Source organism: Ruegeria sp. YTSA144 (assembly GCF_059610125.1).
In genome coordinates, this window is record NZ_JBXWNA010000010.1 from 1 (window position 1) to 53,861 (window position 53,861).

Here is a 53,861-nt window from a genome sequence, read left to right on the forward strand (position 1 = left end):
GTCTTGCCGTGGTCAACGTGGCCAATCGTGCCGATGTTGACGTGCGGTTTTGTACGCTCAAACTTTTCCTTTGCCATTCCTCAGGCGCCCTTTTGCGATTTGGGGGACCCTTGGTCCCGTGGTTACATCTGCGCGCGCGAGATATTTGGTTCAAAGGGGAAAATCAAGCACATCCTGAGGGAAATGCGCCGATCACGTTGGATTTTGCGTAACCTCGACAGATTCCAACGGCTGGATCAGGTCCGGCCTTTTGTCAAACCAGCCATTTTCTTCATGTTCTTCAGCCAGCCATTCCTCGACACGGTCGGCTATTTTGAGGGCCAGGCCGCTCATCTGTTCTTCTTTAGTGCGCTCGTGCCCTGACCCTTTTAATGCACTTCCGCCGGTGGTGTCTTCCAGCACCTGGAATTGCTTCCCCTTGGCCAGAAACTCTTTCTTCTTCACGTCATAGACGTTGACCAGCACAATCGCAGTGCTTCTGGGATTGTAAATCACAGGGATCCCCGGCGGAGCCAGCATGTAGCCCTCCAGACTAATGCCGACGTCATATTCCTGCGAGCCGTCGTAACGCCCCAAGCGAATATCAACCGCGTTCTGGATCGCTTTTGTCCATTCTTCAGGTGTGGCGTCCCGCGATACAGGTCCCTGAACGGCCTTGTCCGCAAAGGCATAATTCACACGAAGCTTGAATTCTCCGAGGGATTCAGGCGGCTCATACACCTGTGTCTGTGTGCAAGCGGCCATCAGGGCCAGTCCGGTGATCAGCGTCAGAATGCGCAACATGTCTCGTCTCGATAGGCCTGTTTTTTATTGATCTAGCGCACCGATACGGGTTGTGCCAAGCCGTATCGGCGGAAATTCACCCGCGCTGCTGCGCGATCACGAAAACTTATAGTCACGCGGGAAGCCATAGGGCGGTTTTTTCCCGACGCTGGCCCGTTTTGCCAGCCATTGCGTCATATCCGCCTCATGTCGGGTCTTGTCGCCGCCCATGGACCATTTCAGGCCCTCTTCCCAGTTGAAGGTCGTTACATCCGACAAACCGCCATCCAGCTCGAGCGTTCCCTGCCGGCCACGCGCCATATTGTACTTTTGCAAACGCACGCCTTTTCCGCGCGTCATCTCGGGCAGTTCCTGGGTTGGGAAAACCAGGAACTTTCCGTTTTGCGACACCACGGCGACGTGGTCTCCGTCAACCGGCTTGCAGATCATCGCGGTTTCGTCACCCTTGACGTTCAGCACCTGTTTGCCGTTGCGCGTCTGCGCCAGCACGTCATCTTCGGGCACAACAAAGCCGTTGCCCGCGTCCGAAGCCACCAAAAGCTTGCGCCCCGGCTTGTGGATCAGAATGTCGATGATCTGCGCCTCGTTGGGCAGATCCACCATCAGGCGCAAAGGCTCGCCCATGCCGCGCCCACCCGGCAGGTTGGCTGCGCTGACAGTATAGAATCGGCCATTCGAGGCAAAGACCAGCAACCGGTCGGTCGTTTCCGCGTGGAAGATGAAACGCGGGCCGTCGCCGTCCTTGAACTTCAACTCGCGCTTCAGGTCGATATGGCCTGTCATGGCGCGAATCCAGCCCATCTGAGAGCAGACGACCGTGATCGGTTCCTTGTCGATCATCGCCTCAAGCGGAACTTCCTCGATCTGTCCGGCCTCGGCGAACTGCGTCCGACGCGCACCGCCTTCGTAGTCTTTGCCAAAGGTCTTCTTCGTCTCTCTCAACTGCTCGGCAATCCTGGCCCATTGCAGGGCGGGATCGGCCAGCAGATCTTCGAGTTCGGCGCGTTCTTCCATCAGCGCGTCGCGTTCGCGAACCAGTTCCATCTCTTCCAGACGGCGCAAGCTGCGCAGGCGCATGTTGAGGATGGCGTCGACCTGAACTTCCGACAGTTCGCCCTCGCCCGGCTTGGGCGAGACATAGTCGGCCTCGCTGGTGGCGCGGACATGGGTAATGCCCCAATCCTCGCGCATCAGCGCGGCTTTGGGGTCGTCGTCGTAACGAATGATATCGATCACGCGGTCCAGATTCAGGAAGGCAACGATAAAGCCCTCCAATACTTCCAGCCGGTGGTCGATCTTGGCCATGCGATGACGCGAGCGGCGCAGCAGCACCTCTTGCCGGTGATCGAGGAAGGCGCGCAGCACCTCTTTCATCGAGCAGACCTTGGGCGTCACCCCGTCGATCAGCACGTTCATGTTCAGGCTGAACCGCACCTCGAGGTCCGAGTTGCGATAGAGCATGCCCATCAGCACCTCGGGGTCCACATTCTTGGAGCGTGGTTCGAGGATCAGACGGATGTCATCGGCGGATTCGTCGCGCACATCCGCGAGGATCGGGATTTTCTTGCTCTGGATCAGTTCCGCGATCTTTTCGATCAGCTTGGACTTCTGAACCTGATAGGGAATCTCGGTAACGACGATCTGCCACTGACCGCGGCCCAGATCCTCGACCTCGAACTTGCAGCGCAGCCGGAACGAGCCGCGCCCGGTACGATAGGCCTGGGCGATGTTCTCGGGCGGTTCGACGATCACGCCACCGGTCGGAAAATCCGGTCCGGGGACGTAGTTCAGCAGCGTGTCGTCGCGCGCGTCCGGCGTCTTGATCAGGTGCAGGCAGGCGTCGCAAAGTTCCGAGATGTTGTGCGGCGGGATGTTGGTCGCCATGCCGACGGCGATACCGCTGGCGCCGTTGGCCAGCAGGTTCGGAAACTGCGCAGGCAACACCACCGGTTCGGTCAGCGTGCCATCATAGTTGTCGCGGAAATCCACGGCGTCTTCGTTCAGACCCTCAAGCAGCGCCTCGGCCACGATGGTCATCCGCGCCTCGGTATAGCGCGAGGCCGCCGGGTTGTCGCCGTCGATATTGCCGAAATTCCCCTGCCCGTCGACCAGCGGGTAACGCACGTTGAAGTCCTGCGCCAGGCGCGCCATTGCATCGTAAATCGCGGCGTCGCCATGCGGATGGTAATTGCCCATCACGTCGCCGGAAATCTTGGCGGACTTGCGAAAACCTCCGGTTGCACTGAGTCGCAGCTCTCTCATCGCATAGAGGATTCGCCGGTGCACCGGCTTCAATCCGTCCCGCGCATCCGGCAGGGCACGATGCATGATGGTGGACAGCGCATAGGTCAGATAACGCTCGCCTATCGCGCGGCGCAGCGGTTCTGCCACCTCACCCCCGTGGTCGGGGGCCTCCATGTTGGGGTCGTCGATCGTATCGTTCATATATGATGTGATACGACGCAAGGACGCCTTGGTAAAGCAAGCAACGCGTATTTTACTGGGGACAAGTCGGGCTTTTTGCAACAGGGGGAGGCAAGTCGGTGTTTTCCCCGAATTTTCGACTCTGCCCTTCTATTATGCTACCATTCCAACAATTGAATGATTGCTGCCTATTTTGTTGTTACGATTGAATTGGGGGATGCGCCATGACGCGCCTTGTACTTGTTACCTTCGCCGCACTCGGCTGGACTTTTTACGTGTTGAGCGGAGGCCCCGACTTTGAGCCGCGCGGGGTCCGCAGCGCAGAGCCCGAGCGTGTTGCCAATGCCCCGAGACCTTCAAAGCCAGCTATCGAACCCGCGCCCGCGGAAACGTTGGTCGCGCGTGCTGCGGTGAAGCCCTCGGTGCCGGTCGCACCGGTCACTGAACCCGTCGCCGAGCTGGATGAAGCAGAAACCAAAGCGCTGTTGTCGCAAGTTGCGGCTGGCCTGAAGGCAAACCCTTCGTTGTTCGCTGACGAAAACGTCACTCTGACCCTTGCGTCGCTGGAACAGGGTCTGGCCTCTCTCGAGCAGGTCACCACCGACGCCGAGCTGCCAACGGTTGAACTGCCCGCGCCTGTCGAGGCCGCCAAGGATATCCGCGAAATATCGGGAACCCGCGTGAACCTGCGCGATGGGCCGGGGACGATCTATCCGATCATCGGCAAGGCCAGGATCGGTCAGCAGGTTGAAGTCTTTGGGGATTCAGGTACCGGCTGGTTGCGCCTGCGCGTGTTGCCGGGGCAACAGGTTGGGTGGATTTCGGCATCACTCGTCCGGAAAACAACGAACTGACATCGAAGTGTCATTGCCCTGCCGCAAACCCCGCCATAGCTATGGGCGGGGATCAGGCTCGGAAGGCATATGCAGAAATCGATTCTTATCACGGGATGCTCGTCAGGCATCGGTCTGGACGCGGCACACGGCATGCGTGCACGAGGCTGGCGTGTTTTTGCATCCTGCCGCCAGCAACGCGACTGTGATCGTCTACGCGCACAAGGCTTTGAAAGCCCCAGAATCGATTACACCGACACAGACAGCATCACGTCGGGTTTGTGTTATGTTCTTGAGGCTACAGGCGGCTCGCTGGATGCCCTGTTCAACAATGGCGCACATGGCCTGCCCGGCGCGGTAGAGGATGTTCCGACGGATGGCCTGCGCCATATATTTGAGACCAATGTCTTTGGCTGGCACGAGCTGACCCGACAGGTCATTCCCGTCATGCGGGAACAGGGTCATGGCCGGATCGTGCAGTGTTCCTCGGTTCTGGGTCTTGTCGCCTTCCCGTGGCGCGGCGCATATGTCGCCACGAAATACGCGATCGAAGGGCTGACCGACACGCTGCGGCTGGAGCTTCGGGATACCGACATCCACGTCTCCCTGATCGAGCCCGGCCCCATCACCTCGAAACTCCGGGAAAAGGCGATCCCCATGTTCGAGAAATACATCGACTGGGAAAACTCGGCCATTCGGGAAAAGTATGAAGGATCACTGCTGAAGCGCCTCTACGAAAGCAGTGGGCCAGACCGGTTTGAACTGCCCGCCTCTGCCGTCACGGACAAGCTGGCCCATGCGGTCGAGGCCCGACGCCCCAAACCACGTTACTATGTGACCACTCCGACATACATCGCCGGAATCCTGCGCCGGATTCTGCCTACAAACGCCACTGATCGAATCCTTTCGGATATCTGAGACGATATTTCCCGTTCGCTTTTCGACCTCCGGACGCTAGATGGGTGGTAATCGAAAAAACCGGACGGTGACTTCAAATGGACCTTGTAATGGTCGTTCTTCTTCTGGCCATGGCGGCAGTTGTCGTCGTGCTGGCCTTGGGCATCGCGAATTTCGGCAAAGGCGGCATGGAGGCGGCGAAGAGAAGCAACAAGATGATGCGCCTGCGCATTCTCTTTCAGTTCATCGCCGTGTTGCTGATCGTGCTTTTCGTGTATCTGCGCGGACAGGGAGTTCAATAGATGGTCGTACTCAACAAAATCTACACGCGCACCGGCGATGACGGGAAAACCGCCCTGGGCAACGGAGAGCGCGTGGCAAAATATTCGGGCCGCGTCGCAGCCTATGGCACAGTGGACGAGCTGAACGCTTTTGTCGGCGTGGCACGAACCGAGGCCGAAGGCGATGTCGAAATCGCGCTGTCGCGCATTCAGAATGACCTGTTCGATCTGGGGGCCGACCTCTGCCGACCCGACATGGAAAAAGATGCCGAGGCCGACTATCCCCCCCTGCGCATCGTGTCCGCCCAGATCGACCGGCTGGAAGCCGAGATCGACGCAATGAACGAGGCGCTGGAACCTCTGCGCAGCTTCATCCTGCCTGGTGGCTCGCGTCTGGCTGCACATCTGCATGTGTGCCGCACCGTTTCGCGCCGGGCCGAACGGCTTGCGGTCGAACTGACGAATATGGAACCTGTCAACGACGTGGCGGTCAAATACCTCAACCGCCTCAGCGACTGGTTCTTTGTTGCTGCGCGCTGCGCAAACGCAAACGGCAAAGACGACGTGTTGTGGGTTCCCGGCGCGAACCGCTGATCGCGAAATACAGAGTCGCGGGTAATATTCTTTCGTCTATCTGCAAAAAAATTGCAAAACGCGACGTCCCGACGCCATGACGTGACGATTTTGCTCTGTTGTGCCACTGCGGCAGGCGCTATCTAGTCGGTCGAGAGCATTGGTGGAGTCGCCTTCGCGGCTTACCGTTTATTTGAGGAGAAAGCGCTACAATGAAGGTACTGGTGCCTGTCAAACGCGTGATTGACTACAATGTGAAGGTCCGCGTGAAAGCGGACGGTAGCGGTGTTGATCTCGCCAATGTCAAAATGTCGATGAACCCGTTCGACGAGATTGCGGTAGAAGAGGCGATCCGCCTGAAAGAAGCCGGCAAGGCCGACGAGGTCGTTGCGGTTTCGATCGGCGTGAAGCAGGCGCAGGAAACCCTGCGCACCGCGCTGGCCATGGGTGCGGACCGCGCCATTCTTGTGGTCGCGGCGGATGACGTCCACCAGGACATCGAGCCTCTGGCCGTTGCCAAGATCCTGGCCAAGGTGGTCGAGGAAGAGCAGCCGGGCATCGTGCTGTGCGGCAAGCAGGCGATCGACAACGACATGAACGCCACCGGCCAGATGCTGTCGGCGCTGCTGGGCTGGTCCCAGGGCACCTTCGCATCCGATCTGGACATCGAAGGCGACACCGCCAAGGTCACCCGCGAGGTCGATGGCGGATTGCAGACCATCAGCGTCAAGATGCCCGCCATCATCACCGTTGACCTGCGCCTGAACGAGCCGCGCTATGCCTCGCTGCCCAACATCATGAAGGCGAAGAAAAAGCCGCTGGACGAAAAAACTGCCGCCGATTATGGCGTCGACGTCACCCCGCGTCTGGAAATCGTCAAGACCGAAGAGCCGCCGGCGCGCGCGGCTGGCATCATCGTGGGCTCGGTGGACGAGCTGGTCGAGAAACTCAAAGAAGCGGGGGCTGTGTAATGGCTGTACTTCTGCTTGCCGAAGTGAACAACGGCGAACTGGCGATGGATGCGACCGCAAAGGCCGTGACCGCCGCGAAAGTGCTGGGCGACGTGACCGTTCTGGCCGCGGGTGGCTCGGCCGCTGCTGCCGGTGAGGCTGCGGCCAAGATAGACGGCGTGTCGAAGGTTCTGGTCGCCGAAGACCCGTCGCTGGGCCACCGCCTGGCGGAATCGACCGCGGCCCTGATCGTTGGCCTGGCCGATGGCTACGAGCATATCGTGGCGCCGGCCACCACCGACGCTAAGAACGTGATGCCTCGCGTTGCAGCCCTGCTGGACGTGATGGTGATCTCGGATGCCTCCGGCGTTGTTGACGGCTCGACCTTCGAGCGCCCGATCTACGCGGGCAACGCGATCCAGACCGTCAAGTCGAACGACGCCAAAAAGGTCGTCACCATCCGGACCGCCAGCTTTGACGCGGCCGGCGAAGGCGGTTCGGCCACGGTCGAGACCGTGTCAGTCGGCGAAAACCCCGGCCTGTCGGAATGGGTCGAAGACAAGGTGGCCGAAAGCGACCGTCCCGAGTTGACCTCGGCCGGCGTCGTTGTTTCGGGCGGCCGTGGTGTCGGCTCGGAAGAAGACTTCAAACTGATCGAAACCCTGGCCGACAAGCTGGGCGCCGCGGTTGGTGCGTCGCGCGCGGCCGTTGACTCGGGCTATGCGCCGAACGACTGGCAGGTGGGTCAGACCGGCAAGGTTGTTGCCCCGGATCTGTATGTTGCCGTCGGCATCTCGGGCGCGATTCAGCACCTGGCCGGCATGAAGGACTCGAAGGTCATCGTGGCGATCAACAAGGACGAAGAGGCGCCGATCTTCCAGGTCGCCGATTTCGGCCTGGTCGCAGACCTGTTCCAGGCGGTGCCGGAACTGACCGAAAAGCTCGGCTGAACCGGATATTCCGATTGATCTGCAAAGGCCCGCCAACAGGCGGGCCTTTTTCAGTTCAGGTTCCGCAAAGCGATCAGCAGATGCTCGGCAATTTCTCGATGCGCGGACGGGCCGATCATATGTTCCGCAATCGGCTGCTGAAGCGTTCCGAACATGACATCTTCGAGAGCATCCGATCGAGCGGATACAGCTACCGAAACCTCTACGACATCGGCGCAGAGCGGGCGCAGTTGTTCGATCATGGCGGCGTCGGGCACGATATGGTCGACATGCGATCCGGTTTGCCGCTGCACATGCAACCAAAGCAGCACAACGCCGGGTTCGATCCGTTCTATCAATTCCCCGGTGGCGCGTATCCAGACCTCTCGCAGTTCCTGCGCTACGACTTCGAAACGTGCGTCTTCTGTTGCGCTCAGCTGCTCCAACAGATGGCGCACAAAATGGATTTCCGTGAAGTCAACATCCGGGTACAGCACCAGCAAGTCCGCGGTGGGTTCAAGGAACCGATCGTTGCGACGCGGGTGCACGCGGTAAAACCGGTTCGATTGGCGCAGAAGATCGGGCACCTGCAACACGCATAGGTCTGACTGATTGACCAGATTCAGCACTCCCGGATCAGTGGACAACGCTTCGACTCCGCAAAACAGGCTGCCAAAGTTGACGCATGGCTTTCCCAATCGCTTCTCGAGCACGGCAGGAAACGGGCAATCGACGAATCTGCCGAAAGTTTCCTCTCCTCCCAGACAGGCCACATAGGGTTGGTCCAACGTGCCGGGTGGACCCCGGAACCAAAGTTTCGAATTGGTATACTGGCAGGCGGACTCCCTGCCGCTGTTTGTCTGATGAAAGCTCATATCAAGCCCCCCGTTTTCTCACCCGGTGCCATCTTGCGGCCATAGATATTGAGATTTTCCTAATGCGCGCATTTGAAGCAAAATTGATCGCCGCGATCCTCTTGCCGCCCGCCCCGGTCTGCCGATACTGTCGCGGTATCCTCCAGGGCAAAGGCAGCTGAACATGGAAGTCAAATCGGTCGGTGTGATTGGCGCGGGGCAAATGGGCAACGGCATTGCCCATGTTATGGCGTTGGCGGAATACGACGTCTTGCTGAACGATGTCAGCCAGGATGCTCTGGACAGCGCCATTGCCGCAATCGAAGGCAACATGGCGCGGCAGGCGTCACGTGGCAAAATCACCGACGAAGCGATGAAGGCCGCGCTGAAACGGATTACGACCACGCTTGAGCTGCCGAAACTGGGCCAAACCGATCTGGTTATCGAGGCGGCAACCGAGCGGGAAACGATCAAACAGGCGATTTTCGAGGACCTGCAACCGCACCTGCTGCCGCATACGATTCTGACGTCAAATACATCCTCGATTTCCATCACCCGGCTGGCAAGCCGCACGGATCGGCCCGAACGGTTCATGGGTTTTCATTTCATGAACCCTGTCCCTGTTATGCAGCTGGTGGAATTGATCCGCGGCATCGCCACGGATGAAGAAACCTTCAACGCCTGCAAAGCGGTGGTGGACCGGTTGGGCAAAACGGCCGCCAGCGCCGAGGACTTTCCCGCCTTTATCGTGAACCGGATCCTGATGCCCATGATCAACGAGGCGGTCTACACACTCTATGAAGGTGTGGGGAACGTACAATCCATCGACCAGTCAATGAAGCTTGGGGCGAATCATCCCATGGGCCCGCTTGAATTGGCGGACTTCATCGGGTTGGATACCTGTCTGGCGATCATGAACGTGCTGCATGACGGGTTGGCCGATACCAAATACCGTCCCTGCCCTCTGCTGACGAAATATGTCGAGGCCGGGTGGCTGGGGCGCAAGACCGAGCGTGGCTTTTATGACTACCGAGGCGAAGTTCCGGTACCGACACGCTGAAGGGGGCCAGCCCCCTCGCCCGGACTTTGTCCGGGCTCACCCCCGGGATATTTTGGGCCAGATGAAGACACGGATCAGGTCTGTTCCGACTTGCCCAGAGACATGGTGTGATTTCTGAGCCAGGCCATGAATCCGCGCGGGTCGCGCTCCAACAGCTCCATGTCGCGGTCCGAAATCGGTTCGCCGATCACCGGCGACTGGGGTTTGTTGCAGGATCGGACGATCTCGTGCAGCAACAATCCCTGCCGCAGAATTGCAGAGACGCGGTTGGCGATCTGATACCAGCGCGAATTGCTGCCCGGAAAGAAAATCGGCACCACGCGCGCGCCCGAACGGCGGATCATCTTGGCGGTGAACACGTTCCATTCCCGCTCGATCGCGGGCCCGAACCAATCATCCGAGGACATCACAACACCGGATGGAAACAGCGCCACAACGCCACCGTTCTTGAGATGCTCCATGGCTTTGCCGCGCATTTCCAGCATCTTGGCCTGCGCCTCGGGGTCATGTGGAAACGGAACCGGAATCATGAATGACGTGGCCGCTTCGTCCAGCCCTGTCAGGACCGAACGGGTCAGAATGCGGTAATCACTGCGCACCCGACCGATCAGTTCTGCCAAAATCATGCCATCGACCATACCGTGCGGGTGGTTGGCGACGACGACAACCGGGCCGGTCTTGGGGATGCGGTCAATCTGTTCCTGCGGTGTGGTCAGATCGATTCCCATAGTCTTGAGGGCACCCCCCCAGAACCGCTGGCCGCGATAGTATTCGTTCTTTTTTTCGAACTTGTTGACCATGCGCAAAATGGTCAGCTTGCCTGTGCACCACTCGATGGCCCGAATGGCAGTCGCAGTCCAGGCATCATCGAATGAATTCGCGTAGGTCAGCGTTCTACGGTCGTAGATCTCACCCTGATCTGCGGTTCCATCCACCACCGGGCTTGTCTTGGTCTCGTGCGTTGTTTCCGCCAATTCCTGGTCTTCCCGTTCTTCCTGTCCCGGCGGGGCGTCTTAGAACCCCTCTCCGAACTTGTCGTTCACAAGCGTTTCCAGAGCTTCTGCCAATGCCTCAGCATCCGGCCCGGACGTCTCGACGTCAATAGTTGTTCCGCGCGATGCTGCCAACATCAAAAGGCCCATGATACTGTCGCCTGATGCAGAAAGTCCGTCTTTTGACACCTCAGCATGCGCATCGAACCCCTCTACAACCTCAACCAGCTTTGCCGAGGCCCGTGCGTGCAGGCCCTTTTCATTGATGATTTTCAGGCTTCGGCTCGTCATATTCAATAATCCGCTTTCAATCCAATGTCACATTCTGCGCATTGATGTACTTCCGTCCAGCCTCCATTGCCTGACGGACCGCATCACCAATGGGCAAGTGGCGGCTTTTGGCCAATTTGATCAGCATCGGCAGGTTTGCCCCGTACAGAATACGCCGGTCCTGAGGCGCGCAGGCACGCAGGCTGAGATTCGAGGGGCTGCCGCCAAAGAGGTCGGTGACGACAACGACACCATCGCCGGTGTCCACTTCGTCCGCGGCACGGCAGATTTCGGCCTGTTTTTCGTCCCGGTCATGGTCAGCCTCTATCGCGACCGCCACGAGGCTGGCCTGTGGTCCGACCACGTGTTGCGTGGCGGCCAGGTATTCCTGAGCCAACCCCCCATGTGCAACGATCACAATTCCGATCAATCCGACCTCACATTCAACGACCGACGTTCCATCTCGCGATGCCTAATTGCCACCTGCTGCCCGTCTTCCGCAAGAGCCTTTGCAACGGCTTCTGCCAGGGCAACTGATCTGTGCTGCCCCCCCGTGCACCCAAACGCCACGGAAAGATGCGCTTTGCCCTCGGCCCGAAAGGCCGGCAACAGCAGGGTCAGCAAGCCCAGCACACGTTCAAAAAACGGTAAGTAGTTTGCGTCTGACTGCACATAGTGCGCAACGTCAGGGTGTCGACCATCCGCTGCGCGAAATTCCGGGCGCCAGTACGGATTCGCCAGAAACCTGCAATCGAACACCATGTCCAATCCGCGCGGCAGGCCGCGTTTGTAAGAAAAGGATTCGATGGAAACCGCCAGATGCCGCCCGCCTTGCGGGGCGAACCAGTTCTCGACCTCTTCCCGCAGCTGATGCACGTTCAGAAGGCTGGTGTCGATCAGCGTATCCGCAATCTCTCGTATCGGCGCCAGCAGCTCTTTTTCACGCTGAACGCCGGTTTCCGGGCTGGCATTCTTGGCGACGGGATGCCGCCTTCGGGTTTCTGAAAACCTGCGCACCAGAACATCATCCGTGCAATCCAGATACAGAACCGTCAGATCGACCTGCGCCAACCGGCCCAGCTTTTCAGCCAGTTCTATGAAACCGATCGTCGAGAAATCGCGATTGCGGGCATCTATACCCAAAGCCATCGGACGGTCGCTGTCCGCGCTGTCGAGCAAGCGCAGCAAAAGCCCCATCGGCAGGTTGTCGATGGCTTCAAAGCCCAGATCTTCCAGCACATGAATGGCCGTGGATCTTCCTGCCCCGGAGGGCCCGGTGACAAGTACGATCCGCCTTTGCGATGTCATGTGTTCGGCCATTCCGGGTTTACGCGCCCATTTCCTAGAAGCTGCATCATCGCTACAGCCAAGTTGGGCACGCCCGCACCCCGAAGCAAGGGAACAGTTTGCCTCAGCACGGAAACCGTCAAAGGGTCGGGCAGACGCTGAGTCTCAGGCTGATCCAGATCCACAACGTAATCCAGCGGAACCGGACCACTGGGTTCGGCTTTGATCAAGCCAATCTGGCGCGCCTCGATCAAACCGCGTATCTGCGAAACTGCCGAGGCGATCACCCGGTTCTGCTGCATCTCCAAATTGACGCGGTCATCAGCGACCAGTTCCGCACCGAACGCCATCATTTGCAACGCCAGTCCGGACTTCCCTGTGCCGGACGCACCGATGATCAAAAGCCCGCGTCCGGCAACCGATACGCAGGAGGCATGAACACAGGCGCTGTCCTGATCTTTCGCGAGTGACAACGAATCAATATGCATGGACTTAGACGGGCAACCCCACGACAAAGCGGGCACCCAGAGGATCCGACGTGATATCGGCCTCGGTCGGGCGGATGTTTTCAGCCCAGATCACTCCGCCATGGGCTTCGACAATCTGCTTCGAGATCGCCAGCCCCAGGCCCGAATTATTGCCGAAATGTTCCGCCGGACGCTGCGAGTAGAAACGCTTGAACACTTTGGTAAGCGCCTGTTCGGGAATTCCAGGGCCGGTGTCTTCAACAACGACCAACACACGGTTGTCCCGCTGTCTGACCCAGACGCGAATGGCGTCGTTTTCTTCGCAGAAGGAAATCGCGTTGGTGATCAGGTTGACGAAGACCTGCGCCAGACGCGCTTCCAACCCGTTGATCACAATCGGCTCAGAGGGCAGATCCGTAATGTAATCGATGCCCTTGGAGCGCGCATCCTCGCCCAGATACTGGCCGAGATTGCCCAGCAGCTTGAGCAGGTCAAAGGGCTGCTCTTCTTCCTTGACCAGTTCCGCATCCAGACGCGACGCATTTGATATGTCGCTGACCAGCCGATCCAGACGCCGTACGTCATGCTCGATCACGTCCAGCAGCTTGTCGCGCTGATCCTCGCGCTTGACCATCCGCAGGGTTCCCACGGCGGATTGCAGGCTGGCCAGCGGGTTTTTGATTTCATGGGCGACATCGGCGGCAAACTGTTCGTTTGCGTCGATCCGGTTGTACAGCGCTGTCACCATACCCCGCAAAGCGCGACTGAGACGTCCGATCTCATCAGGACGGGCGCTGAGGTCGGGAATGCGGATGCGCCCGGGATTGACACCCGTGCCCCGGTCTTTGCCCATCTCTGCCGCGGATGCCAGATCGGCCAGCGGGTTGGCAATGGTCGAGGCCAAAACAAGGCTGAGGCCCACGGAAACCAGCAGCGCCACCACGAACATCTGAAGAATGCGCTCCTGCTCGCGGCGGGCAAGCGCGTCGATTTCACCGGCCGGGCCGGTAATGGCCACCGCTCCGGCGGGAACATCCGCATAAAGGATCGGTGCGGCAGCCACGATGACCGTCTCACCCGCGCTGTCCTGTACCGCCTGTACCTGGCTGTTACCGGCAATCGCTTGCGGAATAATGGTCTGAACACGCTGCGCCAACGTCGGTGCCTCGGTTTCAGTTGACCAGTTGAGCAGGTTCGACAAACCTGTCCAGACGGCATTCAGTGTGTCGCTGATCACCGTGCTGCCGGTCTGCATCTCGGCCTCGGATTGCAGAAGAACCGGCATGTCGGAGGCTTGCGGGGCACCACGTGTCCAGCCGATCAACGTGCCGCTGGCGTCATATACAAAAACCTCGCCCCCTTCGGGCAGGGTGAGGCCAGACAAGGTATCCTTGACGTCCAGGTTCCCGGCATTCTGCCCGGATTGCTGTGCGCCCTGACGCAGCTGGGTTTCAAACACGTTGCTGACAAGCTGCGCATCGCCCAGCAGATTGCGGGCGGTCTGCTGAACCTTTTCTTTTCGCGAGTCGTCCAGATACAGCAACCCAGTGACCAGAATCACCAGAGCGATCAAGTTGAACGTGATGATTTTGCGCGCCAGAGGTGAACCACGCAGAGAAAACAGGTTCCTCCGGGATCGCTTTTCCCTCAGCTCCGCTGACTCGGGGTCCTGAGGAATGACCCAGTCATCCCCTAGAACGACGTCACCGTCGCGCATTTCGCTGGCTTGTTCGGTGTCGCGCACGAGACCCCATTACCTCTTGCAGGCGGCCGCGCCTATTCTTCGTTGTACCGGTAACCGATACCATACAAGGTCTCAATCGCCGAGAACTCGGGGTCAGCCGCGCGCATTTTTTTCCGCAGGCGCTTGATGTGGCTGTCGATCGTGCGGTCATCCACATAGACCTGATCATCATAGGCGACATCCATCAACTGGTCGCGGCTTTTGACGAATCCCGGACGTTGGGCCAGCGCCTGAAGCAACAGGAACTCGGTCACGGTCAGGGACACATCATTCCCTTTCCAGCTGACCGCATGGCGCAGCGGGTCCATTCTCAGGTCGCCGCGTTCCATGACTTTGGTGTCATTGCTGTTGGTTGCGACCGCGTCGCCGCTGGTCGCCTCTTGGCGGCGCAGCAAAGCCCGAATGCGTTCGACCAGCAAACGCTGCGAAAATGGCTTCTTTACATAGTCATCCGCGCCCATGCGCAGGCCCAGCACCTCGTCGATCTCATCGTCCTTCGAGGTCAGGAAGATCACCGGCATCTGCGTCTTCTGACGCAGCCGTTGCAGCAGATCCATGCCGTCCATTCGCGGCATCTTGATATCCAGAACAGCCATGTCCGGCAGTTTCTTGTTGAACGCATCCAACGCGGCCTGGCCATCATTATAAGTTTCAACCTCGAAACCTTCGGCTTCGAGGGTCATGGATACAGACGTCAGAATGTTTCTATCGTCATCCACAAGTGCAATCTTTGACATCGGGCTCACCCCTATTCCTGCTCACTCGCGCAATAATTCGCTTATTTGTAAGGCATTGTTGGCGGTTTTAAGACGCCGAATCAATCCGTAACTGCGAATCATGCCTTTGTTGCGGCAGGTCTGCGGCAAATTTGCCTTGATGCCCGCAAAAAACTGCCCGCTTTTCCGACATTGAATTTCTGATGGCGCTAAACCCGGACTTGGTTGCGCTAACTGCGTCAAACCCGCCTGTTCATGCCCTGAATGACCGTGATAAGACGCGCTCAGCCGCCGGTTTTCCCGGCTCACTGCCCCAAAGGCGCAACGACCAACGACCTTCGCGCCGCCACAGGAGAAGACACACATGACATCTGGACGGGTTAACCCGCAATTCCGCCTCGAAGATCAGGGCATCGAGGGTCTGGGCAATGTCTATTACAACTTCATGGAACCGGCGCTGATCGAAGAGGCGCTGAAGCGCGGCGAAGGCACTCTTGGCAATGGTGGCGCGTTCCTCGTTACCACTGGCAAGTTCACCGGCCGGTCCCCCAAGGACAAACACGTCGTCAAGACCGACAGCGTTGCCGACACCATCTGGTGGGAAAACAATGCCGAAATGAGCCCCGAAGGCTTTGACGCACTGTACAATGATATGCTGGCCCATATGAAAGGCCGTGACTATTTCGTGCAGGACCTCGTCGGTGGCGCGGACCCGGCTTACGCAATCAATGTACGAATGGTTACCGAACTGGCGTGGCACAACCTGTTCATCCGCCACCTGCTGCGTCGCCCGGACCGCGAAGATCTGGATGAGTTCACGGCCGATTTCACCGTCATCAACTGCCCCAGCTTTCAGGCCGACCCGGCAAAGCATGGCTGCCGCAGCGAGACGGTGATTGCAATGAACTTCGACCGCAAGCTGATCCTGATCGGCGGCACCGAATATGCCGGTGAAAACAAGAAGTCCGTTTTCACCCTGCTGAACTACATGCTGCCCGAAAAAGGCGTGATGCCGATGCACTGCTCGGCCAACCATGCCGTTGGCAACCCGGTCGACACCGCCGTGTTCTTTGGCCTGTCGGGCACCGGCAAGACCACTCTGTCGGCCGATCCGGCGCGCACTCTGATCGGTGACGACGAACACGGCTGGTCCGATCGCGGCACCTTCAACTTCGAAGGCGGTTGCTATGCCAAGACCATCAACCTGAATGCCGAGGCAGAGCCGGAAATCTACGCGACCACCTCGAAATTCGGTACCGTGATCGAAAACATGGTCTTCGACCCCGAAACCAAGGAACTGGATTTCGACGACGACTCGCTGACCGCCAACATGCGCTGCGCCTATCCGCTCGAGTATATCTCGAACGCATCCAAAAGCGCACTGGGTGGCCACCCGAAGAACATCATCATGCTGACCTGCGATGCCTTCGGCGTTCTGCCTCCGATCGCGCGGCTGACGCCGGCACAAGCCATGTATCACTTCCTGTCGGGTTTCACGTCAAAAGTGGCTGGTACCGAACGTGGCATCACCGAGCCGCAGCCGACTTTCTCGACCTGCTTTGGCGCGCCGTTCATGCCCCGTCGCCCAGAGGAATACGGCAACCTGTTGCGGGACAAGATCGCTCAGCATGGCGCGACCTGCTGGCTTGTGAACACCGGCTGGACCGGCGGCGCCTACGGCGTGGGCAGCCGGATGCCGATCCGCGCGACACGCGCCTTGCTGACCGCCGCTCTGGACGGCTCGCTGCGCGACGCCGAGTTCCGCAAGGATGCCAATTTCGGCTTTGACGTTCCGGTCTCGGTGCCGGGAGTTGCCGAAGTTCTGCTGGACCCGCGCCGTACCTGGGACGATCAGGCCGCATTCGACAAACAGGCCGAAAAACTGGTGCAGATGTTCGCCGAGAACTTCGAACAGTATCTGCCCTTCATCGACGACGACATCAAAGCCGTCGCAATTGGGTAAATTGGGGAAAGGGGCCACCGCGCCCCTTTTTCACTGCACCTGCCGCGTTTCTATCTATGGTTGTTTGCCGCGAAAAGCACATACAATTGCGTTGTTTCAAAATGCAATTTGCGCTAGCTCTGTTAACCGCTGAGACGAAAAAACCCGGCACTTTTGCGCCGGGCATTGGCTGAAATAAGATTGGGGGTCGCTCATGTGCGCACACTCACAACGCGGGATTGAGCAACCTAATCAGTCACCTAGTCTAAGTGAAAGGGGATGAGTGTCAATACGATACATGCTGAATAACGCATCATTCAGTATGGCTCAACTGGTCGCAATTGCGCGCCAAATGGCACAGTAAAAGATGGGTAAATCTATGACTGAGATCTCGAAACTCGCCGAACTGCGCAAATTGATGCAAAGCATGGAGCGTACTTTAGGCCTGGAAAAACTATCTCCGGTTGAACGCGACATCTACTATGCCGCCGAAGAGCTTTCAAAGTCCGATCAGGAAGTTCGCACATTCGGCTTGATCGAGCACACGTTGGTTCAAAGTGTTTCGCGCCCAACATTCTTTCGCGCGCTGAAATCGCTGGTCGAAAAAGGCTATCTTTCTCAAAGCGGCAGCGCCAACCGGGGACGGTACATCGTTCATGCACCCAAATGACGCGATCCACACGCGCAAGAGGCCGTGACTACGTTGCGCGGATGGGCTACTGAAACACTTCTGGCCTCTCTGGCCTATGTGCTGGCGTCGTTCCTTACATTCGCCGTCCTCATGCCATTGCAGAACGTGTTTTTCCCGGAATACCCAAGCAGGGCGAGCCTGTTGTTTCTGCCGCATGGCGTACGGGTTCTGTCGGCGTGGCTGTTGGGGTGGCGCGCCATTTTCGCATTGTTGCCTGGCGTGTTCATCGTTTTCGCCTATTTGGGTGGAACGGACGTGTTCCTGCCCAGCCGCCTGATGGCCATGGCGATTGCAGTTCTGACTGTCCCGGCCGTTTTCTATCTTCTCAAAGCAATCGGGTGGGATCTGTTTCCCCGTCCGGAACGCAAACCCTGTTGGATATGTGTGATGGGCGTCGGTTTCGTAACGTCCATCCTTGTCTCCGGGTTGACCAACCTGGCTTTTGGCAGTGCGACGGTCGAATACATCGCGTTCCTGATCGGCGATATCTCGGGTTTATTCTTCCTGATGCTGGGTCTGTACTTTGCTTTCCGGTTTGCCGACAAGCGCACGGGCTGACCTGTCACCCCACCAAACCACGTCGCAGCAGGTTCAGGCCGGCGATCAGCAATACCAACAAGGTCGCCTTGCGAAAACTTGCCTGATCGATACGGTCCTGCAATTTCATGCCGATCCACATCCCGGCCACGGCCGGAACGATCAGGGCTGCGGAAAACTGAAGTGTTTCTGCATGCAGGATGCCTGAGCCAAGATGTGCGGCCAGCAGCAAGACCGCTCCCAAACCGTAGATAACGCCCTGAATTCGAATCTGTTCGGTCTTGGGGGTGTTCAGCGCCGTCAGATAGGCAACTGTCGGAGGCCCCCAAACTCCTGACATGCCGCCGACAAACCCCGCCAGGCCACCTACAACGGCCTCGACTGCGGTCGACGGTTGGCTCAGCGCCATTCTGAACCCAAGAACCTGCAACAGCGCGAAGACCGACACGAAACCGCCCATCAGAACCAGAAAGACAGACCCCGGGATCAAAGCGACCAACTGTGCGCTCAGCAGCAGAAAGAGACCGCCGACAACAAGGAAAACCCGAAACCGCCGAACCGAGGCAACCGCCGCAGCGCGACCGCCGCGAAGGGCTTGCTGCCCATTGGCCACCAGCGTCGGCAGGATAAGTCCCGCCAAGGCCAGATCCGGCGGCAGAAATGAATTCAACCCCGATACCAAAATCATGGGCATCGCGAAACCAACCATACCCTTGACCCATCCTGAGGCAAAAGCGATTGCCATGGCCAACAGCAGTTCCTGCGGGGAAAGAATGGAAAACAGGGTCATGTCCCCTAGATAACATCTGGATTTTCTTCTGCATTGCAAAAATGATGGGGTAATATTTGAACTTTTTCGCAGCGTAATAAGTATTTTTGTTGCGCTGCACGTGCAGCATGATATGACCAGACGACCGAGGAAAGGACGCGATTCATGGCCCACGACGGACAGGATATGACCGAGATGACAACTGCTTCAGTTTTGCCCGATCTTCTGAATATGACCCGGGCTGCCCTACCCGCGGTAGAAGCCGTTTTTGAAAAAGCCCGTGAATCCGTGCGCGGCATGGTCTCGGCGGATGGCCGTATCTCTGGAGCTCTGATCGAGGCCAACCAGACCGCCGCACATGGTCTGGCATGGCTGGCCACATATAATCAGTCGCTGCAACAGATGCAGCGCTGGGCCGAAACACTTCAGGCCGAAGGCAAATTCGGCGAAGTCGAGCAGTTGCTTCACCAGATAGCCTTTGGTGAGTACCTGCATCAGGTCGCAGGTGGCATCCCGATGAACCAGGGCGAGGTCGTGCGCCTTCAGGATATGGGCCTCGGCTGGGATGCGCTGTCGGGTTTTCAGTCGACCGAAGTACAGACCTTGATGGCGCAGGCAAATTCACAAGCCGCACGCAGCCGTTTGGTCGAGCTGATGCAGGATCAGGCCGGCGCCACCATGTTCGGCGCGTCGGGCCTGGACGAAGAACTTGAGATGATCCGCGACCAGTTCCGCCGCTATGCGCAGGAAAAGGTCGAACCGTATGCCCATGAATGGCACCTCAAGGATGAGCTGATCCCGCTGGAAATCATCGAAGAGTTGGCGGAAATGGGCGTTTTCGGGCTGACCATCCCGGAGGAGTTTGGCGGTTTCGGCCTGTCCAAAGCATCCATGTGCGTTGTGTCCGAAGAACTGTCTCGTGGCTATATCGGCGTCGGATCGCTGGGCACCCGTTCGGAAATCGCGGCCGAATTGATCATCGCCGGCGGCACGGAAGAGCAAAAGGCCAACTGGCTGCCGAAACTGGCCAGCGCCGAAATTCTGCCGACCGCTGTCTTTACTGAACCCAATACCGGCTCGGATCTTGGCAGCCTGCGCACCCGTGCCGTGAAGGACGAGAACGGTGATTACCGGATCACCGGCAACAAGACCTGGATCACCCACGCCGCGCGCACCCATGTCATGACCCTGCTGGCGCGGACCGATCCCGACAGCACCGATCACCGCGGCCTGTCGATGTTCCTGGCCGAAAAGACACCGGGCACGGACGAGAACCCCTTCCCCACACCCGGCATGACCGGTGGTGAGATCGAGGTTCTGGGATACCGCGGCATGAAGGAATACGAGCTGGGCTTTGACGGCTTCCACGTCAAGGGTGAAAACCTGCTGGGGGGTGAAGAAGGCAAGGGCTTCAAACAGCTGATGGAGACCTTTGAAAGCGCCCGCATCCAGACTGCCGCGCGCGCCATCGGCGTGGCGCAAAGCGCGCTGGATATCGCCATGCAATATGCCATCGACCGCAAGCAATTCGGCAAATCTCTGATCAACTTCCCGCGTGTGTCCGGCAAACTGGCAATGATGGCGGTCGAGATCATGATCGCGCGCCAGCTGACCTATTTCAGCGCGTGGGAGAAAGACCACGGCCAGCGCTGTGATCTTGAGGCAGGCATGGCCAAGCTGCTGGGCGCCCGTGTGGCCTGGGCAGCGGCCGATAACGGGCTGCAAATCCACGGCGGAAACGGTTTTGCGCTGGAATACAAGATCAGCCGCGTTCTGTGTGACGCGCGCATTCTCAACATTTTCGAAGGGGCGGCCGAGATTCAGGCACAGGTCATCGCACGACGTCTGCTCGGGTGACCGGAACCGGCGTCCCGTTTCCCCAACTGACCCGGCCATTGCGCCGGGTCTTTTTCTTGATTTTTGAGGTTTTGTACACCGCCTACCTGCGGACCTTCCGTTTTGTACGGACCATTTCCGCATCTCTGACCGGCTGAACAACGACCAGCTGTGTCCGCACCAATCCAAACTTCCCCCTTTGATCCCGACCCATTCGCCGTTAGAGCATCAGTTTGACCCGACCCAAACCCGATCAGCACCTGGTACACCGCATGACCCGATCCATCTTTGCACTTTGCGCCACTCTGGCGGTGCTCGTTCTTGCGGGTTGCACCACCCCTGCGCCAACGGCCGATCAGAGCGATGTCGAAGCGCTTGCGCAGTCGATCCGAATGCTCGGGCCGGAAGTCGATCCGGCCGAGGCACAGAGGGCGGCCACAATCGCCTATTCCTATTCGCAGCAATTGGCGCGGGATTGGAACGTCACCGACCCGGCCATCATCCACAACGCCAAGGTCATCAACGGGTTCCGCGAAAAGGGGTTGTGCAATGACTGGGCCGAAGCCATGACCAAGCGGCTGCGGCAGGAGAACTTCCGAACACTGGATCTGCACTGGGCCACGTCGCCGCCGACTTCTTTTCGCATCATCCACCATTCGGCGTCGATCAACGCCAAGGGGGATTCGATGTATGACGGCATCATCCTTGATCCCTGGCGCAACAGTGGCGCGTTGTTCTGGGCGCCGGTGCGTGAAGATACGCGCTATAACTGGAAACCCCGGCAGGAAGTGCGTGCGCAACTGCTGAACGGGTCTCTTCCCTACTGATCCGGTTCCAACGACATCCCCTATGCGCTAAGACCCAGCCATGACTCGCCTGATCCTGACCCTGCCCTTGATGGCATTGTTCCAATGCGACAAGGACGAAACCGTCGCCGCCTATGGTGCTGCGGACCAGACCTGGGTTTTGCAGGAAATAGATGGTCAGCCCTATGAGGCGAGCGCTCTGCTGCGGTTTCCCGAAGAAGGCAGGATTGCCGGGAACGCTCCGTGCAACAGTTATGACGGAACACTCAACGCGCCCTACCCGTGGTTTGAGGTTCAGAACCTCAACGCGACGCGCGCCGCCTGCGCGGGGCTCGAGGCGGAAGGGGTCTACTTTGCCGCCCTCATGGCCATGACCCAATCCGAAGTGTCAGGCAATGTGCTGATCCTGCGAAACGAGGATGGGCACGAGATGGTGTTCACAGCCGCCGAGTGACCTGATCCACGAACCGGGCCCGCGCTTCGGGCAGCGGATTATGCCCCAAAGACGGCGCGACGCGGTGCTCCAGGAAATATCCGGTCGTGCGCAGGGCCTCTGCGATCTCGGCATCGGGCGCAGTGCCTTCACCTCGCAGACAAGGCGGAAGGGGCAACAGCTTGTCCGCCCAATCCCCGGCGCCCTTCGCACTGACGGAACGGCCTGTTTTGGGCGATACATAGATCAATCCTTCGGTCACACCGGTCACGGCGCAGGCTGTCAGATCAAGGCCAAAGCCAAGCTCGTCAAGCAGCGCGAGTTCCCATCGCAGATAAGCCAGAGGCCAGACCTCGTCCTGCCCCAGCAGGTCCATCAACTGCTCCGTCCGCGTATAGAGCGAGGCGTGTGGTTCCCGTTCGGGCAGGCAGAAGGACAGCAGAGATACGACAGCGTTCAGCCCGGACAGTGCCAGCCGCCCTGAAAACGCGGCGGCCGCGCGGGAGCGCAGGGGTTCGACCTGAAAGGTTCCGATATGTTCTTCCAGTCGCGCGCGCCACAGCACGTCCAGTTGCGCGCCGGGTTGCAGGATCGGCGCGATCTTGCGGCTGGTCCCACCGCGCACCACACCGGCATGACGCCCATGGCCTTCGGTAAAGACTTCGATGATCGCCGCTGTTTCACCATGGCGGCGTAAAGTCAGGAGTATTCCGTGATCGCGCCAGTCCAAAACTCGGCCCTGCTGTTGGTTGGGTTGGATCGCAGAAAATCCCAAGCGACGTCGGCGCGCAAGAGCGGAACTTCTTTTCCCCCTTTCGACGAGAGTTCTTTTTCCGAAGGCGCCATAGTTTTGTGACTTCGTGCCACCCGTCTTGTGCGCGTTCTCGCAACCCCCACCTGCGCTTCAAACAGAAGGGGCCGCACCATGATCGATGACGAACCGCAACCTGCCGCGTATTACGACGAACACGAAATCTGGACGCCGGATCCGACAGCCGCGGACATGCAGGTCTATGAGACGTTCGCTTCGGCCGTCGTTGAACTTGTGCAGGTGCTGGATGACAACAAGCCGATGTTGTCGCGGGATGTCTACGCCCGCTTTTTTGCGTCTCTGCTGCACCTGTCCAGAGTGTTGGGCGAGTACGAAGACGGGTGGAACGGCGGACGTGGCGCGTGATCCAAAGGCGTGCGAAGACCGTGGGGAAGACTATCAGCCTTTCATTTTAAAGGCCCGGTAGAACGCGTCAGCTGACCCACAGACCAATGGAAACCCCGTCAGTTGCCCTGTTCGGGTAGGTCGGGGGTCGCCAAAACTATTCCGAAAAACGCGTTGCTTGAAACCAGTTCAGGCATTAATGTTCTACTTATGTTCTTAAAGTGGGATTCCAAAAATGTCTCTTAATTATGTCATGATCGGTTCCAACGACGTTGCCAAGGCACGCGGCTATTATGACGCGGTTGTGCCCCGGATCGGCGGAAAGGTCATCGCCGAGTATATGCCGCATGCTGTCTGCTATGAGCTGCGTGGCGGCGGATGCATATGGGTCGCGACACCGTTCGACAAAAAAGTCGCGACGATCGGAAACGGGAACATGGTTGGCCTGCTGTGCCAAAGCGAAGCGGAAGTTCGCGATGCGCATGCAACCGCGCTTGCAAATGGTGGAACAAACGAAGGTGATCCGGGCGACCGCCCCCAATATGGCCCAAGCTTTTATGGTGCCTACGCACGCGACCCGGATGGGAACAAGATGAGCTTTGTCTATTTTGGCGACGCAGGTTGATGGCGCTGAAAACCACTTGCGAGCTTGGTAGTGAGAAAAACCCAAGGCAACAGGAGGTTCAGAACGTCACACCTGCGTGAATTAGGATGCCGATGACCATCAATAAGTTCAGCACCATCGAGAGTCCGTTGCCCACATAAATGGGCAGCTTGCCCACCACCATACCATAGGCAAACCACAGGAAGGACAGCCCGGCATAAAGCGACCAGGACAGAAGCGACTGACCGGTCGCGTGTTCGGAATGGGTAAAGTAGAGCTTGATCAGTTGTGGAAGCGTGGCAAAAGGGCCGACAACGCCGACAAAGACCATGAAGCCCTCGAACCGCTGCATCCAGTGGCCGAGTTCCGATTTTTCCAGTTTCTCCGCAAGCGTTTCAGTCACGAAAGCACCTCTTGGTTGCGCTCGGTCCGTAGGACACGTCAGTGCTGACAGGCCATTTGCAGCACCAAAATAGTCGCTTTGATCTCGGCGTCAAAGACCCTTCAGTACCGTGGTCACTCCAGCCCCTCTTCGCCCAGCAGGTGCCGCCCCTGCCGGTCTTCGACCTCGATCACCCAGAGGTCGGGGTCAAAGCTGCGTTGGCGCTGGATGGCCTGGTCCACGTCGACCTCGGGGCCAGACGAGAGTTCGACCCATTTTCGTTCACCACTCATCAGATCAAAGCTGCGTTGGAACGCAACGGCCTGCCCGTCCAGCGTGTTCAGCTTGACCAGAACTGCGCCTGCCGTGTCATCGCCATGGGCCACCACATAGGCCGGGATATCCTGGAATCGCAGCCGCGCCAGATAGGCGTGGACCCAGAATTCGGCGGTCAGGCGGGTCATGCGTTTCCGTCTTTGAAATCCAGACCCATTTCCGAATACCGCTCGGATTCTTCCAGCCAATTGGGCCGGACCTTCACTTGCAGGAACAGGTGAATTTTACGGTCGAGGAATTCTTCCAGTTCTGCCCGCGCAGCCTGGCTGACGGCCTTGATGGTCTCACCCTTCTTGCCCAACACGATGCCTTTGTGGCCGTCACGCATGACATAGATGACCTGATCGATCTTGGCAGAGCCGTCTTTGCGTTCTTCCCAGTTCTCGGTCTCGACGGTCAACTGATAGGGCAATTCCTGGTGCAGGCGCAGGGTGAGCTTCTCGCGGGTCATTTCCGCGGCGATCATGCGCAGGGGCAGATCGGCGATCTGGTCTTCGGGATAGAGCCAGGGGCCTTCAGGCAGTTCAGAGGCCAGCCACTTGCGCAGGTCTTCGACACCGTGGCCCTTTTCAGCAGAGATCATGAAGGTTTCGGCAAACGGGTAACGTGCGTTCAGGTCACTGGTCAGCGCCAGCAGCTTTTCGGACGGCACCTTGTCGATCTTGTTGATCGCCAACGCGATGGTGCGGCCCTGTCCGATTTCTTCCAGACCTTCGAGGATGCGCTCGACCCCTTCGGTGATACCGCGATGCGCTTCAACCATCAGGACAACGACGTCCGCATCTGCGGCCCCGCCCCATGCAGCAGCGACCATGGCGCGATCCAGGCGGCGGCGGGGTTTGAACAGGCCGGGCGTGTCGACGAAGACCAGCTGCGCGTCGCCTTCCATCGCCACGCCACGGATACGCGCGCGGGTGGTCTGCACCTTATGCGTCACGATGGAAACCTTGGCCCCGACCATGCGGTTCAGCAGGGTTGACTTGCCCGCATTGGGCTCTCCGATCAGGGCGATAAATCCGGCGCGTGTGGTCATGAGTCTGGCGATCCTGTTTGCAAGTGCGCACCCCTATAGCAGAAAGCTTCGACGGGCCAGAGGGATTTGTCGCATTGCGGCCATGCGGTTTCGATGTCAGATGAACGCAGACGCCCAGCCAATCCCAGCCCGGCATCAAATCCGTTCAGTGAGGTTTTCATGAAACGTCGCGAGTTTCTTCTTGGAAGCAGCGCCGCTGCAAGTGTTTTGGGATTGGGAGCGTTGCCTCTGACGGCCAGCGATGCTGCGCAGGAGCTGGTGTTGCAACCTGCCAGCTATCGGTTTCGCGATCAGCCGACCATGAGGATGGTCAGCCTGTCACCGGATGCGCCGCCACCGGTTCTTTACGGGCGTCAGGGCGAGGTACTGCGTCTGACGGTGCGCAATACCCTGCCCGACTATACTGCGATGCATTGGCACGGTCTGCGCATCCGCAACGAGATGGACGGGGTGCCCTACCTGACCCAGATGCCCATCGGCGAAAACGAGAGCTTTACCTATGAATTCACACCGCCGGATGCGGGCACGTATTGGTATCACCCTCATTGCATGACGATGGACCAGATGGCCCGAGGGCTGACCGGTGTGATGGTGGTTGCCGAACCGGAAGACCCAGGGTTCGACAGCGAGCAGGTGATCAATCTGCGGGATTTCCGGCTGGACGAAGATGGCGCGTTTCTGCCCGCTTATACCGCCCGCGGCGCGGCGCGGGCCGGCACGTTCGGCAACGTGCAGACCGCCAATTGGCAGAGCGAGGCAGTATATGACCACGCCGCGGGCAGCCTGGTGCGCGTACGGGTGGTCAACACGGACACGACCCGTATCTACAGGTTGCATCCCGAAGGGGCCGAGACCCGGATCATCGCATGGGACGGACATCCGGTAGAAACAGACGTGACACGGCCCACAGCAGCCCAGCCGCTCTTGCTGGCCCCGGGTCAAAGGGTGGATCTGGCGGTTCGGATGCCGGACGACGAGGGGCAGTCAGCCCAGCTGATGGCAAAGTTTCCCGGACAGAAACACCGCGCCATGGTCCGGTTGCGGGCCACGGGACAGTCCATTGCGCGTGATCTGCGAGAGCTGCGCCCATTGCGCCCGAACCCTGTCGCGCGCCCTGATCTGGGTCAGGCCGAGTTGCATGAGTTCGTGTTCGGCTGGACCCCGGAAGGCGGCGCCCCGAATGACGGGTTCTGCGGGTCTTTGGGCTATAGTTTCTGGTCGATCAACCGAACGCCCTGGCCGGGCGATGCGGCGCAGGGAACCGGGCCACTGGCCGTGCTGCAACGAGGCAAGAGCTATGTTCTGCGACTGCGCAATGAATCGCCCAACCTGCACCCGATCCATCTGCACGGGCTGGCCTTTGTTCCGCTGACGTCGAACCTGCGCAAACTGCCACCGTTGCTGTCCGATACCATGCTATTGCTAAAAGACGAGACCGTAGACATCGCGCTGGTCGCGGACAATCCCGGCGACTGGGCGTTTCATTGCCACGTGATCGAACACCAGAAAACCGGACTGGCCGGGTTCATCCGGGTAATCTGACCCTAGCCCGGTGGTGACATGTTCAACGCCAGAACGTGGTTCGGATAGGCTTGGTCCGCGATACGGAAATCCGTGACGCCGACCTGACGGAAGCCTTTGGACAGGTAGAAATCAATGGCCGGAGCGTTCTGGGAATTGGTCGTCAGCCAGATTTCGGGGCGGCCTTTGTTCCGGCAATGGTCAATGGCCACCTGCAACAACGCTGACCCGATGCCCTTTCCGTGGTGGCGCGGCTGCACGTAAAAGGTCACGATCTCAAGATCGGAAAGCCCGTCGATGGGGGCGGGACGGCCCTCTGCCAACCGAATGTAGCCATCGATTCCATCGCGGTTTTCAGACACCACCAGAAGATCACTCTCTTCCTCAAGCAGCGCTTCGAACCGTGCGGTTGTGAACTCGGACAATGCAAACTCGGCGAAGAAAGAACTTACGCCATGGCGCAGGTAGGTGCCGATCCAGACTTCGATCGACAACGCGGCCAGGCTGGCCGCGTCCGATTTCCGGGCTGGTCTGAGCTTCACGCCCCTAGGACGAGCTGGCCGGACTCAACCGCTCCAGCAAAGCTTTCGCCGCGGCCTGTTCGGCCTGACGTTTGGATCCTGCGGTGGCCTGTGCCTCGGTGCCGTCCTGAAGGCGGGCTGCGATGGTGAAGATCGGGGCGTGGTCCGGGCCGCTGCGTTTGATTTCGACGTATGAGGGCGGCTTTTGCCCACGCGCCTGCGCCCATTCCTGCAACGAGGTCTTGGCGTCACGCGCATCTGCCTCGACCTTGTGGATGCGGTCCCCCCAAAGCGCCAGGATGACATCGCGGGCAGCCTCGAACCCCGCATCCCGATAGATGGCGGCGATCACGGCCTCCATCGCATCGCCCAGCAGCGCTTGCTTGCGACGGCCACCGGACAGCATCTCGGACCGGCCGAGTTTCAACACCGCGCCCAGGTCGATCTGGCGGGCCACATCTGCGCAGGCCTCTTTGCGGACCAATGCGTTGAACCGGGGGGCCAACTGGCCTTCGGAGGCTTTTTTGTCAGCTTCAAGCAACGCGGTGGCCATGACCAGGCCCAGAACGCGGTCACCCAGAAACTCCAGCCGCTGGTTGTCGGGTCGGGTGGACGAAGACACCGAGCCATGGGTCAGCGCGCGCACCAGCAGTTCGGGGTTTTTGAACTCATACCCCAATCGCCGCTGGAACGCCTTTATCTCAGACGAAAGCTTCAATTGACCGCCTTGAAGAACCGATCACCGCGCCATGTCCAGAAGAACAGCATCGAACGGCCCGCGGACGAGAACATGATCCGGTCGGCGCGACCAATCAGGTTTTCGTAAGGCACGTATCCGACACCGCCGGCAGATTGCGGCAGACGGCTGTCGCTGGAATTGTCACGGTTGTCCCCCATGAAGAAATAATGGCCCTCGGGCACGGTGTAGATGCCGGTATTGTCCGATGCCTGGTTGCCGATGTTCAGCACGTCGTAGGACACGCCATTGGGCAGGGTTTCGATCAGGCGCGATTTTTCACAGGTGCCGCCAATACCGACAGGGCCGTTTTCACAGCGCGGGCGCAGGCGCTGTGGGCCTTGCGGTTCCGCAACTTCGGTAAACACGCCATCGGGCTGCTGAGGAACCGGAGTGCCATTGAGGATGATCTGGCCATTGCGGACCTGGATCCGGTCGCCCGGCAGGCCAATCAGGCGTTTGATATAATCACGCCCGGTGACCGGATGGCGAAAGACGATGACATCGCCACGTTCCGGATCACCGCCCCAGATACGGGTATTGTCTTCGCCCTGCATCCAGCCACAGATATCTTCGGCATCCACGTTCAGGCCGACGCTGGGGATGATCAGGCTGGGGCAGGATGCGTAGGAATAGCCATAAGCCATCTTGTTGACGAAGAGGAAATCACCGATCAGCAGCGTCTGCTTCATCGAGCCCGAGGGGATCCAGAACGGCTGAAAGAAGAGGGTACGGAACACGCCGGCAATCAGCAGCGCATAGACGATGGTCTTGATCGTCTCCCAGACGGGATTTCCGGTCTTGGCTTCCTCGGCCATACTGCTCTCTCCAGTTCTTTGCTTGGCTTCGCTGCTACATGCGGGGGCGATGGGGGCAAGTCAAGGCTGCGTGGTGTGATCTTGAAGCGGACGCGCTTCGATCACCACGAAAGCCTGCGCCCAGGGATGGTCATCGGTCAGGGTGACGTGGATGATCGCCTCGTGCCCTTCGGGGGTCATTTCATTCAGGCGTTCGGCGGCCCAGCCTGTCACATGCATCACGGGCTGGCCGGTGCGCAGATTGGTGACGGCCATGTCCTTCCACGCGATGCCCATGCGCAGACCGGTGCCCAACGCCTTGGAACAGGCCTCTTTCGCGGCCCAGCGCTTGGCATACGTACCCGCGGTGTCGGCGCGGCGTTCGGCTTTGCGCTGTTCGGTGTCAGTAAAGACACGGTTGCGGAACCGGTCGCCGAACCGGTCGAGCGTGCCCTGGATGCGGTCAATGTTTGCAAGGTCTGTGCCGATGCCAAGTATCATGACAACCGCACCGTCAGGATCTTGTAACTCGCCACACCAAAGAACCCGGCGAAGGCGAAATCGAACCAGCGGCGGGCGCGACGGTAGGTTCGGACCATGCGTTCGGATGAAAACAGGAAGGCATAGCCGATAAAGATCATCAACGATCCGGCATAGAGCATGGCGAAATAGCCCAGCAGCATCGACAGGCTGGCATCATTGGGCGCGACGATGGCATAGATCGAGCCCCAGCTGAGGATCGCCTTGGGGTTGGTCAGGTGAATGGCCGCGCCTTTGGCAAAGATGGTCGGCAGCGCGCCCGTGACCGGTTTGCCCAAAGCGACCTCGTCCGAGGTCATCGCGCGGCGCAAGGCCTTCAGCGCCAGCCAACCCAGATAGGCCACACCGATATAGCGGATCACCTCGAACACCCAGACATTGGCCAGCATGATCGCCGACAGGCCAAGTGCTGCGGCAATGCCCCAGGCGGCGGACCCGGCACAGATGCCCAGTGCAAAGGCCAGCCCAGCGGTGCGGCCTTCGTTCATGGCTGTTCCCGCAATGCCCATCGTGGCGGGGCCCGGAGAGCCTCCGGCCATCAGCCAGGCCAGCCAGATGGCAACAAAGCCGGGGGTGATCACGCCCGCGCCTCGTCCATCAGGCGACGCATTTCCTGAATGGCCGGGGTCAGGCCCAGAAAGATCGCCTCGCCAATCAGGAAATGACCGATATTCAGCTCTTTGACCTCTGGGAAGGCGGCAACCGGTTTTACGGTGTCATAGGTCAGGCCATGACCCGCATGAACCTCAAGCCCCAGCGAATGGGCGAAAGAGGACATCTGGCGCAGCGATTCAAGTTCGCGTTCGGCATCTTCCATGCGGTCTTCGGCATGGGCGTCGCAATAGGCGCCGGTGTGCAGCTCGATCACTTCGGCACCGATGCGATGCGCGGCCTCGATCTGACGCTGATCGGCGGCGATGAAGATCGAAACGCGACAGCCGGCATCGCGCAGAGGGGCGATGAAATGCGCCAGCTTGTTTTCCTCGCGCGCGACTTCAAGACCGCCCTCGGTGGTGCGCTCCTCGCGCTTTTCGGGAACGATGCAGACCGCGTGCGGTTTGTGGCGCAAGGCGATCTGCTGCATCTCGGGCGTCGCGGCCATCTCAAAGTTCAGCGGCACCGACAGAACCTCCATCAGCCCGTCGATATCGGCGTCCGAGATATGGCGTCGATCTTCGCGCAGATGCGCGGTGATGCCATCCGCGCCCGCTTCTTCCGCCAGTTTGGCAGCGCGCAGCGGATCCGGATAATCCCCGCCCCGCGCATTGCGCACCGTGGCCACGTGATCGATGTTCACACCCAGACGCAGATGGTTCTCAGACATCCCTCGATTCCTTTTGCATGCTTTGCCCCGAGCCTAGAGGCTCTGCCGAAGAAACGGCAGCCGAATCTTCGGCCAAACGCTTGATTTCATCAAACTTCGCCTTGATTCTGGCGCGACGACGCTGCTGATACGTCAGGATCAGCGGCAGGCTGAGGTAATAGCAGATCACCCCCGCAACGAGGCCCGGAATGATCCCACCGATCATATAGGGGTAGAAGACGTCGTCGTAGAACTGCGACAGCCCGTGCCAGTCGGCCACGCGATCCGTAAACAACGCCAGGAAATTGTTCTTGAGATCCCCCAGGGCACTGGCGAATTTGCCCATAAGCCCCTGTGTGTCGCCTTCTTCGTATTCGGTGCCCAGCAGGAAATGCCCGGTCTGAAGACAGATCACTCCGATCGGAACATAGGTGAGCGGGTTGCCGAAAAACGTGCCGCTGAGCGCGGCCAGAATGTTCCCCTTGATCAGCCGGGCACCGATGGCGGCGACAAGAAAATGCAACCCGTAAAACGGCGTAAAGGCCGCGAAGACGCCCGCCCCTATACCGCGCGCGATCCGGTCAGGGGTATCCGGCAAGCGCCGGACGCGGTGTTTCACGTAATGGAAGGCGCGGGTCCATCCGCCACGCGGATAGACGAAATCCGATGCGATCTGGACTGGAGAGCGTCGGTCTCGGCGCTTGAATACCACCCGTGATCACCCCTTCTCAGCCAGCCGCAACCGAAGTTTTGACCTGATCCCGATACCGTTCGACCGCAGCAACATCGCTTTCCGCCTCCAGCATCAGCATGAGTGAGTGAAGCTGTTCAAGGTCGCGCAGTTCGACATTGATCAGAAGGCGGTAAAAATCCGGTTTGCGATCGACAAACTCAAGGTTCGAGATATTGGCCTTTTTCTCGCCGATCAATGTGCAAATACGCCCCAGAACCCCGGCATCGTTGCCAATGGTCAGATCCAAAGTCGCGCCATAGACGGCCGGGTGCGTGCCCGAATGCCAGTGCAGATCGACCCAACGGTCAGGTTCGCCTTCGAACTCGCTGAGCCGGTCGCAATCGATGGCATGTACAACCACGCCCTTGCCCCGATAGGTGATGCCAACGATCCGTTCCCCCGGCAGCGGCTGACAGCAGGGGGCGCGGTCGAACTTCTGTCCCGGCTCCAGACCGATCACTGCACGGCGCAGCGGAATGGCGTCGCCGTCGTCCTTGGCAAGTTCGGGATAGACGGCCTGAACCACCTCGTGCGCAGTCAGCTCGGCACTGCCAAGGCGGGCCAGAAGCTCGTGCCGATCTTTCAGGCGCAGGTGTTTCGCCGCGGTATCGAGTGCCTTGTCGGTCGCCTTGCGGCCCACGTGCTCGAAACCGGAACGGGCCAGTTCCTTGCCCAGCTTGATGAATCGTTCCCGGTCCACCTCGCGCAGGGCGCGGCGAATGGCGGTACGGGCCTTGCCGGTGACTGCAATCTCCAGCCACGTGACCTGTGGCGTCTGACCATCGGCGGTGATGATGTCCACGGACTGGCCATTCTTGAGCCGCGTCCAGAGCGGAACGCGGATACCGTCAACCTTGGCCCCGACACAGGCGTGACCGATCCGGGTGTGAATGGCATAGGCAAAATCGATCGGTGTCGCGCCACGTGGCAGTTTCACCACGTCGCCCTTGGGGGTGAAACAGAACACCTGGTCCGAGTACATCTCGAGCTTGACGGCCTCGAGGAAGTCTTCGTGATCTTCCTCGTTGTCGAACTGCTCGGTCAGGTTGGAAATCCACTTGGCCGGGTCGACGGCGAACGGGTTCTCGGTGCGCACACCGTCGCGATAGGACCAATGCGCCGCGACTCCGGTTTCGGCCACGTCATGCATCTGGCGGGTGCGGATCTGGACCTCGACCCGTTTACCGTCCCGGCCGGAAACGGTTGTATGGATGGAGCGGTAGCCGTTGGATTTGGGCTGGCTGATATAGTCCTTGAAGCGCCCCGGCACCGCGCGCCAGCGCTGGTGGATGGCACCCAGGGTTCGATAGCAGTCTTCCTCGGTCTGGGTGATGATGCGGAACCCGTAGATGTCGGACAGGCGCGAGAAGCCCTGATCCTTTTCCTGCATCTTGCGCCAGATCGAATAGGGTTTCTTGGCGCGGCCGAACACCTCGGCCTCGATGCCCACTTTCTCCAGCTCGTGCCGCATGTCGCCGGTGATGCGGTGGATCACGTCGCCGGTTTCCCGTTGCAAAGTGATAAAGCGGCGGATGATCGACTGGCGGCCTTCGGGGTTGAGGACACGGAAAGCCAGATCTTCCAGTTCCTCGCGCATCCACTGCATGCCCATCCGGCCCGCAAGCGGTGCGTAGATATCCATCGTCTCGCGCGCTTTGACGATCTGTTTTTCGGGACGCATCGCCTTGATCGTCCGCATGTTGTGCAAACGGTCGGCGAGCTTGACCAGAATGACCCGCAGGTCCTTGGACATGGCCATGAACAGCTTGCGGAAGTTCTCGGCCTGCTTGGTCTCGCGGCTGGACAGTTGCAGGTTGGTCAGCTTGGTGACGCCGTCGACCAGTTTGGCGACCTCATCCCCGAAAAGTTCAGCCACCTTGCCATAGTTGGCCTTGGTGTCTTCGATCGTGTCGTGCAGCAGCGCCGTGATGATGGTCGCATCATCCAGACGCTGTTCGGTCAGGATGGCGGCAACGGCAACGGGATGGGTGAAATAGGGCTCGCCGGAATGGCGAAACTGCCCTTCGTGCATCTGCTGGCCGAATTCGTAGGCCAGCGCAATGCGGTCGGCATTCGTCTTGGGATTGTAGTTGCGGACCAGCGCAATCAGATCGTCAGCAGAAATCATCCGGTCCGCACCTTCGTCTTCAGGGCTTACCCCTGCCCTTGAGCCTCCATCAGAGCGCGCAGGAGCTTCTCTTCGGACATGTCGTCCATGGCGGGTTTGTCCGTTTCGGCACCCATCAGCAGCGCCATCTGATCTTCTTCGGGCTCATCAACCTCGATCTGGGTCTGGTTGGCCTCGATCAGGCGCTCGCGCAGCTCGTCCGCGCTTTGGGTTTCGTCGGCGATCTCACGCAGAGACACGACAGGGTTCTTGTCGTTGTCGCGGTCAACGGTAATCGCTGCACCGGCGGAAATCTCACGCGCCCGATGGGCGGCGAGCATCACCAGCTCGAACCGGTTTGGAACCTTGTCTACGCAATCTTCAACCGTCACGCGGGCCATTGGGCGCTCTCCGTTTCTGAATCCATGTCAGGAAGGGGTTTATCTAAGCGCGAATCCGCGCCTTGACAAGCAGGAAATGCTGCATTTGCACGGATCACAGCGCCGTGACCGCCGCAACCTCTGCCGCGGGAAGGGTCTGGATCATCTCGCAGACCGTGCGACCCAGAACCGGATGACGCCAGTCGGGCACGATATCGGCCATCGGCACCAGAACAAAGGCGCGATCCTGAAGGCGCGGATGCGGCAAGATCAACTGATCCGGCGCCTCTTGCCTTTGCGCGTCGGACGGCAGGGTCCGCCAGCGATCAAACGTGGCGCGATCCGGCAGGACCAGATCCTGGAAACAGACCAGATCCAGATCCAACGTCCGCATCCCCCAGCGCTGCACCCGTTCGCGCCCGAATTCCTGTTCCACCTCGTGCAGCACTTGCAACAGCTGCGAAGGAGACCTCTCGGTAGCAATCAGCGCCGCGGCATTCACATAATCCGGGCCGGCCCCGGCGGGAAAGCACGGGGTAGCAAAAAAACGACTGACAGAGCGAATCACCACATCGTGACGCGATAACGCGTCAAGCGCGTTCTGAAGTGTTACAGCGGGACCATTTCCTCTCAAATCGAGATTTGCGCCCAGCGCAACAACGGCATTTGGCATGGATTTGCTCATGTGATACCCTACATTCGACCCATTGCATACTTGCGATCATCGACAGAAGTTCTAATTATAGGCCTACCGGCGCGCGTCATTTTATCACTCACTCACTCACGTAACGCGGCACGCACTGGATTATACCGGAAGGGACCATTTATGTTTTATAAAGACGAACGGCTAGCGCTGTTCATCGACGGCTCGAATCTTTATGCCGCGGCAAAAGCACTCGGTTTCGACATTGACTACAAACTTCTGCGGCAGGAATTCATGCGCCGCGGCAAGCTTCTGCGGGCCTTCTACTATACAGCGCTGCTGGAAAACGACGAGTATTCGCCGATCCGTCCATTGGTTGACTGGCTGCATTACAACGGCTTCACCATGGTCACGAAACCGGCCAAGGAATACACAGACAGCATGGGGCGTCGGAAAGTCAAAGGAAACATGGATATCGAACTTACCGTCGATGCCATGGAACTGGCGCCGCGCGTCGATCATATCGTGCTGTTCTCGGGTGATGGGGATTTCCGCCCGTTGATCGCAAGCTTGCAACGGCAGGGTGTGCGCGTATCGGTGGTTTCGACCATCCGCAGCCAGCCGCCGATGATCTCGGACGAACTGCGCCGCCAGGCCGACAATTTCATCGAGCTGGAAGACCTGCGCGATGTCATCGGCCGCCCGCCGCGTGAAATGCCGACGGAGCATCGCAGCGTCGCTGTTGCCAGCAACAGCTGACAAGGCGACAGGCCTGTCATGATGGGGAAAAATCGCGCGGTCAGGACATCGGTCCTGGCCGCGCTTCTTTAACAAGGTACAGGTGCTTAAACATCACCCGATTAGCAACGATTCGTGTCAGAGGAATGACGATGTCCTGTCTGGACCAAGGCCGGGAAAAGACTTACCTGTGCCATAAGGAGACAGCCTGATGAAAAAGCCGCCACTGACACTTTACCTTGCCGCCCCACGCGGGTTCTGCGCCGGTGTGGACCGTGCCATCAAAATCGTTGAGATGGCTTTGCAGAAATGGGGCCCACCGGTCTATGTGCGCCACGAGATCGTGCACAACAAATTCGTGGTCGATGGCCTTCGCGCCAAAGGGGCCGTTTTCGTCGAGGAATTGCAGGAATGCCCCGATGACCGCCCGGTGATCTTTTCCGCCCACGGGGTGCCGAAATCCGTTCCCGCCGAGGCTGCCCAGCGCGAGATGATCTATGTGGACGCCACCTGCCCCCTGGTCTCGAAGGTGCATGTCGAGGCGCAGCGCCACGCGGAAGCGGGGTTGCAGATGATCATGATCGGCCACAAGGGCCACCCCGAAACCGTGGGCACCATGGGGCAGTTGCCCGAGGGCGATGTGCTGCTGGTCGAAACCGTGGACGACGTGGCCACGGTGCAGGTGCGTGACCCGGATAAGCTGGCCTTTGTCACCCAAACCACCCTTTCGGTCGATGACACCAAGGATATCATCGCCGCCCTTCAGGCCCGGTTCCCGGCCATTGTCGGACCGCACAAGGAAGATATCTGTTACGCCACCACCAACCGGCAGGAAGCGGTGAAGGCCGTGGCCCCCAAGGCGGATGCTTTGCTGGTTGTGGGCGCTCCGAACTCATCGAACTCGCGCCGCCTTGTCGAGGTTGCCTCACGCGAGGGGTGTCAGTACGCGCAGCTGGTCCAGCGCGCCACCGAGATTGACTGGCGCGCGCTCGAGGGTATCTCGACCGTGGCTGTCACCGCGGGCGCGTCGGCCCCGGAAGTTCTGGTAAACGAGGTGATCGAAGCGTTCAGAGCGCATTATGATGTCACCGTCGAGCCGGTCGAGACCGCTGTTGAAAACGTCGAGTTCAAAGTCCCCCGCGTGTTGAGGCAACCGGCGTGAACGGAGTGCCGAAAGCGCCGCTCTATCTGGGGCTGGCGGGACTTATCCCGTTTGTCTGGGGCGTCCTGACCTATCTGAACGGCGACCTGAATGCCTGGGGCGTGCAAACCTTTGGCCCACGTTTCGTGGGGCCCTATGTGCAACTGTTCTATGGATCGGTCATCCTCAGCTTCATGTCCGGTGTTCTCTGGGGTTTTGCCACCAAGACATCAGGCAGCAAGGCGGCCCTGTGTTATCTGTTGTCGGTTCTGCCCGCGCTTTGGGCCTTTGCCATGACAGGGGGTGGGCCGGTGAATGCGGGCACCAATCTGATGTATGGCTTCGCTGGCTTGTTGTTTCTGGATGCCCTGTTTTCCTACTGGCGCCTGACACCGGTCTGGTGGATGCGGTTGCGCATCCTGCTGACCGCGGTCGTATTGGCCAGCCTTGCAGTCGGAGTGTACCTGTGACCGATGAACGTACGATCAACGCCTATACAAACAAGGTGGCCGAATATCTGAAGATCCCTCTGCCGCCCGAGCAGCTTGAGGCGCGTCAGGCTTTCGCCGATGCGGTCGGCGCAGGCGGCTATGTGCTGGATCTGGGGTCCGGACCGGGGTCGGACAGCGGGTTCCTGATGCGTCAGGGGCTGAAAGTTCGGGCACTGGATGCCACGCCAGCCTTTGTCGAACATGCACGCGAAAACGGTGTGGATGCACATCTGGGTACGTTCGATGACGTCACCGAGACGGCCGAATATGACGGGATTTACGCCAGCTTTTCCCTGTTGCACGCGCCGCGCGCAGATTTCCCGCGCCATCTGCAAGCGATCCACAGGGCTCTGAAACCCGGTGGACAGCTGTTTCTGGGGATGAAGCTGGGCACTGGTGAACACCGGGATGATCTGGATCGTTATTATTCCTATTACACGGAGGCCGAGATCGAGGACGCCTTGAACAAGGCCGGGTTCACGATTGATCGCGCAGTCCACGGCATCGGAAAAGGCCTGACCGGATCGTATGACGGGTACATTCTGGTGTTCGCCCATGCCTGAATTGTTTGCCTATACGGACGGTGCCTGTTCCGGCAACCCCGGCCCCGGCGGCTGGGGCGTGCTACTGCGCGCGATGGACGGGGACAGGGTTCTGAAAGAGCGTGAGCTCAACGGGGGCGAGGCCGAGACGACCAACAACCGGATGGAACTGCTGGCCGCCATCAGCGCGCTTGAAGCGCTGGAGCGACCGTCGAAGATTACCGTCGTCACCGACAGCGCCTATGTAAAGAACGGCGTCACCGGGTGGATTTTCGGTTGGAAACGCAACGGCTGGAAAACCTCGAACAAGAAGCCGGTCAAGAATGTCGATCTGTGGCAGCGTCTGGATGAAGCGCAGGAACGGCATGATGTGACATGGGAATGGGTCAAAGGGCACGCAGGCCATCCCGAGAATGAAAAGGCCGATGAGCTGGCCCGGGCCGGAATGGCGCCGTTCAAACCGAAAAAGGCACAGGCGTGACCGCACTGACGCTGCTGGACTATGCCTCGGTTCTGATCTTCGCGTTGACAGGGGCACTGGTGGCCAGCCGTGCCCAGCTGGATCTGGTAGGATTTGCCTTCATGGCCTGCCTGACCGCCGTCGGTGGCGGCACTGTACGAGACCTTTTGCTGGATCGTCACCCGGTCTTCTGGGTCGGGCAGCCGGATTACATCCTGATCGCAGTCGCGGCTTCGGTCCTGGTGTTCTTTACAGCACATCTGGTGGAAAGCCGTTATAACTGGCTGGTCTGGCTGGACAGTTTTGCACTGTCGGTGGCCGTCGCGGCCGGAACCGGCGCGGCGCTGTCGCTGGATCAGTCCGGCGTCATTGTCGTTTTGATGGGTGTGACCACCGGATGCCTGGGCGGGCTGATGCGTGACGTGGTCTGCAACGAAGTACCGCTGGTGCTGAAACAGGGCGAGCTTTATGTGTCCTGCGCTTTTACAGGTGCTCTGACTGCGGTGCTGGCTTCCGGGTTGGGGGCGGCGCCTGCGTTTTCCCTGGGTCTCTGCGCCCTGGTGTGCTGGGCGTTGCGCGCCGGATCGTTGACGTTTGGCTGGCAATTGCCGGTCTACAAAAGCCGCCCGCCGCGCAACTGAGCCCGACAGTGGACGCCAAAGCGGCATGCTGATACCCCTTTTGAAAGCGCAACCCGGAGGCCAACGTGACATTCAGACTTGCATCCATCACAGCCTGCCTGGCCCTGCTCGCCTCATGCGGTGCGTATTACACCCCCGTCAGTTTTGTTGCGCAGGGCGACCAGATCATCGCCTCGGGCACGATTGACGAGACGACGCTGTCTACCTTTGAGGAAGTGAAAGCCCAAAACCCCGAAGCCCGCACTCTGGTTCTGCGCTACATTGAAGGATCTGTTGACGATGACGCCAATGTCATCTTCGCCCGTGAAGTGCACAGGGCCGGGTTCGACACCGTCGTGCCCTCGAACGGTCTGGTTGCCAGCGGGGGTACCGATCTGTTTCTGGCCGGAAACCGCCGCGTGCTGCAACCGGGGGCCTGTGTCGGTGTCCACAGCTGGGCCGGGTCAGGTCTGGTGGCGACCGACTTGCCCGAGGACGACCCCGAACATGATCGATACCTGGACTATTTCAAGGATATCGGCGTGGATGAGGAATTTTACTGGTACACCCTCTATGCTGCCCCGGCCGACAGTATGCACTGGATGAACGCCACCGAAGCGAACCGTTTTGGTTTGACCACCAGAGGTGCTCCGGCACTTGGGTCTGCGACGGAGTGCGACGAAAGGTAAACTAGCCGTTCAACAAGCGCGCGCCGATTTCCTTGACGAACTTCGCGGCCACCATCGCCGTCATGCCATGGGGGTCGCGATGCGGGTTGAGCTCCACGATATCCGCACCGACCAACTGGCCTTTGAACCGGTGGATCAGGTCGACAACCTCGCGCGTGCTCAGCCCACCGGGTTCATGATGCGAGACGCCGGGGGCAAAGGCCGGGTCCAGCGCATCCAGATCCAGTGACAGGTAGACCGGGCCATCGAATGAAATCTGCAAATCGGGGCTCCAGTTGCGCATGTCGATCACCTCGACGCCGAACCTGTCGGCCTGTTCGCGCTGATGGGCGTTCATGGTGCGGATGCCGACCTGCACCAGACGCTTGACCGGACAGGTCTCCATCACCCGGGCAAAGGGGCAGCCATGGCCGAGCGGTCCGATATCCTGCGTGTCGTACAGATCCGGGTGGCTGTCGATGTGCAGGATGTTCAGGCCTTCGTACCGGTCTGCATGGGCCTTGATCAGCGGATAGGCCACGGAATGGTCGCCGCCCAGCGACAACAGGCGCGCGCCGGTTGCGATCCGTTTCGCCGCTTCGGCCTCGATCCGGTCTATCGGTTCCTGCCCGCGCATCTCAAAAACATCCAGATCGCCGCTATCCCGGAACTGGGCGCTTGCACCCAGATCGGTGCCATCCTCGGCGGTCAGGTTGGCCGCGCCGGAATGCAGCGCCTCGCGGATGCGTCCAGGGGCGAATGCCGGCCCTTGCAGGAACGAGGAATGCAGATCCAGAGGAATGCCCATCAAAGCGACATCACCCGGCTTCAGTTCGTACGGCATCATCACTCCCCTTTTTACTTGAATGTGATCTGGATGGAGGAATGGCGCCGGGTCAAGGGGTTACCGGCGCAGGTAGGTCTGCCAGATCCAGATCACCAGCAATGCACCCAGAACCGCCCCGACAAAACCAGACAGCCACCCCATAACGGTTACAAGAAACCGCAGCAGCATCCCTCCGATCAGGGCCCCGACAATACCGATCAGCATGGTCGTCGGGATGTCGGCCTCGATCCGCATCAGGCGGGTGGCCAGAAATCCGGCAGCTGCACCGATGATGATCAGGGCGACGATTGGCATGTCACTTCCTCCAGTGGGTCGGCACGATGATCAGGGCACCAACAGAGGAAATCACCGCATCCAGCCCCGGAGGACCAAAGCTGATGCCGAACATGATGCGGACGAAATAGAACAGGAACGCCCCGCCCACGCAGATGATGATGGATTGCAAATAGCCGTTATGGGTGAAACCGGTCTGTTCGGACAGATACCCGACGATCCCGGCAATCACGACAGTGCCCATCATCACCATGAACATATGGCTTTACTCCGAAGACATCCGGGTGCCGACCGGGATTGGCCAGCCCCGCAGGAATGTTTCCCTATCCTGCGCGCCTTTGCCCGCCCTTTGCAAGCGCAGCAGTTCTATGGCGCCCTGCCCGCAGGCCACATACAGATCGTCATTCAGAACCTCGCCCGGTGCGCCCTGCCCTTCGGCCAGACGCGAGGCGAGGAGCTTTATCCGGTTGCCGTCGATCTCGGTCCAGGCCCCGGGAAAGGGCGACAGGCCGCGGATCTGCCGATCGACCTCGACAGCGGGGCGCGACCAGTCCACGCGGGCCTCGGACTTGTCGATCTTGGCAGCATAGGTGACACCATCTTCGGGCTGCGGTTCAGGGGTCAGCCCGGGCAGCTTTGCCAACGCCTCGACAATCAAGGCCGCGCCCATCTCCGAGAGCCGGTCATGCAGGTCCGCAGTGGTTTCCTCGGGCTCGATATCGGTGACCTGCCGCAGCAGAACGGGGCCGGTATCAAGGCCCGCCTCCATTTGCATGATACAGATGCCGGTTTGCGCATCGCCTGCCATGATCGCCCGATGAATCGGAGCCGCCCCGCGCCAGCGCGGCAGCAGGCTGGCATGAATGTTCAGGCAGCCATGTGTCGGTGCATCGAGGATGGGCTGGGGCAGGATCAGACCATAAGCCACAACCACCGCCACATCCGCGTTCAGTGCAGCAAAACTGTCCTGTTCTTCGGCCGGTTTCAGCGAGGTTGGGTGACGCACGTCCAGACCCAGCGCCTGGGCCCGCGCGTGAACCGGCGTTGGGCGATCCTTCTTGCCCCGCCCCGCCGGACGCGGGGGCTGGCAATAGACGGCGGCGATCTCATGCCCGGCCTCGACCAGCGCATCCAGAACCGGCACCGAGAAGTCCGGTGTTCCCATGAAAACAACGCGCATCTTTATCCCTGTTTTTTCGCTTTTCGAAGCAGCATGTCGCGTTTGACCTTGCTGAGCCGGTCAAAATACATCCGGCCATTCAGATGGTCGATCTGGTGCTGGACACTGGTGGCCTCGATGCCGACAAAATCGCGACGGTCCACCATGCCCTGCTCGTTCAGGAATTTGACAGTCACTGCACGCGGACGTTTTACCGCGGTCGACACGCCCGGCAGGTTCGGACTGGCCTCTTCATGTTCACGCAACTCGATCGAACTGTGCAGGATTTCCGGGTTCGCCAGACGCACGGCCTTGCCCCGCTCGGCCGACCCATCGACAACGGCCAGCCGCAACATCACTCCGATCTGCGGTGCGGCAAGACCGACACCGGGCATGGCCTCCATCGTGTCGATCATATCCTGCCAGATCCGGCGAATGTCATCGGTGATTTCAGTCACTTCATCCGCCTTGGTGCGCAAGCGTTTGTCGGGCCAGGGCAGACAGGTACGGACGGTCATGCGCGCGCCCGTTCACGTTTGAGCTTTTGCATCTTGCGGGTAATCATCTGCCGTTTCAGCGGTTTGAGATAGTCGATGAACAGCTTGCCGTTCAAATGGTCGATTTCATGCTGCACGCAAGTGGCCCAAAGCCCGTCAAAGGTTTCCTGTTGCAGGTTTCCCTTCTCGTCCATCCACGTGACATCGACCACCTTGGGGCGGGTCACTTCGGCATATTGATCCGGGATCGACAGGCACCCTTCCTCGTATACATTGGTTTCCTCGGAAGAGGCGATGACCTCGGGGTTGAACATGATCAGCGGGCGCGGTGTTTCGCCTTCTTCCTTGATGCAATCCAGCACGATCAACCGTTCCAGCACACCGATCTGCGGCGCGGCGAGGCCAATCCCGGGCGCGTCGTACATGGTTTCCAGCATGTCGTCAGCCAGCGTGCGCAGCTCGTCCGTCAGGTCGGATACGGGCGCGCAGACCTTTTTCAGGCGGGGGTCGGGATGGATCAGAATAGTGCGTTTCATGAGGCTGATTTAGGCCATCCCGCCCCGCGCCGCAACGCCCCCCTTGCACCTGCCCGATTTGCGGTTAGCTTTCGGTCGAGAAAATGGAGCAGACATGACTTTCAACGACCTGATCGACCGCCGGGGCACCAACAGTTCAAAATGGGACAAGATGGAGATGCTGTATGGCGTCTCGCCCGAGGACGGTCTGGCCATGTGGACGGCAGATTCCGATTACCAAACGGCACCCTGCGTGATCGAGGCCGTACGCAAAGCCGCAGATCACGGCGTGTTCGGCTATTCATGGATGCACCCGGATTACCTGGCCTCGGTTCAGTGGTGGATGAAAACCCGCCACGATTGGGAAATCGACACGGATTGGATTCTGACCACGCAGGGCTTGGGCAATGCAATCGCCCTGTCGCTGGATGTCTGGACCGATCCTGGTGATGGCATCGTGATCTTCACCCCCGTTTACCACGAGTTTGCCCACAAGGTGAACAAATCGGGCCGCCGGGTCGTGGAATGCCCTTTGGTGCGGGACGGCGACAGTTACGGCCTTGATCTGGACGACGCCCAGTCCCGGCTGGACGGGTCCGAGAAGATGCTGCTGTGGTGTTCGCCGCAAAACCCGTCGGGTCGCGTCTGGACACCCGACGAGTTGCAGGCCGTGGCCGCGTTTGCCGAACGGAACGGTTTGATCCTGATATCCGACGAGATTCACCACGATCTGGTCTATCCCGGCACAAAATTTGTGCCAATGGACGTGGCGGCCCCGAATGCACGCCCGTGGACCGTGACGCTGACTGCGGCATCGAAGACCTTCAACATCGCCGGGCAGCGGACCGGCAACATGATCATTCCAGATCCCAAACTACGCGCGGCCATGAAGCAACGGCTGCAAACATTGGATTACGATCCCAGCGCCCTGGGCGTGGCGATGATCACTGCTGCCTACAGCCCCGAAGGGGCCGAATGGGTGGATGCCCAGATCGCGCATCTGGAGGAAAACCGGCGTCTGTTCGATCAGACCATCGCCGAGATTCCGGGGCTCTGGTCGATGCCCTTGCAGGCGACCTATCTGGCCTGGGTCGATTTCTCGGGCACCGGCATGGATCACGCCGAATTTGTCCGCCGTCTGCGCGAGGACGCACGGATCGCAACATCGTCGGGTCCGGGCTTTGGCACTGGAGGCGAGACGTTCGAACGGTTCAACCTCGCCACGCAACGGGCGCGGGTCGAGGAAGCTTGCCTGCGGCTGAAACGAGCTTTCGGGGATCTGCAATAAGTATGCGTCGGCCGGGGCTTGCAAACCCTGCCCTGTTGTTTACAGGGGCCGGTTGATTGGCTGACGCTGCTTGGCCCGCGCGGGCCTGCCTTTATGGTGGCACCGCAAGCCTCTGGTATCGACCAAACCCTGACCGAAACCGGAACTCCGGTTGAAATTCGCCCTCAGTCGTCATGCCCCAGCAGGGCGATCGGCGCATCGGGCGCGCGGTAAAAGTCAAGCGGCGCGCTGTCATGGGCCGCCGTGCTGCGTTTGAATTCATACCGCATCTCACCGCCCTCATCCTCATCCGCGACGATGAGACACTGATAGAGGTGGTTGGCCCCGTCAAAGATATCGACAAGCCCGCGCAGGCGCGGCGTGGTTTCCGCCTCAACCGTAAAACCGTCTTTCCACAATTTGAGTATTTTGTAGGTATTGTCGCCCATTTCCACCCGTAAACGGCTGGCTTTTTTCAATGTCGCGATTCGGGCCGCGTCCAACTCGGCGCGTATTTCCTTTGAAACATAGGTACTCATAAATCCGTTCCCCCGTGAATGACCTCTATTGTGCGGGAAAAGTTGTAAAAATCCAGTGAACCACGTCACAGACTGCGATCTGACGGAGCTTTGTTGCACAGAAATCCCGGCCTCGACTGTGCGCGAATGCAGGGCATTTGCGCGGGCACTCGCATAGGAAGACGCCGGGTCCGGGCCTATCTTTGACGAAACGCGCATGCGGAGGAAAAGATATGGGCCTGCTGGTCGAAGGAAAATGGCACGACACCTGGTATGATACCAAATCCACGGGCGGTGCATTCAAGCGCAGCGCCGCGCAGTTTCGCAACTGGTTGACAGCTGACGGCGACGCGGGGCCATCAGGCAAAGGCGGGTTCAAGGCGGAACCCGGGCGCTATCACCTTTATGTCAGCTATGCCTGCCCCTGGGCGCATCGCACGCTGATTTTTCGCGAGTTGAAAGGGCTGAGCGATCTGATCTCAGTCTCGGTCGTGCATCCGGACATGCTGGACCAGGGTTGGACCTTTGAGACAGACGGCCATGGCGCGACGGGCGACGATCTCTATGGGCTGAGCTTTGCGCACCAGATCTATACGAAAGCCGATCCAGCCTATTCAGGCCGCGTGACCGTGCCGATCCTGTGGGACAAGCGGCAGGAAACCATCGTGTCGAACGAAAGCTCGGAAATCATCCGCATGTTCAATTCGGCCTTCGACGGGATCACCGGCAATACCGATGATTACTGGCCCGAAGCGATGCGCGATGAAATCGAAGAGGTCAACGCGCGCATCTATTCAGACGTCAACAACGGCGTCTACAAGTCCGGCTTTGCCACCTCGCAAGCGGCCTACGACGCCGCCGTGGGCCCGTTGTTCGACACGCTGGACTGGCTGGAAGATCGTCTGACCCGGAACCGTTACCTGATGGGGGGTCGGATCACCGAGGCTGACTGGCGGCTGTTTACGACGCTGATCCGCTTTGATCCGGTCTATCACCTGCACTTCAAATGCAACAAGCGGCGACTGATCGATTACCCGAACCTATGGTCCTATACGCGTGAACTGTACCAGTGGCCCGGCGTGGCCCCCACCGTGAACATGACACATATCGTGCGCCACTATCACTACAGCCATGACAGCATCAATCCATACCGGATCATTCCGGTGAACCCGGTGCTGGATTATGCAGAACCGCACCGCCGCGATCAGCGCCCCGCTGCGTAATGCTCGACCATCGCCGCCAGATCCTCTGGCGGCGTTTCGCTTTGCACATAAGCACAGGCATTCGGACTGTGGGCAAATATCGATCCATCCGAAAAGAAGGTGGTGTTGGTGACAAAGATCACCCGCGCCTGGGGGCGGCGATAGCTGGCAAAATCGGCCACGGCCAGAGCACTTCCGGTTTCCAGAACCAGATCCAGCACGATGATTTCGAAATCCGTGCCGTACAGCGCCAGAATGGCGGCTTCCTGCGTCTCGACCAGCGTGACGTCGGCGCCCTGCCGTTCCAGATGCCTTTTCCATACCCGACCAAGGTCGGGATTACTCTCAACAATCAGAACTTTCATTTGCAACAACCTCGGCACTTGATATGGTGAGTGGTGCCGACCCCCGTGGTCCGTGATCTCGTTATTTCCTTAACAAAGTGTTAACAGCGGCCCTACAGGTCCGTGAACAGGCGGATTTGCTTGTATTAGAGGCGAAAATCCGCTTGAAGCAGGCCAAAAGCGGTATTTTCTCGCAGAGAGAGCAGATGAACACACCGGATCAAGACTTGGATCCACGCACGGTTCGCGACCACGGCGGTGGGCTGGACAGGGCGATTGCACAATATGGTGGACAACGCACCGACTGGATCGATCTGTCCACCGGCATCAATCCGCATACCTATCCTATTTCGGGCCTGACTGCCGCTGACTGGGCTGAGTTACCGGATCACGGGGCTTTTGAACGGCTGAGCGGTGCCGCACGCCGGTTCTGGGACGTGCCGCACCGAGCAGCGATCCTGCCCGCGCCCGGAGCGTCGGCGATCATCGCGCGCCTTCCCGCGCTAACCGCGGCGGGTACGGTACAGATCACGCCGCCGACCTATAACGAACACGCCGCCGCCTTTTCGGCGCAGGGATGGAAGGTACGGCAAGACGGTCCGTGTGACGCCCGCGTCATCGTCCATCCGAACAACCCGGACGGGCGTATCTGGCAGGAAGGCGACGTATCGGCACCACTTACCGTGATTGACGAAAGCTTTTGCGACGTCATGCCGGACCAGTCCTTGATCCACCTGGCAGACCGCCCCGGCGTGATCGTGCTGAAGAGTTTTGGCAAATTCTGGGGGCTGGCCGGGGTAAGACTGGGGTTCGCCATCGGACGACCGGATATGATCAGCCGGTTGAACGATCTGACTGGCCCTTGGTCTGTATCAGGCCCTGCCTTGCGGATCGGCACACGGGCCCTTGCAGATACGGATTGGGCAAGCGCCACGCGTAAGCGACTGGCAGACGAGGCCGCTCGGCTGGATGTTCTGTTGACGGCCAGGGGGGCCAAGGTCGCTGGCGGCACAAGCCTGTTCCGATTGTACAAGGTCGATGATGCCTCCCGCTGGCAGGAACAGCTGGCACAGAACCATATCTGGAGCCGCATCTTCCCCTATTCCGACACCTATCTGCGCCTTGGGTTGCCACCTGCGAACGGGTGGAACCGGCTGGAGGCCGCGCTGTGAGCCTTGGCCTGATGCTGGTCTGTGCCATGTGTCTGGACGCAGCGCTGGGAGAGCCCGACTGGCTCTGGTCGCGTATCAAGCATCCGGCGGTAATGATCGGAAGCCTGATTGGCTGGCTGGATAAACGTCTGAATCACGGGGCCGCACGACGGGCAAAAGGGGTCGGTGTGCTTGTCCTGCTGGTTTGCGGCGCATGGGGGCTTGGGTGGGCTTTGTCCCTGCTGGGGCCAGTTGTCGAAATCCTGGTCTGCGCGATCCTGCTGGCGCAACAATCGTTGGTCGCCCATGTTCGCGCCGTGGGCAAAGGGCTGATGGCCTCGCTGGCAGAGGGACGGGCGCAAGTGGCCATGATCGTCTCGCGCGATACACGGGACATGACCGAGGCGCAGGTGGCACGCTCGGCCATCGAAAGCGCCGCAGAGAACCTCAGCGACGGTGTCATCGCGCCTGCGTTCTGGTTTCTGGTCGCGGGGTTGCCGGGGCTGCTGGCCTATAAGGCGGTAAACACCGCCGACAGCATGATCGGGTATCGCAATGAAAAATACCGCGCGTTTGGCTGGGCCTCGGCCCGGTTCGATGACCTGCTGAACCTGATCCCGGCCCGCCTGACCTGCGTGATGATCGTGGCGCTGTCGGGCCAGTGGTCGCGCTGGCGCGAAATCGTGGCAGACGCGCACCGTCATATCTCGCCCAATGCAGGCTGGCCCGAGGCCGCCATGGCCCGCGCGCTGAACGTCGCCCTGGCCGGACCGCGCAGCTATGACGGTAAGGTACGGGATCTGGCATGGGTCAATGGCGATGCCCCGCGCGAGATCGGGGCGTCAGACGTTTTCCGCGCATGTCGCATGTTGTGGCGTGTTTGGGGGCTTGCGCTTGGGCTCGTGTCGGTGTCGGTTGGGATCGACCTGATTTACTGACGGACACTTGTCATGCGTTTTCTTTCCGGCCTGATCGCCGCTGCCCTGTTTGCCCAACCTGCCCTGGCCCAATGTGGCCGTGGCTTCAATTCCTTTGTCAAAGGGCTAAAGGCCGAGGCCGTACAGCAAGGCTTTGACAAATCCACCGTGAACGCGTTTTTCAAAGGCGTGCAGCAGGATGGCGCCGTGCTCAAGGCCGACCGGGCGCAGGGGGTGTTTCAAAAGCCCTTCATCGAGTTTTCCCGTCGTCTGATCTCGGCCAACCGGATCGAACGCGGGCAAGCGATGTCGCGCAAATACGATGCGGTATTTGACCGGATCGAGAGGGAGTACGGCATCTCGCGCGGGGTGTTGCTGGCTTTCTGGGCGTTCGAGACCGACTACGGATCATTCCAGGGCGACTTCAACACCCGCAACGCGCTGGTGACCTTGGCCCATGACTGCCGTCGACCCGACCTGTTCCGCCCCCAAATCTTCGCGGCCATCGAACTTTATCAGAACGGTGACTTCGACCCGGCCCGCACAACGGGCGCGTGGGCCGGGGAAATCGGCATGGTCCAGATGCTGCCGCGGGACATTCTGGAAAACGGTGTCGATGGAGACGGCGACGGGCATGTCCGCCTGAAAACCTCGGCCCCCGATGCGCTGATGTCCGGCGCCAAGATGCTGTCGCATCTGGGCTGGCGCGCAGGCGAACCATGGCTGCAAGAGGTCACGGTGCCCGCGCAGATGGATTGGTCCCTGTCCGGCCCCGGCAAGCCCCGGTCGGTAGCGGACTGGCAGGCCATGGGCGTTGAGGCGCGCAGCGGGTCGCTGGCGAACCTTCCGGCCTCGCTGATCCTGCCGCAGGGGCGCAACGGCCCGGCCTTTCTGGCCTATCCAAACTTCGACGTCTATTTCGAATGGAACCAAAGCTTTGTCTATGTATTGACCGCCGCCTATTTCGGGACACGTCTGGAAGGGGCACAAATCTACGATGCCGGCAATCCCGCACAGGGTCTGAACGGGGCGCAGATGAAGCAGTTGCAAAGCAAGCTTCAGGCCAAAGGATATGACGTTGGCAAGATCGACGGGATCCTGGGGGCTGGTACCAGAGCGGCCGTGCAGGCAGAACAGAAGCGGCTTGGCCTGCCGGCCGACGCGTGGCCGACAGTGGATTTGCTAAACCGGCTTTAGGCAGCAACCACGCTCACGCGACCCATTCCCGTTCCAGCGGAACACAAGGCGCAAAGGCGTGCGTCACCACCGCGGCACCCTCGGTTTCGATTGCCGTGTTGGGCTGTATCTCGAGCCATCCCTCGTTATTGGCATCCAGTGGCTCGGACGAAATGATGATACCGTCTTTGCAGACCTTGTAATGCAAACTGGGCGCAAACCGATCCGAGGCATATCGGGCCGCAAAAACCCGTTTGCCGTCCGACCAGCAGGCGGCAAACCGAAGATAGGGTGATGCTCCGCGGTGCCTGGAAAGGGCTTCGACCCGACCGACCGCACGGGCCATTGCACCAACAGGATCGGCGTCCAGCCCTTCGCCATGAGCGATGAGAAAGATCGCCTCGCTCTCGGTTGCGCCCATGCGATGTTGGTACAGGTGCGCCGGGATCATGGCATCAAGCTCTTGCCGGATTCGTTCATGACCCCCGGCCTGACCGTTATGCATGAAACTCCACCTGCCGACGCCGAAAGGGTGACAGTTGTTGCGTGAGGTCGCCGTACCCGTCGAGGCCCGTACATGGGCCAGAAACAGCCGGGATTTCGTGTGATGCGCCAATTGCTTCAGATTGGCATCAGACCACGCTGGATGGGTGTCCTTGTAAAAGCACGGCATGTCACGATCAGAATACCATGCCAGACCGAACCCATCGGCATTTACCGGTGTTTTCCCAATCAATGCGTTTCGGCTTTGAATAACAAGCGATTGTTCTTGCTCAAGGACCAGTTCGTCCAGGTATCGCTGCTGACCAACCCAAGCCAAAAATCGGCACATTTTTTTTCCCGTACATCAAATAAGATTCTCCGGGACGATACCGCCTTGGTTGTCAGGTTTCCTCCCTTACATCATCTTGATTGTCGATTTTTGTCTATCAAATGAGCTGGAATCACGAAAATTTCAGATCATTTTATTCACTGCGCACCGGATACCGGTCGCCTTTTTCGTCAATCAGGATCAACCGTTCCCCCCTGCGCACGTACAAATCGCACCGGCTGAACCCGTTGCGGTAGGCGATGCAGACACTGCCATCCTCGGCAATGGAATAGGTGCCAAAAGCAGAATCTCCGCTCGCGTATGTGTAGGAATAGGCCCCGCCCGCTGAGAATTTCGCTTGCCCATCGTCGTAAAAGGTCAGCGTCTGCCCCGCCAAAGCACCAAGCTCTGCGGCCGTAAGGGGCGTGTCCCCGGTCTTGACGGGCCAGTCGGCGGCAAAGGCCGGGCTGGCGGCGATGAGGGCGGGGATCAGAAAGCGCGTCATGCACCCAGACTAGCGCGAAAAAGTCCCACCCGTCATAAACTTGCAGTGAGCGGGGTCACGCGACCATCTGTTCGGCCTTCTTCAGATCGACCGAAACCAGCTGGCTGACGCCCTGTTCCTGCATGGTGACACCGAACAGGCGATCCATGCGCGCCATGGTCACCGCGTGGTGGGTGATGATCAGGAAACGCGTGTCGGTCTGGCGGCACATTTCGTCCAGCAGATCACAGAAGCGCGTTACGTTTGCATCGTCCAGTGGCGCATCAACCTCGTCCAGCACACAGATCGGGGCGGGATTGGCGAGGAAGACGCCGAAGATCAGCGCGGTCGCCGTCAGGGTCTGCTCACCGCCCGACAACAGGCTGAGAGTCGAGAGCTTCTTGCCCGGCGGCTGGCACATGATCTCCAGACCCGCATCCAGCGGATCGTCACTTTCGACCATCACAAGATTGGCCTCGCCGCCACCAAAGAGATGCTTGAACAACATGGCGAAGTTGGAATTCACCTGTTCAAACGCGGTTAGCAAACGCTCGCGCCCTTCGCGGTTGAGGCTGGCGATCCCGCTGCGCAGCGCCTTGATCGCCTCTTCCAGATCGGCTTTTTCGCTGCTGAGCGTATCGAATTCTTCCTGAACTTCCTTGCTGTCTTCCTCGGCCCTCAGGTTCACGGCCCCCATCGCATCGCGCTGACGTTTGTGACGGTTCACTTCGGATTCCAGAACGTCCGCAGCTGGCATCTGGTCGGGGTTCACGTCCAGCTGGTTCAGCAATTGGTTCGGGGTCAGTTGCTGATCTTCGGCAATCCGTTCGGCCGCCGCGACAACACTTTCCTTGGCCGCGTCACAGCGCGCCTCGGCCGCGGCACGGCTTTCGCGCGCTTCTGATGCCAGACGCTCGGCTTCCCGTTCGGCCAGAACGATTTCACGGTGCATGGCCTCGGCCTCGGCCAATTTGTCGGCGGCTTCGGCGCGCCGTGCTTCGGCGGCTTCGATCAGTTCGTTCAGTTCCTCACGCGCCTCGGCGATTTCGCCGGGTACGGCCATGGCCTCGGTCAGTTCTTCTTCCGAGCTTTCCTTGCGCTCGGCAAGTTCGGAAATCCGCTTTTCAGCCGTTTCCAAGCGGTGGCGCCATCCGCTGAGATCTTTCGCAACCTCCTGGGTGCGACGCGTGCGGGCGTCCCCTTCGCGGCGCAATTCGTCATGGGTCGAGCGGTGGGTCAGCATGGTGATCCGCGCCGCCTCGACGGTCTGCTTGATGTCTTCCACTTCTGCGCGGGCGCTGTCGAGATCGCCCAGACCGGCCAAAGCCGCTTCGGCCTCGCGCAGTTGCGCACGGGCGGCCATGGCATCGTCCTTGTGGCGATCAACGGCGAGGGTCAGGGTTTCCAGCTTGCCCTGCGCCAGATTGCGGTCGGCCTCGGCCCGCGACAGTGCGCGCGCGGTTTCGGCCATGCGCTGATCAGCAGCACGGCGGGCTTCTCGCGCACGGCGGTCTGCCTCGGTCACGTCCGCCAATTGCTGAGACAGTGCTTCATGTGCGGCACGGGCACCGTCAGCCTGTGCTTCGGCACGGGCAAGGTCCTGTTTCAGCGCTTCGAGCCTGTTGAGCTGCTCCAACCGCAGAGCAGCAGCACTTGGCGCGTCTTCTGCCCAGGCACGGAACCCATCCCAGCGCCACAGGTCGCCCGAGCGGGACACCAGACGCTGGCCGGGTTTCAACGACGCCTGTAACCGTGCGCCCTGATCCGCATCCACCAACCCGATCTGGGCAATTCGGCGGCTGAGACGATCCGGCCCCGACACATGAAGCGCCAGTGGTTCGGCCCCTTCAGGCAATGGCTGGTCGCTGTCATATCCAGCCACCTGCACCCAGCCGGACGGGCCGTCGCCCTCGACCAGCGGTGCGCGCAGATCGTCAGCCAGAGCAGCACCCAGAGCCTTTTCATAGCCGGGTTCGACGCGCAGCAGATCCAGCACCTGACCACCTTCCGCCGTGTCGCGTTCCACCAGCTTGGCCAGCGCCGTGGTTTCGGCCCGGATCGCCCCCAGCTCGCCTTCCGCTTCGGAACGTCGCGCCCGGGCCTCGGCTTCGCGCCCTTGCGTTTCGTTGCGCAGTTCATCCGCCGCGGCAAGTGCCTCTTCAGCGGCTTCGACCGCTTCTCGGGCTTCTTCCTCGCCCATTTGGGCTTCTGCAAACGCCTCGCTGGCGCGGATCAGGGCGGTTTTCGCCTCGTCCACGGCCTGCCGGGCTTTTTCCTCTTCACCCTCGGATCGGGCCAGCGTCTTGCGACTGTCTTCGACCAGACGCTGGGCTGACTGGTGCCGGGCGACCAGGCGGGCCATATCCTCGGTTTGCTGCGACAGGTGGTCTTCGCGTTCCTGTAGGATCGAGGCCGCCTCGCGGGCGATTTCCGCCGCCTCGGCCACTTTTTCATCGTGACCTTCAGCTGCCTTGGCCAACTCGCGCGCTTCCCATTCCAGCCGTTCAATCATTTGTCCCGCATCGCGGTTCAGACCGGCTTCGCGTTCGATATCGTTGCCCAGCTGCTGGATTCGGTTGGTCAGTGTTTCGATCGTCTGACGCGCGCGGGTTTCCTGATCGGACAATTGATCGCGCTGCACCTGCTGGCGTTGCAGCACGGCGGCGGCAATGGCCTCTTCCTCGCGCAGCGGCGGAAGGGTTTCCTCGATCTCGGCACGTTTCGCGGCAGCAGCGCGGGCTTCAGCCTCGGCACGGGAGGCTTCGGTGATCCGCTCACGCAGTTTTTCTTCGGCCTGCTGGCGGGCCATGTCGGCCTCTTTCCAGCGTCGATAAAGCAGCATCCCCTCGGCCTGACGCAGCTGTTCGCCAATTTCACGATAGCGGGCCGCCTGACGGGCCTGACGCGCAAGCTGGGCCAGTTGTCCGCCCAACTGCTCCAGCACGTCATCGACGCGGGTCAGGTTGGCTTCGGTGCCTTTCAGCTTGAGCTCGGCCTCATGGCGACGCTGATACAGGCCCGAGATCCCGGCGGCCTCTTCCAGAATGCGGCGACGGGCGCGCGGCTTGGCGTTGATCAACTCGGCAATGCGGTTCTGTCCGACCAACGCGGGCGAATGCGCGCCGGTCGAAGCATCGGCAAACAGCATCTGCACATCACGCGCCCGAACGTCTT

At 59.8% G+C, this 53,861-nt stretch carries 66 protein-coding genes (1 of these 66 running past the window's edge); 29 read left to right on the forward strand and 37 right to left on the reverse strand.

The annotated features are described in order from the left end of the window. A partial coding sequence (locus AC2FF8_RS17465) for a hypothetical protein (protein WP_217358813.1) occupies positions 1-212 on the forward strand: 212 nt, incomplete at its 5' end. Here AC2FF8_RS17465 and AC2FF8_RS17470 read toward each other — a convergent pair. Continuing rightward, positions 193-783, reverse strand: a complete 591-nt coding sequence (locus AC2FF8_RS17470; RefSeq protein ID WP_496880337.1) for a hypothetical protein — start codon at positions 781-783, stop codon at positions 193-195. The genes AC2FF8_RS17465 and AC2FF8_RS17470 overlap by 20 nt on opposite strands. Positions 784-879: 96 nt before the next feature. Beyond that, a complete protein-coding gene (locus AC2FF8_RS17475) occupies positions 880-3,228 on the reverse strand; it encodes a DNA topoisomerase IV subunit A (RefSeq protein WP_496880338.1) in 2,349 nt (782 codons plus the stop codon). A 203-nt stretch (positions 3,229-3,431) separates the two neighbouring features. Between AC2FF8_RS17475 and AC2FF8_RS17480 the strand changes: the two genes are divergently transcribed. From AC2FF8_RS17480 to AC2FF8_RS17505, 6 genes are all read left to right on the forward strand, one after another. Next, a complete protein-coding gene (locus AC2FF8_RS17480) occupies positions 3,432-4,061 on the forward strand; it encodes an SH3 domain-containing protein (RefSeq protein WP_480685292.1) in 630 nt (209 codons plus the stop codon). Between the two features lie 69 nt (positions 4,062-4,130). Further along, positions 4,131-4,958, forward strand: a complete 828-nt coding sequence (locus tag AC2FF8_RS17485; RefSeq protein WP_496880339.1) for an SDR family NAD(P)-dependent oxidoreductase — start codon at positions 4,131-4,133, stop codon at positions 4,956-4,958. A gap of 77 nt (positions 4,959-5,035) precedes the next feature. Next, positions 5,036-5,239, forward strand: coding sequence for a twin transmembrane helix small protein (locus AC2FF8_RS17490; protein WP_170344860.1), 204 nt, complete (start codon positions 5,036-5,038; stop codon positions 5,237-5,239). Next, positions 5,240-5,812 carry a cob(I)yrinic acid a,c-diamide adenosyltransferase gene (locus AC2FF8_RS17495; protein WP_170344859.1) on the forward strand — a complete coding sequence of 191 codons (573 nt, stop codon included), beginning with the start codon at positions 5,240-5,242 and terminating at the stop codon, positions 5,810-5,812. Positions 5,813-6,003: 191 nt separating this feature from the next. Then, complete coding sequence (locus AC2FF8_RS17500) at positions 6,004-6,762, forward strand: electron transfer flavoprotein subunit beta/FixA family protein (RefSeq protein ID WP_170344858.1); 759 nt, start codon at positions 6,004-6,006, stop codon at positions 6,760-6,762. Continuing rightward, entirely contained in the window at positions 6,762-7,691 is a 930-nt protein-coding gene (locus AC2FF8_RS17505) for an electron transfer flavoprotein subunit alpha/FixB family protein (RefSeq protein WP_170344857.1), read from the forward strand. Before AC2FF8_RS17500 ends, AC2FF8_RS17505 begins: the two co-directional genes overlap by 1 nt. Before the next feature lie 50 nt (positions 7,692-7,741). Here the strand turns inward: AC2FF8_RS17505 and AC2FF8_RS17510 are convergent, their stop codons facing one another. Beyond that, positions 7,742-8,545: a DUF6473 family protein gene (locus AC2FF8_RS17510; RefSeq protein WP_496880340.1), complete on the reverse strand. Its 804-nt coding sequence runs from the start codon at positions 8,543-8,545 to the stop codon at positions 7,742-7,744. A 163-nt stretch (positions 8,546-8,708) separates the two neighbouring features. On the opposite strand from AC2FF8_RS17510, the gene AC2FF8_RS17515 reads away from it, so the two are divergent. Further along, positions 8,709-9,584: a 3-hydroxybutyryl-CoA dehydrogenase gene (locus AC2FF8_RS17515; RefSeq protein WP_257600137.1), complete on the forward strand. Its 876-nt coding sequence runs from the start codon at positions 8,709-8,711 to the stop codon at positions 9,582-9,584. A 74-nt stretch (positions 9,585-9,658) separates the two neighbouring features. Here AC2FF8_RS17515 and AC2FF8_RS17520 read toward each other — a convergent pair whose 3' ends face one another. The 8 genes from AC2FF8_RS17520 to AC2FF8_RS17555 are packed head-to-tail and all read right to left on the reverse strand — an operon-like array spanning position 9,659 to position 15,369. Next, positions 9,659-10,558, reverse strand: a complete 900-nt coding sequence (locus AC2FF8_RS17520) for a lysophospholipid acyltransferase family protein (RefSeq protein WP_170344855.1) — start codon at positions 10,556-10,558, stop codon at positions 9,659-9,661. 39 nt (positions 10,559-10,597) lie between these two features. Further along, entirely contained in the window at positions 10,598-10,867 is a 270-nt protein-coding gene (locus AC2FF8_RS17525; protein ID WP_152457104.1) for an HPr family phosphocarrier protein, read from the reverse strand. Positions 10,868-10,883: 16 nt separating this feature from the next. Continuing rightward, positions 10,884-11,276: a PTS sugar transporter subunit IIA gene (locus tag AC2FF8_RS17530; protein WP_152457103.1), complete on the reverse strand. Its 393-nt coding sequence runs from the start codon at positions 11,274-11,276 to the stop codon at positions 10,884-10,886. Further along, a complete protein-coding gene (gene rapZ / locus AC2FF8_RS17535) occupies positions 11,273-12,154 on the reverse strand; it encodes an RNase adapter RapZ (RefSeq protein ID WP_170344854.1) in 882 nt (293 codons plus the stop codon). Before rapZ ends, AC2FF8_RS17530 begins: the two co-directional genes overlap by 4 nt. Then, positions 12,151-12,606, reverse strand: coding sequence for an HPr kinase/phosphorylase (locus tag AC2FF8_RS17540; protein ID WP_496880341.1), 456 nt, complete (start codon positions 12,604-12,606; stop codon positions 12,151-12,153). Before AC2FF8_RS17540 ends, rapZ begins: the two co-directional genes overlap by 4 nt. A 19-nt stretch (positions 12,607-12,625) precedes the next feature. Next, entirely contained in the window at positions 12,626-14,317 is a 1,692-nt protein-coding gene (locus AC2FF8_RS17545) for a sensor histidine kinase (RefSeq protein WP_170345114.1), read from the reverse strand. A gap of 59 nt (positions 14,318-14,376) precedes the next feature. Then, entirely contained in the window at positions 14,377-15,081 is a 705-nt protein-coding gene (locus tag AC2FF8_RS17550; RefSeq protein ID WP_170344852.1) for a response regulator transcription factor, read from the reverse strand. A gap of 21 nt (positions 15,082-15,102) precedes the next feature. Then, the gene (locus tag AC2FF8_RS17555; protein WP_496880342.1) at positions 15,103-15,369 is read right to left on the reverse strand and encodes a hypothetical protein; all 267 of its coding nucleotides are present in this window, start codon (positions 15,367-15,369) and stop codon (positions 15,103-15,105) included. A gap of 55 nt (positions 15,370-15,424) precedes the next feature. On the opposite strand from AC2FF8_RS17555, the gene AC2FF8_RS17560 reads away from it, so the two are divergent. From AC2FF8_RS17560 to AC2FF8_RS17570, 3 genes are all read left to right on the forward strand, one after another. After that, on the forward strand, positions 15,425-17,023 hold the full coding sequence (locus AC2FF8_RS17560) for a phosphoenolpyruvate carboxykinase (protein ID WP_257600134.1): 1,599 nt from the start codon (positions 15,425-15,427) through the stop codon (positions 17,021-17,023). Between the two features lie 358 nt (positions 17,024-17,381). Then, positions 17,382-17,672, forward strand: a complete 291-nt coding sequence (locus AC2FF8_RS17565) for a hypothetical protein (RefSeq protein WP_170344849.1) — start codon at positions 17,382-17,384, stop codon at positions 17,670-17,672. A 24-nt stretch (positions 17,673-17,696) separates the two neighbouring features. Further along, positions 17,697-18,251, forward strand: a complete 555-nt coding sequence (locus tag AC2FF8_RS17570) for a hypothetical protein (protein WP_257600133.1) — start codon at positions 17,697-17,699, stop codon at positions 18,249-18,251. 4 nt (positions 18,252-18,255) lie between these two features. On the opposite strand, the gene AC2FF8_RS17575 is transcribed toward AC2FF8_RS17570, so the two are convergent. Beyond that, positions 18,256-19,020, reverse strand: coding sequence for a sulfite exporter TauE/SafE family protein (locus AC2FF8_RS17575; RefSeq protein WP_496880343.1), 765 nt, complete (start codon positions 19,018-19,020; stop codon positions 18,256-18,258). Between the two features lie 144 nt (positions 19,021-19,164). On the opposite strand from AC2FF8_RS17575, the gene AC2FF8_RS17580 reads away from it, so the two are divergent. From AC2FF8_RS17580 to AC2FF8_RS17590, 3 genes are all read left to right on the forward strand, one after another. Then, positions 19,165-20,856, forward strand: coding sequence for an acyl-CoA dehydrogenase family protein (locus AC2FF8_RS17580; RefSeq protein ID WP_425080160.1), 1,692 nt, complete (start codon positions 19,165-19,167; stop codon positions 20,854-20,856). 251 nt (positions 20,857-21,107) lie between these two features. Then, positions 21,108-21,662, forward strand: a complete 555-nt coding sequence (locus AC2FF8_RS17585; RefSeq protein WP_496880344.1) for a hypothetical protein — start codon at positions 21,108-21,110, stop codon at positions 21,660-21,662. Positions 21,663-21,702: 40 nt separating this feature from the next. Continuing rightward, positions 21,703-22,095, forward strand: a complete 393-nt coding sequence (locus tag AC2FF8_RS17590; RefSeq protein WP_170344845.1) for an META domain-containing protein — start codon at positions 21,703-21,705, stop codon at positions 22,093-22,095. Here AC2FF8_RS17590 and recO read toward each other — a convergent pair. Then, positions 22,079-22,804, reverse strand: coding sequence for a DNA repair protein RecO (gene recO / locus AC2FF8_RS17595; RefSeq protein WP_257600128.1), 726 nt, complete (start codon positions 22,802-22,804; stop codon positions 22,079-22,081). The two genes, AC2FF8_RS17590 and recO, sit on opposite strands and share 17 nt — an antisense overlap. A 195-nt stretch (positions 22,805-22,999) precedes the next feature. Between recO and AC2FF8_RS17600 the strand changes: the two genes are divergently transcribed. Together AC2FF8_RS17600 and AC2FF8_RS17605 are read left to right on the forward strand one after the other, a co-directional pair. Beyond that, on the forward strand, positions 23,000-23,251 hold the full coding sequence (locus tag AC2FF8_RS17600; RefSeq protein WP_170344843.1) for a hypothetical protein: 252 nt from the start codon (positions 23,000-23,002) through the stop codon (positions 23,249-23,251). A gap of 214 nt (positions 23,252-23,465) precedes the next feature. Further along, complete coding sequence (locus tag AC2FF8_RS17605; RefSeq protein ID WP_480685289.1) at positions 23,466-23,855, forward strand: VOC family protein; 390 nt, start codon at positions 23,466-23,468, stop codon at positions 23,853-23,855. 58 nt (positions 23,856-23,913) lie between these two features. Here AC2FF8_RS17605 and AC2FF8_RS17610 read toward each other — a convergent pair whose 3' ends face one another. The 3 genes from AC2FF8_RS17610 to era form a co-directional block, all read right to left on the reverse strand. Further along, positions 23,914-24,237, reverse strand: coding sequence for a SemiSWEET transporter (locus AC2FF8_RS17610; protein ID WP_117869862.1), 324 nt, complete (start codon positions 24,235-24,237; stop codon positions 23,914-23,916). A gap of 113 nt (positions 24,238-24,350) precedes the next feature. Continuing rightward, positions 24,351-24,680, reverse strand: coding sequence for a DUF1491 family protein (locus tag AC2FF8_RS17615; protein WP_425080164.1), 330 nt, complete (start codon positions 24,678-24,680; stop codon positions 24,351-24,353). Then, positions 24,677-25,585: a GTPase Era gene (gene era, locus AC2FF8_RS17620; protein WP_117869864.1), complete on the reverse strand. Its 909-nt coding sequence runs from the start codon at positions 25,583-25,585 to the stop codon at positions 24,677-24,679. Before era ends, AC2FF8_RS17615 begins: the two co-directional genes overlap by 4 nt. Positions 25,586-25,744: 159 nt before the next feature. Between era and AC2FF8_RS17625 the strand changes: the two genes are divergently transcribed. Beyond that, complete coding sequence (locus AC2FF8_RS17625) at positions 25,745-27,127, forward strand: multicopper oxidase family protein (RefSeq protein ID WP_496880345.1); 1,383 nt, start codon at positions 25,745-25,747, stop codon at positions 27,125-27,127. A 2-nt stretch (positions 27,128-27,129) separates the two neighbouring features. Here AC2FF8_RS17625 and AC2FF8_RS17630 read toward each other — a convergent pair whose 3' ends face one another. The 10 genes from AC2FF8_RS17630 to folK all read right to left on the reverse strand — a co-directional run bounded on the left by AC2FF8_RS17630 (position 27,130) and on the right by folK (position 34,908). Then, positions 27,130-27,648, reverse strand: a complete 519-nt coding sequence (locus AC2FF8_RS17630; protein WP_170344838.1) for a GNAT family N-acetyltransferase — start codon at positions 27,646-27,648, stop codon at positions 27,130-27,132. Positions 27,649-27,652: 4 nt separating this feature from the next. Then, complete coding sequence (gene rnc, locus AC2FF8_RS17635) at positions 27,653-28,345, reverse strand: ribonuclease III (protein WP_171617537.1); 693 nt, start codon at positions 28,343-28,345, stop codon at positions 27,653-27,655. Continuing rightward, positions 28,342-29,181, reverse strand: coding sequence for a signal peptidase I (gene lepB, locus AC2FF8_RS17640; protein WP_171617536.1), 840 nt, complete (start codon positions 29,179-29,181; stop codon positions 28,342-28,344). The genes rnc and lepB overlap by 4 nt, the downstream gene beginning before the upstream one ends. Before the next feature lie 60 nt (positions 29,182-29,241). Next, the gene (gene acpS, locus AC2FF8_RS17645; RefSeq protein WP_170344835.1) at positions 29,242-29,661 is read right to left on the reverse strand and encodes a holo-ACP synthase; all 420 of its coding nucleotides are present in this window, start codon (positions 29,659-29,661) and stop codon (positions 29,242-29,244) included. After that, positions 29,658-30,281 carry a LysE family translocator gene (locus AC2FF8_RS17650; RefSeq protein ID WP_496880346.1) on the reverse strand — a complete coding sequence of 208 codons (624 nt, stop codon included), beginning with the start codon at positions 30,279-30,281 and terminating at the stop codon, positions 29,658-29,660. Before AC2FF8_RS17650 ends, acpS begins: the two co-directional genes overlap by 4 nt. Continuing rightward, entirely contained in the window at positions 30,278-31,024 is a 747-nt protein-coding gene (locus AC2FF8_RS17655) for a pyridoxine 5'-phosphate synthase (protein ID WP_496880347.1), read from the reverse strand. Before AC2FF8_RS17655 ends, AC2FF8_RS17650 begins: the two co-directional genes overlap by 4 nt. Then, positions 31,017-31,715, reverse strand: a complete 699-nt coding sequence (locus AC2FF8_RS17660) for a DUF2062 domain-containing protein (RefSeq protein ID WP_170344832.1) — start codon at positions 31,713-31,715, stop codon at positions 31,017-31,019. The genes AC2FF8_RS17655 and AC2FF8_RS17660 overlap by 8 nt, the downstream gene beginning before the upstream one ends. A 16-nt stretch (positions 31,716-31,731) precedes the next feature. Next, positions 31,732-33,864, reverse strand: a complete 2,133-nt coding sequence (locus AC2FF8_RS17665; protein ID WP_170344831.1) for a RelA/SpoT family protein — start codon at positions 33,862-33,864, stop codon at positions 31,732-31,734. 26 nt (positions 33,865-33,890) lie between these two features. Continuing rightward, positions 33,891-34,244, reverse strand: a complete 354-nt coding sequence (gene rpoZ / locus AC2FF8_RS17670; protein ID WP_117869873.1) for a DNA-directed RNA polymerase subunit omega — start codon at positions 34,242-34,244, stop codon at positions 33,891-33,893. Positions 34,245-34,338: 94 nt separating this feature from the next. Further along, a complete protein-coding gene (folK, locus tag AC2FF8_RS17675) occupies positions 34,339-34,908 on the reverse strand; it encodes a 2-amino-4-hydroxy-6-hydroxymethyldihydropteridine diphosphokinase (protein ID WP_425080170.1) in 570 nt (189 codons plus the stop codon). Positions 34,909-35,049: 141 nt separating this feature from the next. Here folK and AC2FF8_RS17680 point away from each other — a divergent pair, with 141 nt between their 5' ends. The 7 genes from AC2FF8_RS17680 to AC2FF8_RS17710 all read left to right on the forward strand — a co-directional run bounded on the left by AC2FF8_RS17680 (position 35,050) and on the right by AC2FF8_RS17710 (position 39,547). Further along, on the forward strand, positions 35,050-35,625 hold the full coding sequence (locus AC2FF8_RS17680; protein ID WP_117869875.1) for a LabA-like NYN domain-containing protein: 576 nt from the start codon (positions 35,050-35,052) through the stop codon (positions 35,623-35,625). Positions 35,626-35,815: 190 nt separating this feature from the next. Beyond that, on the forward strand, positions 35,816-36,766 hold the full coding sequence (gene ispH, locus AC2FF8_RS17685) for a 4-hydroxy-3-methylbut-2-enyl diphosphate reductase (RefSeq protein ID WP_496880348.1): 951 nt from the start codon (positions 35,816-35,818) through the stop codon (positions 36,764-36,766). Next, the gene (locus AC2FF8_RS17690; RefSeq protein ID WP_496880349.1) at positions 36,763-37,215 is read left to right on the forward strand and encodes a DUF3429 domain-containing protein; all 453 of its coding nucleotides are present in this window, start codon (positions 36,763-36,765) and stop codon (positions 37,213-37,215) included. The genes ispH and AC2FF8_RS17690 overlap by 4 nt, the downstream gene beginning before the upstream one ends. Next, entirely contained in the window at positions 37,212-37,799 is a 588-nt protein-coding gene (locus tag AC2FF8_RS17695) for a class I SAM-dependent methyltransferase (RefSeq protein ID WP_496880350.1), read from the forward strand. The genes AC2FF8_RS17690 and AC2FF8_RS17695 overlap by 4 nt, the downstream gene beginning before the upstream one ends. Then, positions 37,792-38,259 (forward strand): ribonuclease HI, encoded by a 468-nt coding sequence (gene rnhA, locus AC2FF8_RS17700; RefSeq protein ID WP_171232686.1) that lies wholly within the window; start codon positions 37,792-37,794, stop codon positions 38,257-38,259. Before AC2FF8_RS17695 ends, rnhA begins: the two co-directional genes overlap by 8 nt. Further along, positions 38,256-38,879 (forward strand): trimeric intracellular cation channel family protein, encoded by a 624-nt coding sequence (locus AC2FF8_RS17705; RefSeq protein ID WP_170344825.1) that lies wholly within the window; start codon positions 38,256-38,258, stop codon positions 38,877-38,879. The genes rnhA and AC2FF8_RS17705 overlap by 4 nt, the downstream gene beginning before the upstream one ends. A 65-nt stretch (positions 38,880-38,944) precedes the next feature. Further along, positions 38,945-39,547, forward strand: a complete 603-nt coding sequence (locus AC2FF8_RS17710; RefSeq protein ID WP_496880351.1) for a COG3904 family protein — start codon at positions 38,945-38,947, stop codon at positions 39,545-39,547. Between the two features lies 1 nt (position 39,548). On the opposite strand, the gene speB is transcribed toward AC2FF8_RS17710, so the two are convergent. Genes speB through def (AC2FF8_RS17740) form a run of 6 tightly spaced genes read right to left on the reverse strand, consistent with a single transcriptional unit; the run spans position 39,549 to position 42,838 of the window. After that, complete coding sequence (gene speB, locus AC2FF8_RS17715; RefSeq protein WP_425080174.1) at positions 39,549-40,370, reverse strand: agmatinase; 822 nt, start codon at positions 40,368-40,370, stop codon at positions 39,549-39,551. Positions 40,371-40,430: 60 nt separating this feature from the next. Beyond that, on the reverse strand, positions 40,431-40,667 hold the full coding sequence (locus AC2FF8_RS17720) for a GlsB/YeaQ/YmgE family stress response membrane protein (RefSeq protein WP_152457067.1): 237 nt from the start codon (positions 40,665-40,667) through the stop codon (positions 40,431-40,433). 1 nt (position 40,668) lies between these two features. Beyond that, positions 40,669-40,905, reverse strand: a complete 237-nt coding sequence (locus tag AC2FF8_RS17725) for a hypothetical protein (RefSeq protein WP_170344822.1) — start codon at positions 40,903-40,905, stop codon at positions 40,669-40,671. Positions 40,906-40,911: 6 nt separating this feature from the next. Next, complete coding sequence (gene fmt, locus AC2FF8_RS17730; protein ID WP_496880352.1) at positions 40,912-41,826, reverse strand: methionyl-tRNA formyltransferase; 915 nt, start codon at positions 41,824-41,826, stop codon at positions 40,912-40,914. 2 nt (positions 41,827-41,828) lie between these two features. Then, on the reverse strand, positions 41,829-42,323 hold the full coding sequence (gene def, locus AC2FF8_RS17735) for a peptide deformylase (protein ID WP_496880353.1): 495 nt from the start codon (positions 42,321-42,323) through the stop codon (positions 41,829-41,831). Continuing rightward, on the reverse strand, positions 42,320-42,838 hold the full coding sequence (def, locus tag AC2FF8_RS17740) for a peptide deformylase (protein ID WP_170344819.1): 519 nt from the start codon (positions 42,836-42,838) through the stop codon (positions 42,320-42,322). The genes def (AC2FF8_RS17735) and def (AC2FF8_RS17740) overlap by 4 nt, the downstream gene beginning before the upstream one ends. A gap of 94 nt (positions 42,839-42,932) precedes the next feature. Between def (AC2FF8_RS17740) and AC2FF8_RS17745 the strand changes: the two genes are divergently transcribed. After that, positions 42,933-44,105, forward strand: a complete 1,173-nt coding sequence (locus AC2FF8_RS17745) for a MalY/PatB family protein (RefSeq protein WP_496880354.1) — start codon at positions 42,933-42,935, stop codon at positions 44,103-44,105. Between the two features lie 164 nt (positions 44,106-44,269). Here AC2FF8_RS17745 and AC2FF8_RS17750 read toward each other — a convergent pair whose 3' ends face one another. Beyond that, positions 44,270-44,623, reverse strand: a complete 354-nt coding sequence (locus tag AC2FF8_RS17750; RefSeq protein ID WP_170344817.1) for a hypothetical protein — start codon at positions 44,621-44,623, stop codon at positions 44,270-44,272. A gap of 212 nt (positions 44,624-44,835) precedes the next feature. Here AC2FF8_RS17750 and AC2FF8_RS17755 point away from each other — a divergent pair, with 212 nt between their 5' ends. Continuing rightward, entirely contained in the window at positions 44,836-45,825 is a 990-nt protein-coding gene (locus tag AC2FF8_RS17755) for a glutathione S-transferase family protein (RefSeq protein WP_496880355.1), read from the forward strand. Here AC2FF8_RS17755 and AC2FF8_RS17760 read toward each other — a convergent pair. Continuing rightward, on the reverse strand, positions 45,807-46,169 hold the full coding sequence (locus AC2FF8_RS17760) for a response regulator transcription factor (RefSeq protein ID WP_171205733.1): 363 nt from the start codon (positions 46,167-46,169) through the stop codon (positions 45,807-45,809). The two genes, AC2FF8_RS17755 and AC2FF8_RS17760, sit on opposite strands and share 19 nt — an antisense overlap. Before the next feature lie 185 nt (positions 46,170-46,354). On the opposite strand from AC2FF8_RS17760, the gene cobD reads away from it, so the two are divergent. From cobD to AC2FF8_RS17775, 3 genes are read left to right on the forward strand one after another with little or no spacing between them, the layout of a single operon-like run. Next, a complete protein-coding gene (gene cobD / locus AC2FF8_RS17765; RefSeq protein WP_496880356.1) occupies positions 46,355-47,320 on the forward strand; it encodes a threonine-phosphate decarboxylase CobD in 966 nt (321 codons plus the stop codon). Beyond that, positions 47,317-48,237: an adenosylcobinamide-phosphate synthase CbiB gene (cbiB, locus tag AC2FF8_RS17770; RefSeq protein WP_496880357.1), complete on the forward strand. Its 921-nt coding sequence runs from the start codon at positions 47,317-47,319 to the stop codon at positions 48,235-48,237. Before cobD ends, cbiB begins: the two co-directional genes overlap by 4 nt. 12 nt (positions 48,238-48,249) lie before the next feature. Next, the gene (locus AC2FF8_RS17775) at positions 48,250-49,413 is read left to right on the forward strand and encodes a lytic murein transglycosylase (RefSeq protein ID WP_496880358.1); all 1,164 of its coding nucleotides are present in this window, start codon (positions 48,250-48,252) and stop codon (positions 49,411-49,413) included. Between the two features lie 13 nt (positions 49,414-49,426). On the opposite strand, the gene AC2FF8_RS17780 is transcribed toward AC2FF8_RS17775, so the two are convergent. From AC2FF8_RS17780 to AC2FF8_RS17790, 3 genes are all read right to left on the reverse strand, one after another. Then, positions 49,427-50,224: a class II glutamine amidotransferase gene (locus AC2FF8_RS17780; RefSeq protein ID WP_496880359.1), complete on the reverse strand. Its 798-nt coding sequence runs from the start codon at positions 50,222-50,224 to the stop codon at positions 49,427-49,429. A 133-nt stretch (positions 50,225-50,357) separates the two neighbouring features. Then, positions 50,358-50,708 carry a hypothetical protein gene (locus AC2FF8_RS17785; RefSeq protein WP_170344810.1) on the reverse strand — a complete coding sequence of 117 codons (351 nt, stop codon included), beginning with the start codon at positions 50,706-50,708 and terminating at the stop codon, positions 50,358-50,360. Between the two features lie 55 nt (positions 50,709-50,763). Continuing rightward, positions 50,764-53,861, reverse strand: partial view of a chromosome segregation SMC family protein gene (locus tag AC2FF8_RS17790; RefSeq protein WP_496880360.1) — the 3' portion only. 358 nt of this gene lie beyond the right edge of the window; 3,098 of the gene's 3,456 nt are visible here — the last part of the coding sequence; the start codon falls outside the window, past its right edge; the stop codon is at positions 50,764-50,766.

What these genes read in the sequence shown, in the direction of transcription:
- AC2FF8_RS17605 (WP_480685289.1), top strand. Translation starts at nt 23,466, where the DNA reads ATGTCTCTTAATTATGTCATGATCGGTTCCAACGACGTTGCCAAGGCA.
- AC2FF8_RS17480 (WP_480685292.1), top strand. Translation starts at nt 3,432, where the DNA reads ATGACGCGCCTTGTACTTGTTACCTTCGCCGCACTCGGCTGGACTTTT.
- AC2FF8_RS17560 (WP_257600134.1), top strand. Translation starts at nt 15,425, where the DNA reads ATGACATCTGGACGGGTTAACCCGCAATTCCGCCTCGAAGATCAGGGC.
- AC2FF8_RS17775 (WP_496880358.1), top strand. Translation starts at nt 48,250, where the DNA reads ATGCGTTTTCTTTCCGGCCTGATCGCCGCTGCCCTGTTTGCCCAACCT.
- def (WP_496880353.1), bottom strand. Translation starts at nt 42,323, where the DNA reads ATGACCGTCCGTACCTGTCTGCCCTGGCCCGACAAACGCTTGCGCACC.
- AC2FF8_RS17680 (WP_117869875.1), top strand. Translation starts at nt 35,050, where the DNA reads ATGTTTTATAAAGACGAACGGCTAGCGCTGTTCATCGACGGCTCGAAT.
- AC2FF8_RS17565 (WP_170344849.1), top strand. Translation starts at nt 17,382, where the DNA reads ATGACTGAGATCTCGAAACTCGCCGAACTGCGCAAATTGATGCAAAGC.
- cobD (WP_496880356.1), top strand. Translation starts at nt 46,355, where the DNA reads ATGAACACACCGGATCAAGACTTGGATCCACGCACGGTTCGCGACCAC.
- AC2FF8_RS17745 (WP_496880354.1), top strand. Translation starts at nt 42,933, where the DNA reads ATGACTTTCAACGACCTGATCGACCGCCGGGGCACCAACAGTTCAAAA.
- era (WP_117869864.1), bottom strand. Translation starts at nt 25,585, where the DNA reads ATGACCACACGCGCCGGATTTATCGCCCTGATCGGAGAGCCCAATGCG.
- AC2FF8_RS17490 (WP_170344860.1), top strand. Translation starts at nt 5,036, where the DNA reads ATGGACCTTGTAATGGTCGTTCTTCTTCTGGCCATGGCGGCAGTTGTC.
- lepB (WP_171617536.1), bottom strand. Translation starts at nt 29,181, where the DNA reads ATGGCCGAGGAAGCCAAGACCGGAAATCCCGTCTGGGAGACGATCAAG.
- AC2FF8_RS17725 (WP_170344822.1), bottom strand. Translation starts at nt 40,905, where the DNA reads ATGTTCATGGTGATGATGGGCACTGTCGTGATTGCCGGGATCGTCGGG.
- AC2FF8_RS17720 (WP_152457067.1), bottom strand. Translation starts at nt 40,667, where the DNA reads ATGCCAATCGTCGCCCTGATCATCATCGGTGCAGCTGCCGGATTTCTG.
- AC2FF8_RS17575 (WP_496880343.1), bottom strand. Translation starts at nt 19,020, where the DNA reads ATGACCCTGTTTTCCATTCTTTCCCCGCAGGAACTGCTGTTGGCCATG.
- AC2FF8_RS17475 (WP_496880338.1), bottom strand. Translation starts at nt 3,228, where the DNA reads ATGAACGATACGATCGACGACCCCAACATGGAGGCCCCCGACCACGGG.
- folK (WP_425080170.1), bottom strand. Translation starts at nt 34,908, where the DNA reads ATGAGCAAATCCATGCCAAATGCCGTTGTTGCGCTGGGCGCAAATCTC.
- AC2FF8_RS17525 (WP_152457104.1), bottom strand. Translation starts at nt 10,867, where the DNA reads ATGACGAGCCGAAGCCTGAAAATCATCAATGAAAAGGGCCTGCACGCA.
- AC2FF8_RS17585 (WP_496880344.1), top strand. Translation starts at nt 21,108, where the DNA reads ATGACCCGATCCATCTTTGCACTTTGCGCCACTCTGGCGGTGCTCGTT.
- fmt (WP_496880352.1), bottom strand. Translation starts at nt 41,826, where the DNA reads ATGCGCGTTGTTTTCATGGGAACACCGGACTTCTCGGTGCCGGTTCTG.
- AC2FF8_RS17625 (WP_496880345.1), top strand. Translation starts at nt 25,745, where the DNA reads ATGAAACGTCGCGAGTTTCTTCTTGGAAGCAGCGCCGCTGCAAGTGTT.
- AC2FF8_RS17615 (WP_425080164.1), bottom strand. Translation starts at nt 24,680, where the DNA reads ATGACCCGCCTGACCGCCGAATTCTGGGTCCACGCCTATCTGGCGCGG.
- rnhA (WP_171232686.1), top strand. Translation starts at nt 37,792, where the DNA reads ATGCCTGAATTGTTTGCCTATACGGACGGTGCCTGTTCCGGCAACCCC.
- acpS (WP_170344835.1), bottom strand. Translation starts at nt 29,661, where the DNA reads ATGATACTTGGCATCGGCACAGACCTTGCAAACATTGACCGCATCCAG.
- ispH (WP_496880348.1), top strand. Translation starts at nt 35,816, where the DNA reads ATGAAAAAGCCGCCACTGACACTTTACCTTGCCGCCCCACGCGGGTTC.
- AC2FF8_RS17545 (WP_170345114.1), bottom strand. Translation starts at nt 14,317, where the DNA reads ATGCGCGACGGTGACGTCGTTCTAGGGGATGACTGGGTCATTCCTCAG.
- AC2FF8_RS17785 (WP_170344810.1), bottom strand. Translation starts at nt 50,708, where the DNA reads ATGACGCGCTTTCTGATCCCCGCCCTCATCGCCGCCAGCCCGGCCTTT.
- AC2FF8_RS17760 (WP_171205733.1), bottom strand. Translation starts at nt 46,169, where the DNA reads ATGAAAGTTCTGATTGTTGAGAGTAATCCCGACCTTGGTCGGGTATGG.
- AC2FF8_RS17495 (WP_170344859.1), top strand. Translation starts at nt 5,240, where the DNA reads ATGGTCGTACTCAACAAAATCTACACGCGCACCGGCGATGACGGGAAA.
- AC2FF8_RS17780 (WP_496880359.1), bottom strand. Translation starts at nt 50,224, where the DNA reads ATGTGCCGATTTTTGGCTTGGGTTGGTCAGCAGCGATACCTGGACGAA.
- AC2FF8_RS17750 (WP_170344817.1), bottom strand. Translation starts at nt 44,623, where the DNA reads ATGAGTACCTATGTTTCAAAGGAAATACGCGCCGAGTTGGACGCGGCC.
- rapZ (WP_170344854.1), bottom strand. Translation starts at nt 12,154, where the DNA reads ATGACATCGCAAAGGCGGATCGTACTTGTCACCGGGCCCTCCGGGGCA.
- speB (WP_425080174.1), bottom strand. Translation starts at nt 40,370, where the DNA reads ATGCCGTACGAACTGAAGCCGGGTGATGTCGCTTTGATGGGCATTCCT.
- AC2FF8_RS17470 (WP_496880337.1), bottom strand. Translation starts at nt 783, where the DNA reads ATGTTGCGCATTCTGACGCTGATCACCGGACTGGCCCTGATGGCCGCT.
- AC2FF8_RS17655 (WP_496880347.1), bottom strand. Translation starts at nt 31,024, where the DNA reads ATGTCTGAGAACCATCTGCGTCTGGGTGTGAACATCGATCACGTGGCC.
- def (WP_170344819.1), bottom strand. Translation starts at nt 42,838, where the DNA reads ATGAAACGCACTATTCTGATCCATCCCGACCCCCGCCTGAAAAAGGTC.
- AC2FF8_RS17515 (WP_257600137.1), top strand. Translation starts at nt 8,709, where the DNA reads ATGGAAGTCAAATCGGTCGGTGTGATTGGCGCGGGGCAAATGGGCAAC.
- AC2FF8_RS17500 (WP_170344858.1), top strand. Translation starts at nt 6,004, where the DNA reads ATGAAGGTACTGGTGCCTGTCAAACGCGTGATTGACTACAATGTGAAG.
- rpoZ (WP_117869873.1), bottom strand. Translation starts at nt 34,244, where the DNA reads ATGGCCCGCGTGACGGTTGAAGATTGCGTAGACAAGGTTCCAAACCGG.
- AC2FF8_RS17505 (WP_170344857.1), top strand. Translation starts at nt 6,762, where the DNA reads ATGGCTGTACTTCTGCTTGCCGAAGTGAACAACGGCGAACTGGCGATG.
- AC2FF8_RS17580 (WP_425080160.1), top strand. Translation starts at nt 19,165, where the DNA reads ATGGCCCACGACGGACAGGATATGACCGAGATGACAACTGCTTCAGTT.
- AC2FF8_RS17665 (WP_170344831.1), bottom strand. Translation starts at nt 33,864, where the DNA reads ATGATTTCTGCTGACGATCTGATTGCGCTGGTCCGCAACTACAATCCC.
- AC2FF8_RS17550 (WP_170344852.1), bottom strand. Translation starts at nt 15,081, where the DNA reads ATGTCAAAGATTGCACTTGTGGATGACGATAGAAACATTCTGACGTCT.
- AC2FF8_RS17600 (WP_170344843.1), top strand. Translation starts at nt 23,000, where the DNA reads ATGATCGATGACGAACCGCAACCTGCCGCGTATTACGACGAACACGAA.
- AC2FF8_RS17755 (WP_496880355.1), top strand. Translation starts at nt 44,836, where the DNA reads ATGGGCCTGCTGGTCGAAGGAAAATGGCACGACACCTGGTATGATACC.
- AC2FF8_RS17510 (WP_496880340.1), bottom strand. Translation starts at nt 8,545, where the DNA reads ATGAGCTTTCATCAGACAAACAGCGGCAGGGAGTCCGCCTGCCAGTAT.
- AC2FF8_RS17485 (WP_496880339.1), top strand. Translation starts at nt 4,131, where the DNA reads ATGCAGAAATCGATTCTTATCACGGGATGCTCGTCAGGCATCGGTCTG.
- AC2FF8_RS17590 (WP_170344845.1), top strand. Translation starts at nt 21,703, where the DNA reads ATGACTCGCCTGATCCTGACCCTGCCCTTGATGGCATTGTTCCAATGC.